This is a genomic window from Frateuria sp. GZRR35 (assembly GCF_051900415.1).
Classification (GTDB): Bacteria; Pseudomonadota; Gammaproteobacteria; order Xanthomonadales; family Rhodanobacteraceae; genus Frateuria_A.
The window spans coordinates 1-54,291 of record NZ_JBHZGL010000008.1 but is presented as its reverse complement, the minus strand read 5'-3'; the positions used below and the strand labels follow the sequence as shown (position 1 = coordinate 54,291).

At 69.2% G+C, this 54,291-nt stretch carries 54 protein-coding genes (1 of these 54 only partly in view); 33 read left to right on the top strand and 21 right to left on the bottom strand.

Annotation, left to right across the window (positions count from 1 at the left end):
* Positions 1-1,758: the 5' portion of an acetate--CoA ligase gene (gene acs, locus ACFWZ3_RS11025; RefSeq protein ID WP_439707784.1), read on the bottom strand. It extends 183 nt beyond the left edge of the window; the window shows 1,758 of its 1,941 coding nt (coding positions 1-1,758); it begins with the start codon at positions 1,756-1,758; its stop codon lies beyond the left edge, outside the window.
* 107 nt (positions 1,759-1,865) lie between these two features.
* On the opposite strand from acs, the gene ACFWZ3_RS11020 reads away from it, so the two are divergent.
* Entirely contained in the window at positions 1,866-2,951 is a 1,086-nt protein-coding gene (locus tag ACFWZ3_RS11020; protein WP_439707783.1) for a PA0069 family radical SAM protein, read from the top strand.
* Positions 2,952-3,247: 296 nt separating this feature from the next.
* Here ACFWZ3_RS11020 and ACFWZ3_RS11015 read toward each other — a convergent pair whose 3' ends face one another.
* From ACFWZ3_RS11015 to ACFWZ3_RS10995, 5 genes are all read right to left on the bottom strand, one after another.
* Positions 3,248-4,936 carry an ABC1 kinase family protein gene (locus ACFWZ3_RS11015; protein WP_439707782.1) on the bottom strand — a complete coding sequence of 563 codons (1,689 nt, stop codon included), beginning with the start codon at positions 4,934-4,936 and terminating at the stop codon, positions 3,248-3,250.
* Positions 4,937-5,066: 130 nt separating this feature from the next.
* Complete coding sequence (locus ACFWZ3_RS11010) at positions 5,067-6,551, bottom strand: hypothetical protein (protein ID WP_439707781.1); 1,485 nt, start codon at positions 6,549-6,551, stop codon at positions 5,067-5,069.
* A complete protein-coding gene (locus ACFWZ3_RS11005; protein ID WP_439707780.1) occupies positions 6,548-7,444 on the bottom strand; it encodes an ABC transporter ATP-binding protein in 897 nt (298 codons plus the stop codon). The genes ACFWZ3_RS11010 and ACFWZ3_RS11005 overlap by 4 nt, the downstream gene beginning before the upstream one ends.
* Complete coding sequence (locus ACFWZ3_RS11000; protein ID WP_439707779.1) at positions 7,441-8,199, bottom strand: CPBP family glutamic-type intramembrane protease; 759 nt, start codon at positions 8,197-8,199, stop codon at positions 7,441-7,443. The genes ACFWZ3_RS11005 and ACFWZ3_RS11000 overlap by 4 nt, the downstream gene beginning before the upstream one ends.
* Positions 8,199-8,585 (bottom strand): GntR family transcriptional regulator, encoded by a 387-nt coding sequence (locus ACFWZ3_RS10995; protein WP_439707778.1) that lies wholly within the window; start codon positions 8,583-8,585, stop codon positions 8,199-8,201. The genes ACFWZ3_RS11000 and ACFWZ3_RS10995 overlap by 1 nt, the downstream gene beginning before the upstream one ends.
* A gap of 273 nt (positions 8,586-8,858) precedes the next feature.
* Here ACFWZ3_RS10995 and ACFWZ3_RS10990 point away from each other — a divergent pair, with 273 nt between their 5' ends.
* On the top strand, positions 8,859-9,035 hold the full coding sequence (locus tag ACFWZ3_RS10990; RefSeq protein WP_439707777.1) for a hypothetical protein: 177 nt from the start codon (positions 8,859-8,861) through the stop codon (positions 9,033-9,035).
* Positions 9,036-9,069: 34 nt separating this feature from the next.
* On the opposite strand, the gene ACFWZ3_RS10985 is transcribed toward ACFWZ3_RS10990, so the two are convergent.
* From ACFWZ3_RS10985 to ACFWZ3_RS10975, 3 genes are all read right to left on the bottom strand, one after another.
* Positions 9,070-11,091, bottom strand: coding sequence for a prolyl oligopeptidase family serine peptidase (locus ACFWZ3_RS10985; protein ID WP_439707776.1), 2,022 nt, complete (start codon positions 11,089-11,091; stop codon positions 9,070-9,072).
* A gap of 173 nt (positions 11,092-11,264) precedes the next feature.
* Positions 11,265-12,161 (bottom strand): patatin-like phospholipase family protein, encoded by an 897-nt coding sequence (locus tag ACFWZ3_RS10980; protein WP_439707775.1) that lies wholly within the window; start codon positions 12,159-12,161, stop codon positions 11,265-11,267.
* A 97-nt stretch (positions 12,162-12,258) separates the two neighbouring features.
* Positions 12,259-13,290 (bottom strand): class 1 fructose-bisphosphatase, encoded by a 1,032-nt coding sequence (locus ACFWZ3_RS10975; protein WP_439707774.1) that lies wholly within the window; start codon positions 13,288-13,290, stop codon positions 12,259-12,261.
* 254 nt (positions 13,291-13,544) lie between these two features.
* On the opposite strand from ACFWZ3_RS10975, the gene ACFWZ3_RS10970 reads away from it, so the two are divergent.
* The 11 genes from ACFWZ3_RS10970 (at position 13,545) to ACFWZ3_RS10920 (ending at position 21,438) form a co-directional block, all read left to right on the top strand.
* Positions 13,545-14,153, top strand: coding sequence for a DJ-1/PfpI family protein (locus ACFWZ3_RS10970; protein WP_439707773.1), 609 nt, complete (start codon positions 13,545-13,547; stop codon positions 14,151-14,153).
* Positions 14,154-14,164: 11 nt separating this feature from the next.
* A complete protein-coding gene (locus ACFWZ3_RS10965; protein WP_439707772.1) occupies positions 14,165-14,329 on the top strand; it encodes a hypothetical protein in 165 nt (54 codons plus the stop codon).
* Positions 14,326-15,066 carry an NIPSNAP family protein gene (locus tag ACFWZ3_RS10960; RefSeq protein ID WP_439707771.1) on the top strand — a complete coding sequence of 247 codons (741 nt, stop codon included), beginning with the start codon at positions 14,326-14,328 and terminating at the stop codon, positions 15,064-15,066. The genes ACFWZ3_RS10965 and ACFWZ3_RS10960 overlap by 4 nt, the downstream gene beginning before the upstream one ends.
* Positions 15,063-15,467: a GFA family protein gene (locus ACFWZ3_RS10955; RefSeq protein WP_439707770.1), complete on the top strand. Its 405-nt coding sequence runs from the start codon at positions 15,063-15,065 to the stop codon at positions 15,465-15,467. The genes ACFWZ3_RS10960 and ACFWZ3_RS10955 overlap by 4 nt, the downstream gene beginning before the upstream one ends.
* A gap of 12 nt (positions 15,468-15,479) precedes the next feature.
* Positions 15,480-15,869 carry a VOC family protein gene (locus ACFWZ3_RS10950; protein WP_439707769.1) on the top strand — a complete coding sequence of 130 codons (390 nt, stop codon included), beginning with the start codon at positions 15,480-15,482 and terminating at the stop codon, positions 15,867-15,869.
* Positions 15,866-16,492, top strand: coding sequence for a glutathione S-transferase family protein (locus ACFWZ3_RS10945; RefSeq protein ID WP_439707768.1), 627 nt, complete (start codon positions 15,866-15,868; stop codon positions 16,490-16,492). Before ACFWZ3_RS10950 ends, ACFWZ3_RS10945 begins: the two co-directional genes overlap by 4 nt.
* A gap of 225 nt (positions 16,493-16,717) precedes the next feature.
* On the top strand, positions 16,718-17,419 hold the full coding sequence (locus ACFWZ3_RS10940; protein WP_439707877.1) for a helix-turn-helix transcriptional regulator: 702 nt from the start codon (positions 16,718-16,720) through the stop codon (positions 17,417-17,419).
* A gap of 91 nt (positions 17,420-17,510) precedes the next feature.
* Entirely contained in the window at positions 17,511-19,268 is a 1,758-nt protein-coding gene (locus ACFWZ3_RS10935) for a DUF885 domain-containing protein (protein ID WP_439707767.1), read from the top strand.
* Positions 19,269-19,471: 203 nt separating this feature from the next.
* Entirely contained in the window at positions 19,472-19,864 is a 393-nt protein-coding gene (locus tag ACFWZ3_RS10930; RefSeq protein ID WP_439707766.1) for an MbcA/ParS/Xre antitoxin family protein, read from the top strand.
* A 163-nt stretch (positions 19,865-20,027) separates the two neighbouring features.
* Positions 20,028-20,714 (top strand): RES family NAD+ phosphorylase, encoded by a 687-nt coding sequence (locus ACFWZ3_RS10925; protein ID WP_439707765.1) that lies wholly within the window; start codon positions 20,028-20,030, stop codon positions 20,712-20,714.
* A 79-nt stretch (positions 20,715-20,793) separates the two neighbouring features.
* Entirely contained in the window at positions 20,794-21,438 is a 645-nt protein-coding gene (locus ACFWZ3_RS10920) for a GDSL-type esterase/lipase family protein (RefSeq protein WP_439707764.1), read from the top strand.
* A 211-nt stretch (positions 21,439-21,649) separates the two neighbouring features.
* Here ACFWZ3_RS10920 and phhA read toward each other — a convergent pair whose 3' ends face one another.
* Complete coding sequence (gene phhA / locus ACFWZ3_RS10915; RefSeq protein WP_439707763.1) at positions 21,650-22,546, bottom strand: phenylalanine 4-monooxygenase; 897 nt, start codon at positions 22,544-22,546, stop codon at positions 21,650-21,652.
* A gap of 147 nt (positions 22,547-22,693) precedes the next feature.
* Here phhA and ACFWZ3_RS10910 point away from each other — a divergent pair, with 147 nt between their 5' ends.
* The 3 genes from ACFWZ3_RS10910 to ACFWZ3_RS10900 all read left to right on the top strand — a co-directional run bounded on the left by ACFWZ3_RS10910 (position 22,694) and on the right by ACFWZ3_RS10900 (position 25,040).
* Positions 22,694-23,170: an Lrp/AsnC family transcriptional regulator gene (locus ACFWZ3_RS10910; protein ID WP_439707762.1), complete on the top strand. Its 477-nt coding sequence runs from the start codon at positions 22,694-22,696 to the stop codon at positions 23,168-23,170.
* A 74-nt stretch (positions 23,171-23,244) separates the two neighbouring features.
* Positions 23,245-24,039: a lysophospholipid acyltransferase family protein gene (locus ACFWZ3_RS10905; RefSeq protein ID WP_439707761.1), complete on the top strand. Its 795-nt coding sequence runs from the start codon at positions 23,245-23,247 to the stop codon at positions 24,037-24,039.
* A complete protein-coding gene (locus ACFWZ3_RS10900) occupies positions 24,036-25,040 on the top strand; it encodes a YheT family hydrolase (RefSeq protein ID WP_439707760.1) in 1,005 nt (334 codons plus the stop codon). Before ACFWZ3_RS10905 ends, ACFWZ3_RS10900 begins: the two co-directional genes overlap by 4 nt.
* 63 nt (positions 25,041-25,103) lie before the next feature.
* Here ACFWZ3_RS10900 and ACFWZ3_RS10895 read toward each other — a convergent pair whose 3' ends face one another.
* Complete coding sequence (locus ACFWZ3_RS10895; protein ID WP_439707759.1) at positions 25,104-25,349, bottom strand: VOC family protein; 246 nt, start codon at positions 25,347-25,349, stop codon at positions 25,104-25,106.
* 340 nt (positions 25,350-25,689) lie between these two features.
* Between ACFWZ3_RS10895 and ACFWZ3_RS10890 the strand changes: the two genes are divergently transcribed.
* Positions 25,690-26,466 (top strand): ZIP family metal transporter, encoded by a 777-nt coding sequence (locus tag ACFWZ3_RS10890; protein WP_439707758.1) that lies wholly within the window; start codon positions 25,690-25,692, stop codon positions 26,464-26,466.
* Positions 26,467-26,589: 123 nt separating this feature from the next.
* Here ACFWZ3_RS10890 and ACFWZ3_RS10885 read toward each other — a convergent pair whose 3' ends face one another.
* Together ACFWZ3_RS10885 and ACFWZ3_RS10880 are read right to left on the bottom strand one after the other, a co-directional pair.
* A complete protein-coding gene (locus tag ACFWZ3_RS10885; protein WP_439707757.1) occupies positions 26,590-27,486 on the bottom strand; it encodes a manganese catalase family protein in 897 nt (298 codons plus the stop codon).
* Between the two features lie 712 nt (positions 27,487-28,198).
* Positions 28,199-29,674 (bottom strand): AAA family ATPase, encoded by a 1,476-nt coding sequence (locus tag ACFWZ3_RS10880; protein WP_439707756.1) that lies wholly within the window; start codon positions 29,672-29,674, stop codon positions 28,199-28,201.
* A gap of 128 nt (positions 29,675-29,802) precedes the next feature.
* Here ACFWZ3_RS10880 and ACFWZ3_RS10875 point away from each other — a divergent pair, with 128 nt between their 5' ends.
* The 7 genes from ACFWZ3_RS10875 to ACFWZ3_RS10845 all read left to right on the top strand — a co-directional run bounded on the left by ACFWZ3_RS10875 (position 29,803) and on the right by ACFWZ3_RS10845 (position 34,256).
* Positions 29,803-30,891, top strand: a complete 1,089-nt coding sequence (locus ACFWZ3_RS10875; RefSeq protein ID WP_439707755.1) for a PQQ-dependent sugar dehydrogenase — start codon at positions 29,803-29,805, stop codon at positions 30,889-30,891.
* 73 nt (positions 30,892-30,964) lie between these two features.
* Positions 30,965-31,585, top strand: a complete 621-nt coding sequence (locus ACFWZ3_RS10870; protein WP_439707754.1) for a YbhB/YbcL family Raf kinase inhibitor-like protein — start codon at positions 30,965-30,967, stop codon at positions 31,583-31,585.
* A 126-nt stretch (positions 31,586-31,711) separates the two neighbouring features.
* A complete protein-coding gene (locus tag ACFWZ3_RS10865) occupies positions 31,712-31,867 on the top strand; it encodes a DUF1328 domain-containing protein (RefSeq protein ID WP_091335435.1) in 156 nt (51 codons plus the stop codon).
* Between the two features lie 104 nt (positions 31,868-31,971).
* Positions 31,972-32,349, top strand: coding sequence for a DUF883 family protein (locus tag ACFWZ3_RS10860; RefSeq protein ID WP_439707876.1), 378 nt, complete (start codon positions 31,972-31,974; stop codon positions 32,347-32,349).
* Between the two features lie 25 nt (positions 32,350-32,374).
* Positions 32,375-32,827, top strand: a complete 453-nt coding sequence (locus ACFWZ3_RS10855; protein ID WP_439707753.1) for an ABC transporter ATP-binding protein — start codon at positions 32,375-32,377, stop codon at positions 32,825-32,827.
* Positions 32,824-33,120: a hypothetical protein gene (locus tag ACFWZ3_RS10850; protein ID WP_439707752.1), complete on the top strand. Its 297-nt coding sequence runs from the start codon at positions 32,824-32,826 to the stop codon at positions 33,118-33,120. Before ACFWZ3_RS10855 ends, ACFWZ3_RS10850 begins: the two co-directional genes overlap by 4 nt.
* The gene (locus tag ACFWZ3_RS10845) at positions 33,117-34,256 is read left to right on the top strand and encodes an AI-2E family transporter (RefSeq protein ID WP_439707751.1); all 1,140 of its coding nucleotides are present in this window, start codon (positions 33,117-33,119) and stop codon (positions 34,254-34,256) included. Before ACFWZ3_RS10850 ends, ACFWZ3_RS10845 begins: the two co-directional genes overlap by 4 nt.
* 99 nt (positions 34,257-34,355) lie before the next feature.
* On the opposite strand, the gene ACFWZ3_RS10840 is transcribed toward ACFWZ3_RS10845, so the two are convergent.
* The 5 genes from ACFWZ3_RS10840 to ACFWZ3_RS10820 all read right to left on the bottom strand — a co-directional run bounded on the left by ACFWZ3_RS10840 (position 34,356) and on the right by ACFWZ3_RS10820 (position 41,627).
* Positions 34,356-34,904 carry a hypothetical protein gene (locus tag ACFWZ3_RS10840; RefSeq protein WP_439707750.1) on the bottom strand — a complete coding sequence of 183 codons (549 nt, stop codon included), beginning with the start codon at positions 34,902-34,904 and terminating at the stop codon, positions 34,356-34,358.
* Positions 34,868-35,326: a TolB family protein gene (locus ACFWZ3_RS10835; RefSeq protein ID WP_439707749.1), complete on the bottom strand. Its 459-nt coding sequence runs from the start codon at positions 35,324-35,326 to the stop codon at positions 34,868-34,870. The genes ACFWZ3_RS10840 and ACFWZ3_RS10835 overlap by 37 nt, the downstream gene beginning before the upstream one ends.
* A 221-nt stretch (positions 35,327-35,547) precedes the next feature.
* Positions 35,548-36,948, bottom strand: coding sequence for an efflux transporter outer membrane subunit (locus ACFWZ3_RS10830; protein ID WP_439707748.1), 1,401 nt, complete (start codon positions 36,946-36,948; stop codon positions 35,548-35,550).
* A 202-nt stretch (positions 36,949-37,150) separates the two neighbouring features.
* Complete coding sequence (locus tag ACFWZ3_RS10825) at positions 37,151-40,339, bottom strand: efflux RND transporter permease subunit (RefSeq protein WP_439707747.1); 3,189 nt, start codon at positions 40,337-40,339, stop codon at positions 37,151-37,153.
* Positions 40,340-40,430: 91 nt separating this feature from the next.
* Positions 40,431-41,627: an efflux RND transporter periplasmic adaptor subunit gene (locus ACFWZ3_RS10820; protein WP_439707746.1), complete on the bottom strand. Its 1,197-nt coding sequence runs from the start codon at positions 41,625-41,627 to the stop codon at positions 40,431-40,433.
* A 149-nt stretch (positions 41,628-41,776) separates the two neighbouring features.
* Here ACFWZ3_RS10820 and ACFWZ3_RS10815 point away from each other — a divergent pair, with 149 nt between their 5' ends.
* Together ACFWZ3_RS10815 and ACFWZ3_RS10810 are read left to right on the top strand one after the other, a co-directional pair.
* Positions 41,777-42,736 carry a LysR family transcriptional regulator gene (locus tag ACFWZ3_RS10815; RefSeq protein ID WP_439707745.1) on the top strand — a complete coding sequence of 320 codons (960 nt, stop codon included), beginning with the start codon at positions 41,777-41,779 and terminating at the stop codon, positions 42,734-42,736.
* 192 nt (positions 42,737-42,928) lie between these two features.
* Complete coding sequence (locus ACFWZ3_RS10810; RefSeq protein ID WP_439707744.1) at positions 42,929-43,279, top strand: lysozyme inhibitor LprI family protein; 351 nt, start codon at positions 42,929-42,931, stop codon at positions 43,277-43,279.
* Positions 43,280-43,315: 36 nt separating this feature from the next.
* On the opposite strand, the gene ACFWZ3_RS10805 is transcribed toward ACFWZ3_RS10810, so the two are convergent.
* Positions 43,316-45,157, bottom strand: a complete 1,842-nt coding sequence (locus tag ACFWZ3_RS10805) for a CHASE3 domain-containing protein (RefSeq protein WP_439707743.1) — start codon at positions 45,155-45,157, stop codon at positions 43,316-43,318.
* Positions 45,158-45,415: 258 nt separating this feature from the next.
* On the opposite strand from ACFWZ3_RS10805, the gene ACFWZ3_RS10800 reads away from it, so the two are divergent.
* Positions 45,416-46,153 carry an energy transducer TonB gene (locus ACFWZ3_RS10800; protein ID WP_439707742.1) on the top strand — a complete coding sequence of 246 codons (738 nt, stop codon included), beginning with the start codon at positions 45,416-45,418 and terminating at the stop codon, positions 46,151-46,153.
* Positions 46,154-46,239: 86 nt separating this feature from the next.
* Positions 46,240-47,052 (top strand): energy transducer TonB, encoded by an 813-nt coding sequence (locus ACFWZ3_RS10795; protein ID WP_439707741.1) that lies wholly within the window; start codon positions 46,240-46,242, stop codon positions 47,050-47,052.
* 16 nt (positions 47,053-47,068) lie between these two features.
* Here ACFWZ3_RS10795 and ACFWZ3_RS10790 read toward each other — a convergent pair whose 3' ends face one another.
* Positions 47,069-47,866 carry an undecaprenyl-diphosphate phosphatase gene (locus tag ACFWZ3_RS10790; RefSeq protein WP_439707740.1) on the bottom strand — a complete coding sequence of 266 codons (798 nt, stop codon included), beginning with the start codon at positions 47,864-47,866 and terminating at the stop codon, positions 47,069-47,071.
* Positions 47,867-48,125: 259 nt separating this feature from the next.
* Between ACFWZ3_RS10790 and glnA the strand changes: the two genes are divergently transcribed.
* Entirely contained in the window at positions 48,126-49,535 is a 1,410-nt protein-coding gene (gene glnA, locus ACFWZ3_RS10785; protein ID WP_439707739.1) for a type I glutamate--ammonia ligase, read from the top strand.
* 130 nt (positions 49,536-49,665) lie between these two features.
* Here the strand turns inward: glnA and ACFWZ3_RS10780 are convergent, their stop codons facing one another.
* Positions 49,666-51,177 (bottom strand): DUF2235 domain-containing protein, encoded by a 1,512-nt coding sequence (locus ACFWZ3_RS10780; RefSeq protein WP_439707738.1) that lies wholly within the window; start codon positions 51,175-51,177, stop codon positions 49,666-49,668.
* A 147-nt stretch (positions 51,178-51,324) separates the two neighbouring features.
* Here ACFWZ3_RS10780 and ACFWZ3_RS10775 point away from each other — a divergent pair, with 147 nt between their 5' ends.
* The 4 genes from ACFWZ3_RS10775 to ACFWZ3_RS10760 are packed head-to-tail and all read left to right on the top strand — an operon-like array spanning position 51,325 to position 54,205.
* Positions 51,325-51,729 (top strand): COG4315 family predicted lipoprotein, encoded by a 405-nt coding sequence (locus tag ACFWZ3_RS10775; protein ID WP_439707737.1) that lies wholly within the window; start codon positions 51,325-51,327, stop codon positions 51,727-51,729.
* A gap of 47 nt (positions 51,730-51,776) precedes the next feature.
* Positions 51,777-52,667, top strand: a complete 891-nt coding sequence (locus ACFWZ3_RS10770; protein ID WP_439707736.1) for a DUF3034 family protein — start codon at positions 51,777-51,779, stop codon at positions 52,665-52,667.
* Positions 52,668-52,681: 14 nt separating this feature from the next.
* A complete protein-coding gene (locus ACFWZ3_RS10765) occupies positions 52,682-53,161 on the top strand; it encodes a group I truncated hemoglobin (RefSeq protein WP_439707735.1) in 480 nt (159 codons plus the stop codon).
* Positions 53,162-53,209: 48 nt separating this feature from the next.
* On the top strand, positions 53,210-54,205 hold the full coding sequence (locus ACFWZ3_RS10760; RefSeq protein ID WP_439707734.1) for a two-component system sensor histidine kinase NtrB: 996 nt from the start codon (positions 53,210-53,212) through the stop codon (positions 54,203-54,205).
* Positions 54,206-54,291: the final 86 nt, after the last annotated feature.

Here is a 54,291-nt window from a genome sequence, read left to right as displayed (position 1 = left end):
GCCGATCTCCTTGCGCACCCACGCCACCAGCTCCTTGCGCAGTTCCTCGCTGCCTTCCACGCCGGCGATCAGGGTGACGTAGGCATAGATGCCCTGGCCCTTGATGTCGTGCGGACAGCCGACCACCGCCGCCTCGGCCACCTTCGGGTGCGCCACCAGCGCGCTCTCGACCTCCGCGGTGCCGATACGATGGCCGGACACGTTGATGACGTCATCCACGCGACCGGTGATCCAGTAGTAGCCGTCCTCGTCGCGGCGCGCGCCATCGCCGGTGAAGTAGTTGCCCGGGTAGGCGCTGAAGTAGGTGTCGATGAAGCGTTGGTGGTCGCCGTACACCGTGCGCATCTGGCCCGGCCAGGAGTCGCTGATCAATAGATTGCCCTCGGCCGCGCCTTCCAGCACCTGGCCCATGGCGTCCACGATCGCCGGCTGGATGCCGAAGAATGGCAGCGTCGCCGAACCGGGCTTGGCGTCGATCGCTCCCGGCAGCGGGGAAATCAGGATGCCGCCGGTCTCGGTCTGCCACCAGGTGTCCACCACCGGGCAGCGCTCGTCGCCGACCACGCGCCAGTACCACTCCCACGCTTCCGGGTTGATCGGCTCGCCGACCGTACCGAGCAGGCGCAGGCTCGCGCGCGAGGCCTTCTTCACTGGCGCTTCGCCCTCGCGCATCAGCGCGCGGATGGCGGTGGGCGCGGTGTAGAAGAGCGTCACCTTGTGCTTGTCGACGACGTCCCAGAAGCGGCTGCAATCGGGGTAGCTCGGCACGCCATCGAACATCACCGTGGTCGCGCCGTTGGCGAGCGGCCCGTACACCACGTAGCTGTGGCCGGTGACCCAGCCCACGTCCGCGGTGCACCAGTAGACGTCGTCCTCGCGCAGATCGAATACGCACTCATGGGTGTAGCTGACATACACCAGGTAGCCGCCGGAGGTATGCAGCACCCCCTTGGGCTTGCCGGTGGAACCGGAGGTGTAGAGGATGAACAGCGGGTGCTCGGCCTCCATCGGCTCGGCCGGGCAGTCGGCGCTCTGGCCCTCCATCAGCACGTGCCAGTAGCGGTCGCGCGGCGACTGCATCGCCACTCCGGCACCGGTGCGGCGCACCACCACCACGGTTTCCACGCTGCTGGTGCCCGGACGCTCCAGCGCCTCGTCCACGTTCGCCTTGAGCGCGATCCGCTTGCCGCCGCGCACGCCCTCGTCGGCCGTGATCACCAGCTTGCACTGCGAGTCGGCGATGCGCCCGGCGAGCGAGTCGGGTGAGAAACCCCCGAACACCACCGAGTGGATCGCGCCAATACGCGCGCAGGCGAGCATGGCCACCGCCGCCTCCGGGATCATCGGCAGGTAGATCGCCACGCGATCGCCCTTGGCCACGCCCAGGTGCTTGAGGGTGTTGGCGAACTTGCACACTTCCGCGTGCAGCTCACGGTAGCTGAGCCGGCGCGAGTCGGCCGGGTCGTCGCCTTCGAAGATGATCGCGGTCTTGTCGCCGCGCTCGGCCAGATGGCGGTCCAGGCAGTTGGCCGCCACATTGAGCCTGCCATCGCCGTACCAGCGGATGTGCAGGTCGGCCGGATCGAACGACACATCCTTCACCTGTGTCGGTGCCTTCATCCAGTCCAGCCGCTGCCCCACCTTCGCCCAGAAGCTTTCCGGATCACGCACCGACTCGGCGTAGAGCCGCTCGTAGTCGGACCTGCCGATGCGGGCCTTTTCGGCAAAGGCCGCCTGGACCGGATGGAGCGTGGACATGGGAGCGTCTCCTCGGTGACTGGGTTTGGACGTCCGAGTGTAGCGTCGCCCGCGCACGCCTGTGTGCGGTCGCGCCGGCTGAGACGCCGCCGCGCTAGATTGGAAGGATGTCCGAGCTCCCCCCGCATGCCATCAAGGGCCGGGGCGCTGCCTCCAACCCGGAGGGGCGCTTCGAGAGCGTGAGCCACCACGCGGAGGACGACGGCTGGCAGAGCCTGCTGCTGGATGCCGACGCACCACGCCCGCGCACCGAGGTGACCGAGGAACGCGCGCGCAGCGTGATCAGCCGCAACGACTCGCCGGACATCGCCTTCGAGCAGGCGATCAACCCCTACCGCGGTTGCGAGCATGGCTGCATTTACTGCTACGCCCGGCCTTCGCACAGCTACCTCAACCTCTCGCCCGGGCTCGACTTCGAAACCCGGCTGCGTGCCAAGGGCAACCTGGCCGAGGTGTTGCGCGCGGAGCTCGGCAAGCGTGGCTACGTGCCCACCCCGATCAACATCGGCAGCAACACCGACCCCTACCAGCCGGTCGAGAAGCGCTGGCGCCTGACCCGTGCCGCGCTCGAGTTGCTGGCCGAGTGCCACCATCCCTGCACCATCGTCACCAAGAACGCGCTGATCGAGCGCGATCTGGACCTGCTCGCCGGCATGGCGCGCGAACGCCTGGTGCAGGTGTTCATCTCGGTCAATTCTCTGGACAACCACCTGGCGGCCAGGCTCGAGCCGCGGGCCAGCGCACCGCACCGGCGCATCCAGGCGATCGAGGCGCTGGCCGGCGCCGGCGTGCCGGTGGGCGTGCTGGTCGCGCCAATCATTCCCGCGCTCAACGATCGCGACATGGAAGCGGTGCTCGAGCGCGCGCACGCCGCCGGCGCGCGCTGCGCCGGCTACACCGTGGTGCGTCTGCCGTACGAGTTGAAAGCGCTGTTCCGAGAGTGGCTGGCGCTGCACGCGCCGCAACGCGCCGCGCATGTGATGAGCCTGATCCAGCAGATGAACGGCGGTCGCGACTACGACAGCGACTTCCGCACGCGCATGCGCGGGCAGGGCGTGTTCGCGCAGCTGCTCAGACGGCGTTTCGAGGTGGCGTGCCGCAAGCACGGCTTCGGACGTGCGCGCGAGCTGGCGCTGGACACCTCCCGTTTCGTGCCGCCGCGGACGGCGTCGCCGCAGGGTGTGCTGTTCTAGGCGAGGCTTCCCCCATCCGCCTGTCGGCACCTTCCCCCGTGAAACGGGGGAAGGCTCACTTGCTACCACGCAGGTAGCTGGCGCAATCCCGCACCACGCTCCTTCCCCCGCTCGCGGGGGAAGGAGCCCGCAGGGCCTGTTGTTCTAGGCGAGGCTTCCCCCATCCGCCTGTCGGCGCCCTCCCCGTGACTGCAGCCTCTATGCAGGTAGGTGGCGCAATCCCGCACCCCGATCCTTCCCCCGCCTGCGGGGGAAGGTGCCCGAAGGGCGGATGGGGGAAGCCTTGCCTCGACCTCTCAATCCGGCGGCCGGTTGGCCGCCCGCTCCACCTTGCCGTCGCGACGCAGCGCGCTGATCACCAGGCTCAACCCCAGCACCGCCGCGACCGCGATGAACAGCACCGCCAGGATCGGCAACCCGAACAGCATCGGGCCGCTGTGCATGCGCGAGGTCAGCGCACCGCCGATCACCAGCGCCGCCACGATCACCCCGGTACTGATGCGGTTGGCGATCTTCTGCAGGCTTTCCATCATGTGCGACTCTTCCAGCCCGTCCACGCGCACACGCAGGCGGTTCTGGGCCAGCGTGCGCAGGATCGCCGCGATGTGCTGGGGCGTGTGCCGGGCCAGGTCCTGCAGGTCCAGCCATTCGCTGGCCATGTTGGCCGGAGAGAGCGTGCCCAAGGCCTGCCGGCGCAACACCTGCTGCAGGTGCTGCTCGACCACGCGGCGGGTGTCGATGGTCGGGTCCAGCGCGGCGGTCACCGCTTCGAGATTGAGCAGGGTCTTGCCCAGGATCGAGAGCTCCGCCGGCGGCCGCAGGCCGCAGGAGGCGCCCACGCGGGCCAGCTCCAATACCAGCCGACCCTCGGAAAACTGCCGGCTGGAGTTGTGCAGGCCGACGTAGCTGGCGACCAGCTGCTCGACCTGCCGCCGGTAGAGGTTGCGGCGGAAATCCTCCAGCGCCATGCCCATGGTTTCGCTGATGTCGGCCACCTGGTCGCCGTTGCCGGAGATCGCGCCAAGCATCAGCTTGAGCAGCTGGTGGCGCGTGCGCGGTACCAGCCGCACCACCATGCCCAGGTCGAACAGCGCCAGCCGGTGGTCTTCCATCAACAGCACGTTGCCCGGGTGCGGATCGGCGTGGACCAGGCCGTGAATGAACACCTGGTCCAGGTAGGCGCGCAGCAGCTCGCGCGCCTGCTCGTGCAGCGGGTGCTCAATGCGGCGCAGGGCCGGGATGTGGGTGACCTTGATGCCGCGCACGCGCTGCATCGTCAGCACGCGGGTGGTGGTGAAGTCGGCCAGTGGAAGCGGCACATAGAGCGCGTCGTACCCGCGCAGGTTCTCGGCGAAGCGACGCAGGTTCTCCGCCTCCAGCTCGAAGTTGATCTCGTTGGCGAGGCTGTGGCGAAGCTCGTTCACCAGGCCGGCAAAGCCGTAGCGGCGGCCGACGTCGGTCATGCGGTCGGCGGCGCCGGCCAGTTTCTCCAGGATCGCCAGATCCTCGCGCAGCGTCTGCGCGATGTTCGGCCGCTGCACCTTGAGCACGACCTGCCGGCCATCGTGCAGCGTGGCCGCGTGCACCTGCGCCACCGAACCGGCGGCCAGCGGCTCGTCGTCGAAGCGGGCGAACAGCGTGCCGATGCGCGCGCCCAGCTCGGCTTCGATCGTCGCGCGGATCTCGACCACCGGCACCGGCACGACGTCGTCCTGCATCCGTTCCAGTTCGGCGATGTACGGTGCCGGCACCATGTCCGGGCGAGTGGAGAGCGCCTGGCCCACTTTGATGAAGGTCGGGCCCAGCGCCTCGAGGTCGTCGACGAACTGCTTGGGCTGGCCTGGCCGGACCGCCTCCTCCTCGTCTGCCAGCGCCGCCTCCTGGATATCCAGTTCCAGCCCGCTGAACAGGCCGGCCTTGCGGTAGCGCAACAGGAACGCGCCGATGCGGGCGTAGCGGGACAGACGGGCAGTGGTTTCGTTCACGCCTTCGGCTCCATGGTCTCCATGGAGCGTGGAGCGGGCGGCGGCAACGGGGCGTCAACGGTCGAGCAGGTTTACCGCGGCTCTTGCGCCCACGCGCTGCACAGGCGCGTGGGCGCAAGAGACCTGCGCATCAGCCCGGGTTCGCCAGGAATGGATGCCGGCGTTGCACCAGCCCCCGCCAGCCGCGCCGGCCGATCCAGCCGAGCACCAGCAGGAACACCGCCCATGCCGCGGCCAGTGCGGCGAGCCACGGTGCGTAGCCGGCCGCAGTGGTGCGATCCATCAGTGACAAGGACAGGCTAAGGCTCACCAGCACGATACACACCATGCAGAACACACCGGTGCCCCAGCCAGGCAGCGGACGCCCGCCCACTACCGACAGGGTGAACGCGACCAGCACGCCCATGCTTGCCAGTTGCGTGAGCAGTACCGCGGACTCGGCGATCCAGCCCAGGTGAATGCGCAGGGCCAGCGCCAACAGCAGCACCAGGACACCGGACTGGATACCCAGGCCCGGCAGCAGACTCGCCGCAAGCAGCTCGCGACGGAGCTGGCGCGGCGTGCCCAGCCCGGGCAGCAGCGCCAGCAGGGGCAACTCGGCGTTGTGCTTCTGCCAGTGCTGGTGCAATTGCATGACCGCCAGCAGCGTGACCAGCAGACCGATGAAGCCACCCAGCCAGGCGAACATCCCCGCCCAGTCGGTCACAAGCGCCCAACTGATGCCGCCGCCGCGACGCCGAGCCGCCTGGACCAGCAGCATGGCCATCACCAGCGCGCCCGGCAGCACGGCCACGGCCAGCTGGCGTGCGCGGCCGGCGGCCGTCATCGGCACGAACAGCCCGCCGAGCGCCACGCGCAGGCTGTAGCGCGGTCGCTGCGGGCCGGTGTGGCGCACATCCACCATCGGCCGCAGCCAGTCCGGTTGCCGGCGGATCTGCTGCACGCTGTCGGGTAATCCACTCGACAGCCCGCCCCAGCCGCCGACCCGGTTGGCGCGCCGGAACTGCAGCACCATCGGTTGCCACCAGCCCTGCCGGTACGGCTCGGGGTCGCGCAGCTGGCGCCACCAGCACAGTGCGCAGAGCGCCAGCATCGCGGCCACCGCGCCCAACGCCAGCGCCACGAAGCCGGGTTCGCCCGGGTCGGGCAGGTGCAGGCGCAGCCCGATCGTCCGGATCATCATCGGCAGCAGGCCAATGAAGGCGCACAGCACGCGCGGCAGCAGGCCCATCAGCAATCCGCCGCACACCGCCATCGCCAGCACGCAGGCGATATCCGCCGCCGGCCCACCCGCCAGCCCGAGCGCGGCGGTCGGCAGGCCGATCATGAGCAGCGCCGGCAGCACGATGCCCGCCACGGCGACTCGCTGGAGTGCCGGAATGCGCAACTGGCGGGCATCGACTGCCAGCAGAAGGCCGGGTGCGAGCAGGAACATGCCGGCGAAGAACTCGCCCAAGGCCAGCACACCGCCGGCGAGCAGGGGCCAGTTCGCGGAATGGGCAAGGAACCCGATCGCTGTGGCGGCGAGGATGGCGGCCACGAGCACCAGGCCCGCATACCAGCGCGTCCACCGCGGCGACGCGCGCCACGGGGCCTGCAGGATCGCGGCGTTCATTCGGCGATCTCCACGAACAGGTCTTCCAGCCCCAGCGCGTCCAGCCGCGCGCCGCCGAGCTGGGCCGCTTCGGGCCAGCGACCGGCCGCGTCGCGTTTCACCACCAGACCCAGGCTTCCGTCCTCGTGGCGGCGACGGCTGAGCGTGTCCGACGGCGCGGCCGCGGCCAGGCGCGCCGGCAGCCACAGGCGTGCATAGCGCTCCTTGGTTTCGTCCACGCCGCAGTGGATCAGCAGTCGACCCCGGTGCAGGAAGGCGACCTCCGAGGCGACGCGCTCGAGGTCGGAGACGATATGGGTGGAGAACAGGACCGTGGTGCCGGCCTCGCCCGCACGCAGCGCCACCTCGCGCAGCAGTTCGCGACGGGCGACCGGGTCGAGCGCGGCAGCGGGCTCGTCCAGCACCAGCAGGTCCGGGCGCGAGGCCAGCGCGCGAATCAGGTCCACGCGCTGGCGTTCGCCCGGCGACAGCTTGGCAAGCAGCTTGTTGGCGGGGATCTCCCAGCGCGCCAGCGTGGCCCTGGCAAAGGCGCTGTCCCAGGACGGGTAGAAGCGGCCGACGAAGTCGAGCATCTGCGTTGCGCTCAGCCAGGCCAGCGCCTCAGGCTGCTGCGGCACATAGGCCAACCGGCCCTTGGCCGCGTCCGAAAGCCCGAGCGCCGGCTCGCCGAACACCTGCGCTTGCCCCGCCTGCGGTTCGAGCAGCCCGAGCATGGCGCGGATCAGGGTGGATTTGCCCGCGCCGTTGCGGCCGATCAGGCCAAGCACGCTGCCCGGCGCCAGGGCGAGGTCCACGCCGTCGAGCACGCGTGCGCCTTCGTAGCCGTGGACGAGTCCGTGTACGGCCAACGGCGAGTCGTTGACCTGGGCGATGTCGCGGAGCTGGGCGTTCATGGATTCCCCCGGTGGTGCATGGACGTCTGGACGTCCGTCTGTGGATTGGAAGCGCCGGTCCCCACCGGCACGAGCAGCGCGCGCAGGTCAATCAGCACGTGCAGCAGCATCGGCAGCAGCAGGCTGCCGCTGGACAGGTACAGCCACCCAAGCAGGCCGCCCAGCAGGGCGGTCGCCAGCATGCCGCCGAGCCCCTGGTAGAAATGCGCCCACCCGAAGGCCAGGGCGAGCACGACCACGGTCGGCAGCATCGCCAGCTGCGGCCATGCCGCGTGCAGGGCGGCGGCGGCGAAGCCGCGCCAGATCCATTCCTCGGTCAGTCCGGCGGTCACCGCCAGAGCGGAAAACCCCCAGCGTTCGGCGCGGTTGTGCGGCAGCATCCGCAGCACCTTGTCGCCACCGGCCACGCGCGGGGCGGCGCTGCGCTTGCGGCGCGACAACACGATGCCGACCGCCGCACCGGCGATCAGCGCACCGGTCATGCCGTCGACGAAGCCCCGGCCCACGTCTCCGATGTGCGGCCAGCGCAGCCCCACCTCGCCCGGCGACCAGCCCTGGGCCAGTACGACCAGCGCGGTGACGAAGGCAAGCGCCCAGGCCATCCCCGTCCAGCTGCGGTAGAAGCGCAGGCGAGCGCCCGGTTGGCCGGCAGCGAGCGCAGCCAGCAGCCGGCGATGCGACCAGCGGCCCAGCAGCGGTTCGCCCAGCAACAGCCAGGCGGCCAGCATCAGGCTGGCCAGGTTTGCGAAGTCCATCAGCGTTCCCCCAACAGTTTGCCGAGCCGGCGCAGCACCGGCTCGGTTGGCAGTTCCAGTTCCTGCGCCTGTCGCGCCAGCGCAAGCAGCTGCGGTTCAAGCAGTGCCAGGCGCTGAGCCTGGCTGTGCGCAGTGCGCTGGCCGGCGGCCACCGCCATGCCCTTGCCGCGCAGTCGCTCCAGCAGCCCCTCGTTCTCGGCCAGGCTGTAGGCACGCGAGATCGTCATCGGGTTGACCGCGTGGAACCCGGCCATCTCGCGCACCGAGGGCAGCAGTTCGCCCACCGCCAACTGGCCGCTGGCGATCAGGCGACGCAGTTGCTCGACGATCTGCCGGTAGATCGGCTCGGCCGACGCGGGTTGAATGATGAACAGCGACGCATCCATGTGTATCAGTACATGAATACACATGGGCCGACGTCAAGCATGACCTATGGAGCAGTCGCTCCCGGTGGCCGGATCGTGTTGCGCCTGTGGTCCGCACTCGGCACGAGCGGGCCTTTGCAAGCATCCTGGAGCGGGATGAGGGGCGGTTCCCCGATAGCCCCACCCTGAGCGCAGGCCGCGTTCGAGAGCCGAAGGGCAGCCGTGGACTTCACGCGCTGGTGATCGCCCAGCCGCTCTGCTTTCCCTGGAACCCCACGCCACGGAGGCCGCCCGATGTCCTCGTTCTCGCTCTACCTGCTCGGGATCCTGGTGTTGATCGCCGGCCTGGCCTATGTCGCCTGGCTGATGCACGTGCCGCTGCAATGGATCGGCGCGGGCGTGATCGTGGTGTTCGGGCTGGGCATCCTGGGCGCGGTCAAGCACACCCAGCGGCGCGACCCGCCGAAATAGCCGGACCGGCGTCGCCGGCCCGGCGGCTGCCGGCTCAGCTGGCGGGCAGGTAGGTCGCGAACCATTCCAGCGCGCGCTGCAGCACGTCGCGCTGGTGCGCCGGGTCGACGAAGTGGTGGCCCTCGTCTGGATACACCACCAGCGAGGTCGGCACGCCCTGCGCGCGCAGCGCATGCCAGTACTCGAACGACTGCGGCGCCGGGCATTCGGCATCCCGGTCGCCCACCACCACCAGCGTCGGCGTCTTCACCCGCTTGATGAAGTCGATCGCCGAGCTCTTGGCGTAGACGGCTGGGTCGTCGTACACCGACGCGCCGAAGAAGGGGATCATCCACTGGTCGATCAGGTTCTGCCCGTAATAGCTCTGCCAGTTCGAAATGCCCGCGCCGGCGACCACCGCGTGGAAGCGGTCGGTCTGCGTGGGTACGAACATGCTCATGAAGCCGCCGTAGCTCCAGCCGGTCAGGCCCAGTCGCTTGTCATCGACCGGCAGCTTCTTTTCGATCGCGTCGATGCCGGCCAGGATGTCGGACAGGTCGCCGTAGCCGAAGTCCTTGCGGTTGGCCTGCACGTAGGCCTCGCCCTGGCCGAAGCTGCCGCGCGGGTTGGGCTGAAAGACGAAGTAGCCGAGGTTCGAGAACGGCACGCTGCCGTAGCCCACGCTGGGCCAGCGCGGGATCACGGCGCTGGCCGGGCCACCGTGCACGCTGACGATCATCGGATAGGTTTTCGCCGGATCGTAATGGGCCGGGTAGAGCAGCCAGCCCTGCACGTGGCGGCCGTCATGTTCCCATTCGACCGATTCGGCCTTGCCCCAGCTCGGCGCGAGCGCGGCGTTGATCGCGGTGACCGCCGGCGGCGCGGCGTGGCCCAGCGGTCCGGCGTGAACCTCCGGGGCGGCGGTGTAGGAACTCTGCACGAAGGCGATGCGCTGGTGGTCGGCCGACAGCGACATCGCCATCGAGGCGCTACCATCGCCGATGCTGGCCGGCAGGGTGAAGCGCACGCGTTCCTGCGTGGCGTGGCCGGCGTCGATCGCGTAATCGGCCAGCTGGCTCTGGCCGTTGCTGACCTGGCTGACCAGCAGCGTATGCGGCGAGGTCCAGGCGAACCACGACGGCGTGACATGGATGCCGGTGGTCAGATTCACGGTGGCGCCCCCCGCGGCCGGCACCGCGTAAAGATCGCCACCGGTCGCGCCCTGGTCGCTCATCAGGCCGCCGACGAAGACCAGGCGCTTGCCATCCGGCGACCAGCGCGGCAGCGCCAATTGCAGGCCGTGCAGCGAACCGGTGTCCGTTTTCGGGTCGACCAGCACGCGTGGGGTCGCGCCGGCGCGGGCGTCCTGGGCGTACAGCCTGGCGATCCACCAGTTGTTGTCGCCCGGCGCCGGCGCCGCGACGTAGGCGAGCTGCTTTGCGTCCGGCGAGCAGCTGAATTCGTAGACGTACGTGTCCGCCGGGGTGACCAGCGCCGGCGTACCGCCGCTGGCGGGCAGGGTGGCGACGCGCTGGATTTCCAGCCCTTCGACGCCGATTTCGCCCACCTGGGGCTTGGCCGCCGCCACCGCGCTGGCGCGGCGGGTCGCGCCCTGGACGTAGAGGAAGCCCAGCGTGCGGCCGTCGGCCGACCAGGCGAGGTCATGTGCGTAGCCGTCGAGATCGGCCAACCGGCGCGGCGCGTCCTGCCGCGTGACGTCGGCCGTATAGACGTCCATGTCGCCGGCCTTGCCGCCGCAGTCGGACAGGAAGGCCAGGTGGCGCGAGTCGGGCGCCCAGGCGATCTCCTCCTGCTTGCACGGCGAGTCCCCCATCGCCAGCGGATGGGCGTCGCTGCCGTCGGCATGGGCGAGCTGGATCACCGGCTTGCCGTGGCTTTCGACCACCCAGGCCAGTCGCTGGCCATCGGGCGAGAGCTGGACGGCGTGGATCGCACGCACCTTCCCGAGCTGGTCGAGCAGCTGGTCGATGCGCGGGTCGACCTTGCCGGGCGCGGCGGACGCCAGCGGGGCAAGGGCCAGGGTGAACAGGGGCAGGAGGCGCAGGGAAGGGGGCATGGGCCGCTCTCGCGAGGGAAAGGGGCCACGCTAGCAGCGCACCGGCACCCGCTCCAGTGCGGCCGGTCACAGCGGGCCGTGTAGGAGCGCCCTTGGGCGCGACCGCGATTGCCGCCGTCGTGGCACGGTGACAATGGTGGTCGCGCCCAAGGGCGCTCCTACAAAGGTTGCGATCAGTGCACGGCGATCGCGGCTGGCCCCTGCCGCGCCGCGGCCAGCCGCGCGCGGATCAGCGGCATCGCCGCCAGCGCGGCCTTCTCGCCCTCCATGATCGCCCGCTCCTTCTGCGAGAAGTCGGTCGCGCCGATGTCGTTCACCTTCGGCCGGATCACCACGTCGGCGCGCGCCAGTTCCTGCGCACCCAGGTGCTGGCCCATGATCACCACCGAGCGCCCGACGATGCCGACCATGTCCTCCGGCAGCGTGCCGTCGCTGCGCGAGGAAATGTCCACCGCGATCACGAAGTCGGCGCCCAGTTCGCGCGCGGCATCGACCGGCACCGGGCTGACCACGCCGCCGTCGACGTAGTGCCGGCCGCCGATCGCGACCGGCTCGAACACGCCGGGCACGCTGCACGAGGCGCGCACGGCCGCTCCGGTATCGCCGTGGCGGAACACCATGCGCTGGCCAGTCTCCAGCTCGGTGGCGACCGCCGCGAAGGGCAGCCTCAGGCGTTCGAGCGGGCGCTGGCGGACGAGGCTGTCGACGTAGTCCTGCAGCTTCTTCCCCTGCACCAGGCCGCCGCTGAACAGCCGCACGTCGCGGATCGCGGCTTCGTCCAGCGATATGGCCGCCTGCTGCATGGCGAAGGCATCCATCCCGCTGGCATACAGCGCGCCGACCACGCTGCCGGCGCTGGTGCCGGCGACGACGTCCACGTGGATGCCGCTCGCTTCGAGCATCTTGATCACGCCGATGTGCGCAAAACCCTTGACCGCGCCGCCACCCAGCGCGAGGCCGACCACCAGCTTGCGCGGCGCCGGCGGGGTGATTGGCGGCGGCTTGCGCACGGGCGTGCAGCCGGCCAGGGCGACAGTGAGCAGGAGCAGGAGGCGCAGGTGTCGGGCCATCGTCAGGACGAAAGGAGGATCAGCGCAAAGCGTGCGGCAGGACGATGGCAAAACCGGGGCGGGACCGGGCAGGCGCACGGGCGCCTACCCGCCGCCCTCAGGCGTAGGCGACGTCGGCCTCGCGGTGGTAGCGGGTGGCCACCTCGACTTCGCCCTTCGAGCCCAGGAACACCGGCACCCGCTGGTGCAGGCCGCTCGGCTGGATCTCGAGGATGCGCTCGCGACCGGTGGTGGCCGCGCCGCCGGCCTGTTCGACGATGAAGGCCATCGGGTTGGCCTCGTACATCAGGCGCAGCTTGCCGCCCTTGGCCTTGATCTTGGCGTCCAGCGGATAGAAGAACACGCCGCCGCGGGTGATGATGCGATGCACGTCGGCCACCATCGAGGCGACCCAGCGCATGTTGAAGTCCTTGCCGCGCGGGCCTTCCTTGCCGGCCAGCAGCTCGCCGACGTAACGCTGCATCGGCGCCTCCCAGTGGCGCTGGTTGGACATGTTGATGGCGAATTCGGCGGTCTGTTCCGGGATGCGGATGTCGCGGCGGCTGAGCATGAAGCTGCCGACCTCGCGGTCGAGCGTGAACTCGTGCGTGCCGTGGCCGAAGGTCAGCACCAGCAGCGTGGCCGGCCCGTACACCACATAGCCGGCAGCCAGCTGCTGCGTGCCCGGCTGCAGGAAGTCCTCGACCTTGGGTTCGGTCACGTGCTCGGGGCAGCGCAACACCGAGAAGATCGTGCCCACCGAGATGTTCACGTCGATGTTGGACGAGCCGTCCAGCGGATCGAACAGCAGCAGGTGGTTGCCCTTCGGGTACATGTCGGGGATCGGCTGAGGGTCTTCCATCTCCTCCGAGGCGCAGGCGGCCAGGTGGCCACCCCAGGCGTTGGCCTCGAGCAGGATCTCGTTGGAGATCACGTCCAGCTTCTTCTGCGCCTCGCCCTGCACGTTCATGCTGAGTGACCCCGGGCTGCCGGCATTGCCCAGCACGCCGCCCAGCGCGCCCTTGCTGGTCGCCACGGCGATGCGCTTGCAGGCGCGCGTGACCACTTCGATCAACAGCGAAAGCTCGGCGTTGATGTGGCCGGCGCGGCGTTCCTCGATCAGGAACTGGATCAGCGAGACAGGCTTCATGTCGGGTCCGTGGCGGGAAGGAACGGGCATTCTAGAGGGTTGCGGGAAAGCGAACCCGTGAACATGGAGCGGACGTTGCGAGCGCGTACAGCTCCTGGCTCCTCCCCCTGCTTGCATGGGGAGGCTGGAGGGGTCCCCACGCTGGCCGGGGCATCCCTCCCCCCTTCGGGGAATTCCTCCGTTTGCCCGCCTGCTGACATCACGTTGGCAGCAGCCCCGGCGCATCCTGCCCACCTTGCAAAGGAGGCAATGCGATGCGCGACACGGTCTATTTCCTGGCATTCGACGGTTTTGCGGATTGGCAGGCGGCGCTGGCGCTGTGCGAGGTGCGCCGGCCCGGCGACTGGCAGGTGGCCACGGTGGGCTTCACCCGCGCGCCGGTGCGCTCGATGGGCGGCCTGATGGTGCAGCCGGAACTAAGCCTGTCCGAGCTGGACTTCGCGCGTGCCGCGCTCGCCATCGTGCCCGGCGGGCACCTGTGGCAGCGCAACGAGGGCGCCTCGGCGGTGGCCGCGCTGCGCCAGCTGCACGGCGCCGGGGCGGTGGTCGCCGGTATCGACAGCGGCGTGCTGGCGCTGGCCCGCGCGGGCCTGCTCGAGAGCTGCCGCCACACCGGCAACTGGGCCGGCCACATCGACGCCCAGGCACCCGGCTACACGGGCAGCGCGCAGTACGACGCCTCGGTGCTCGCCGTAAGCGACAGCGGCACGATCACCGCCAGCCACCTGGGCAGCGTGGAGTTCGCCCGCGAGGTGATCCGGGCGCTGGACCTGTACGGACCGAGCGACCGCGAACACTGGTACCGCCTGTTCAAGCACGCCCAGCTGCCGCCGTGGTGCGTCGGCGAAGCGGCGGTCGCGTGAGGAGGACGACCATGCATCCGATCCTCGACCGCGTCACCGCCGCCTACCGCCCCCTGGCCGGGCGCAACCGCCTGGTCGAAGGGCCGCATTGGCTGCCACCCGCTTCCGTCGGGGGACCGCGGTGGCGCATGACCCTGCTGGCGCTGGTCGCCGCCCTGTCCGGACGGCGGCCATGAACGGTCATACCGTGTTCGAACTGCGCCAGTACACCCTGCGCCCGGGCCAGTGCGAACGCCTGGTGGCGTTGTTCGAGCGCGAGTTCGTCGAATCGCAGGAGGCGCTTGGCATGGGCCTGCCGGGGCAGTTCCGCGACCTCGACGACCCGGAGCGCTTCGTCTGGCTGCGCAGTTTCCCGGACATGACCACGCGCGCCGCCGCGCTGGCGGCGTTCTACGACGGCCCGGTCTGGCGCACGCATCGCGAGGCGGCCAACGCCACCATGCTCGATTCGGACGACGTGCTGTTGTTGCGGCCCACGCAGCCCTTCGCGCTGGAGGGCCTGTCCCGTCCGGTGGCGGGCGAACGCGCGCCGGCCGGCCTGCTCACCGCAACGATCTGCCCGGCGCCGTCCGTCGACCTGGCGGCGCTGGCCCGGGGCTTCGACGCAAAGGTGCGACCGGTGCTCGAGCGCCTGGGCGTGACCGTGCTGGCGCAGTTCATCACCGAGCCGGCGCGCAACACCTTTCCACGCCTGCCGGTACGCGAGGGCGAGAGTGTTTTCGTCTGGTTTGCGTCGTTCGCCGACGCCCACGCGCAGGCCCGGTACGAAGCGGCCGCCACAGCGGAACCGGTCGTCGTCGCCTGGACCCAACGCCTGGACGCCGTGCCCGAGACCCTGCGCCTGGCGCCCACGCCGCGTTCGCTGCTGCGCGGCGCATCATCGTCCATCAATCGACCGCGGGAGCACGCATGAACCGGACCTACCACGGCAGTTGCCATTGCGGCGCGGTGCGCTTCGCCGCCGACATCGACCTTTCGGCCGGCACCGGCCGCTGCAACTGCTCGATCTGCAGCAAGACGCGCCGCTGGAGTGCGATGGTCCGGCCGGACGCCTTCCGCCTGCTGGAGGGCGAAGCGGCGCTGGCCGACTACCAGTTCGGCACCCACAGCATCCACTACCGCTTCTGCCGGCATTGCGGCGTGCAGCCCTTCGGCACCGGTCACCTTGAAGAGCTGGGCGGCGACTTCGTCAGCGTCAACGTGGCCTGCCTGGACGACGCCAGCCCGCAGGAACTGGCCGAAGCGCCGGTGCGCTACTTCGACGGGCGCCACGACAACTGGATGAACCCACCGGCCGTGACCGCTTACCTCTAGGGAGCACATGCGATGTTCGATCACCTGGGCCTTCCCGTCACCGACCTGGAACACGCGCGCCGCTTCTACGAACAGGCACTGCAGCCGCTCGGCATCGAGGTGGTCAAGAGCTTCCCCGACGCGGTGGGACTGGCTGCCGGCCGGGGCCGCAAGGGCGAGCAGGAACTCTGGCTGACCCGCGCCGACCACGCGCCGTCGCCGCTGCACATCGCCTTCGCCGCCGCCAACCGCGCGCAGGTCGACGCCTTCCATCGCGCCGCACTCGCGGCCGGTGGACGCGACAACGGTGCACCCGGACTGCGCCCGCAATACCACGACGGCTACTACGGAGCGTTCGTGACCGGCCCGGACGGGCACAACCTGGAGGCGGTCTGCCATCTGCCGCCGGAGAGCACGCAATGAACCCACCGAAAGTCACCTTCTTCCACGCGCCGCAGTCGCGCTCGCGCGGCACGCTGGCCCTGTTCGAGGAACTGGGCGTCGACTACGACCTGCACCTGCTGGATCTCAAGGCCGGCACGCAGCGCGACCCCGATTACCTGGCGCTCAACCCGCTGGGCAAGGTGCCGGCCATCCGCCACGCCGACGCGATGGTGACCGAGCAGCCGGCGGTGATGATGTACCTGGCCGACCTCTACCCGGAGAAAGGGCTGGCGCCGGCCATGGGTGATCCGCTGCGCGGGCCGTACCTGCGCTGGATGGTGTTCTACGGTTCCTGCTTCGAGCCGGCGCTGGTCGATCACTCCATGCAGCGCGATCCGGCGCCGCATGCGACCTCGCCCTACGGCACCTGGCAGGAAGTGCTGGACGCCATCGTCAACCAGCTCACGCCCGGGCCCTGGCTGCTCGGCGAGCGCTTCACTGCCGCCGATGTGCTGTGGGGCACCGCGCTGCACTGGACCACGATGTTCAAGCTGGTGCCCGACACGCCGCCGGTGCGCGAATACATCGACCGCGTGCGCGCGCGTCCGGCGATGCAACGGGCGGAAGCCAAGGATGCCGAGTTCCTCGCCCGGCAGGCCTAGCACCGGGCCCCGCTCCTGCTCCCTCTCCCCCGGCGCCGCCGGGGGAGAGGGTTGGAGAGAAGGGGGGCTCTTGCTTGGCTTGTTCGTCAGGTCGACAGCGAAAGGCCTCCCCCTCTCCCAGCCTTCTCACCCGGCGGCGCCGGGGGAGGGGGCTCAGGGCGCGGCGAGCCCCCGATGCCTCGCGGCAGGCTGGCCCACATGCCAAGCCTCGGCGATCATGCGCGCATGCGCCGCGCCGATCGCCTGTTCCTCATCATCCACGCCCTGCGCGGTCGTCGCACCGCGCTGCAGGCGCGTTCGCTGGCCGAGACGCTGGGCGTGTCGCTGCGCACGGTCTATCGCGACGTCGCCGACCTGCAGCTCTCGGGCGTGCCGATCGAAGGCGAGGCGGGCGTGGGCTACGTGCTGCGCAAGGGCGCGGACATCCCGCCGCTGATGTTCACCGCCGAAGAGCTCGAATCGCTGGTGGTCGGCACACGCTTCGTACGCGCTTTCGCCGGCGAGCGCCTGGCCGAGGGCGCGCAGGCGGCGCTGATGAAGATCGAGGCGGTGCTGCCGCCGGAACTGCGCGAGCGCGCCGCGCGCACGCGCATCTACGCGCCGGTGTGGCGCGACGAATACAGCACGGCCTTCGCCGCGCGCATCGACCGCCTGCACGCGGCGATCGAGGGGCAACGGGTGTTGCGGCTTGTCTACCGCGACGAAGCCGGCCAGGCGAGCACGCGCGACGTTGAACCGCTGTGCCTGGCGTTCTGGGGCGGCAAGTGGACGCTGGGCACCTGGTGCCGGCTGCGTTGCGCATTCCGCAACTTCCGCCCGGACCGGATCGACCGGTTCGACGAAACCGGCGAGCGTTTCGCGATGGGCGAGGGGCGCAACCTCGACGCCTACCTGGACGCCATGCGCGGCTACTACGCCGGCGTGTAGCGACGATACGTTGCAGGAGCGCTCCTGCAGACGACCAACATCCCGCGCTTCTTTGCGATGATCAGCGCATCCCCCCGCAAGGAGCCTGTCGATGAACCACCTGCTGGGCGGCCTGCTGGCCGCGGGCCTGTTGCTCGCTCCGGCCGTGCACGCCAACGACACGGACGACCGCTTCAAGGCGATCTACACCCACGAATGGGCCTGGCGCACCGGGCAGGGCGACATCAGCGCCTCGGGCGAGCCACAGCCGAACAACGGCCGGCTGGACAACGTCGACGCGGCCAGCCAGCAACAGCGGCTGGAACAGTGGCAGCAGGTGCTGGCGAAGCTCGATGCGCTCGATGCGAGCCAGCTCTCGCCCGCCAACCAGGTCAACTACGCCATCTACCACGCGCAGATCGCCAACCTGCTGGCCGACCAGCGCTTCAAGACCTGGCAGATGCCGTTCAACAGCGACTCGGCCTTCTGGAGCGACATCGGCTACGAGCTGGACGCCGATCACCTGCGCACCGCCGACGACTACCGCCGCTACCTCGACCGCCTGGCGCAGATTCCCGCCTACTTCGACCAGCAGATTGCCAACATGCGGCTGGGCCTCAAGCGCGGCTTCTCGGTGCCGCGCGCGGTGCTGGATGGGCGCGATGCGTCGATCGCCGCCGTGGCCGAGCTCAAGGACCCCACCGCGAGCAGCTTCTACGAGCCGTTCAAGCACCTGCCCGACGCGATCCCGGCCGACCAGGCGCAGGCACTGCAGGGCGAGGCACTGCGGCGCATCCGCGATGAGGTGATCCCGGCCTACGCCACGCTGCTGACCTTCTTCCGCCAGACCTACGTGCCGCGCTCGCGCACCACGCTCGCGGCCGAGGCGCTGCCGGACGGCAAGGCGTTCTACCGCCAGCAGATCCGCGAGTACACGACGCTGGACCTGGATCCCGACGCGATCCACAAGATCGGCCTGGAGCAGGTGGCGAAGATCCACGCACAGATGCTCCAGACCATGAAGGAGAGCGGCTTCAAGGGCGACTTCCCCGCCTTCCTCCATTTCCTGCGCACCGATCCGCAGTTCTACGCCAGGACCCCCGAGGAACTGCTGCAACGCACCGCCTGGGTGGCCAAGGAAGTGGACGGCCAGATGAGCCGCTTCTTCGGCCACCTGCCGCGCGCGCGCTTCGCCATCGTGCCGGTGCCGGCGGACATCGCGCCGTATTACACCTCCGGCCGCGGCGGCGCGGACGCCTACCTGGTCAATACCTACGACCTGCCCTCGCGCCCGCTGTTCAACATGCCGGCGCTGACCCTGCACGAGTCCTATCCCGGCCACGCGCTGCAGCTGGAGCTGGCCGCCGAGCAGCAAGGCCAGCCCGAGTTCCGCCGGCAGGGCTACATCTCCGCCTACGGCGAGGGCTGGGGCCTGTACTCGGAGTACCTGGGCAACGAGATGGGCATCTACGACACGCCCTACCAGCGCTTCGGCTACCTCACCTACCAGATGTGGCGCGCTTGCCGGCTGGTGGTCGACACCGGCATCCACCACCTGGGCTGGACGCGGAGCCAGGCCATTGACTACCTCACCCGGAACACTGCGCTTTCGGCGCGCGAGATTGCCAACGAGGTGGACCGATATATCAGCTGGCCGGGGCAGGCGCTGTCTTACGAGCTGGGCTACCTGACGATCCGGCAGTTGCGCGGCAAGGCCGAGCACGCGCTGGGCGCCAAGTTCGACCTGCGCCATTTCCACGACACGGTGTTGCAGCTCGGTTCGGTGCCGTTGCCGGTGCTGGAAAAGCGCATCGACCGCTTCATCGCCGACGGCGGTCCCGAGCCGGACTACGGCTGCGACTGCAAGTAACCTCAGGTCCGGTTTTGCGATGGGCGTAGGGAAAATGGTCGGCTCAGGCCCGCCCTAGGCGAGGCAGTTCCCTGTAGGAGCGCACTTGGGCGCGACCGCCAAGCGTCCGGGTCGCGCCCAAAGTGCGCTCCTACAGTCGGCAATTTGCGAGTGACTGCACAAATGGAGTAAATTAAGCGCGAACTCCAAAAGGAGAGTCGCGCATGCTGGCCCATCCCCGTCCCGAACAGGCTCCAGCCGGTGACCTTGGCGGCCCCGCGCTGCGTTCCTTCTTCCGCCTGGCCGAGCACTGGAAGCTGCGCATCGCTGAACAGCGGCGCCTGCTCGGCGAACCGGCCGAATCGACGTTCTTCAAGTGGAAGCGCGACCAGGACGGCAACCCCGGTCGCGACGTGATCGAGCGGATCAGCTACCTGCTGGGCATCTGGAAGTCGCTGCAGATCCTGTTCCCCGACCCGGCCCAGGCCGATGCCTGGTTGCGCAAGCCGAACCAGGCGTCGCTGTTCGGCGGGCACTCGGCGCTCGAACGCATGCTCTCGGGGAACGTGGGCGACCTCTACGTAGTGCGCCAGTACCTGGACGCGCAGCGCGGCTGAGGCCGAGACACCGGTCGCGCCCGGCGAGACCCCGGGCTGCCATGCTTTGGCTGCTCCCCCTGCGGGCAGGGGGCTGGGAGGGGTCGTCCACGCGGCGATACAGCCCATGAATACCTCTCCATCCGCCCTGACACGTCCGGGCGGCTGCGATCCGGAGCCGATGATGTCCACCGACCTGCCGCCCCTCAAGCGCATCCGCTGGAGCCATGCTTACCGCATCGTGCCCAGCCGTTTCCCGCCGGTGGGCGTGTTCGACCGCATCGCTGACCCGGCCGACCTGGATGCATTGTTCGCGATCGAGGCGATGACCAACCCGCGCCTGCGCGAGGAGGCCGGGGCGCTGAAGCTGGTGCCGCGCGACCGGCGCATCAGCGGGCCCGGCAGTACGCCGGTGATGGCCGCCTTTACCCACCTCAACCCGGAAGGCAGCCGCTTCTCCGACGGCACTTGGGGGGTGTTCTACGCCGCGCACAGCATGGCCACGGCGGTGGAGGAAACCGTCTACCACCGCGAGCGCTTCCTGGCCGCCACCAACGAGCCGGCCTGCGAGGTGGAGATGCGCTGCTACCGCACCAGCATCGACTGCAAGCTGCACGATCTTCGCGGCGGCTGGCCGGCTGCGCATGACCCGCGCGACTACGCCGCCAGCGTGGCGTTGGCGCGCACGCTGCGCGCGGCCGGCTCCGACGGCATCGTCTACGACAGCGCGCGCCACGCGGGGGGCGAGTGCGTGGCCGCGTTCTTCCCGGATGTGGTCGCGCCCTGCGTGCAGGCGCAGCACTTCATCTACCGCTGGGACGGCACGCGCATCGCGCAGGTGCTCGAAGTGAGCGAACTCAAGCGCCCGTAGCACGCGCAAGCTTGAGCCCGCCAACGCGACCTTGATCACCGCTGTCCTAGGGTCGGGGTGGTTCGCACGCGGAAATGGCATGTTCGATCCCCGCAGTTCCCCGTCCGGCGGCGAAGCTGCCGAATTCGTCGAATGGCAGAGCGAGATTTCCGCGTTTGCTGCCATCGACCGGTTGAATCCCGCGCCGCCCGATGCGGTGCTGTTCGTGGGCAGCTCCTCGATCCGACTGTGGCACACGCTGGCTGCAGACTTTCCGGACGTGCCCACGATCAACCGCGGCTTCGGCGGTTCGGAAATCGCCGACAGCGTGTATTTCGCCGAGCAGCTGATCAAGCCTTACCGGCCACGCGCCATCGTGATGTACGCCGGCGGCAACGACCTGGCCGACGGCAAGTCGCCCGGACAGGTGCGCGATGCCTTCGGCGCGTTCGTCACCCAGGCACGGCGCTGGGCGAGCGAGGTGCCGTTCGCCTACCTCTCGATCAAGCCCAATCTCTCGCGGCGCCGGCAGCTGCCGCAGATCCGCCAGGCCAACGCATTGATCCGCACTTGCGCGCAAGAGCGCGGTGTGGATTACCTGGACGTCCACACGCCCATGCTGGGCGCCGACGGCGAGGCCGACCCGCGCTGGTTCGATGACGACGGACTGCACCTCAACGCCGCGGGTTACGCGTTGTGGACCGGCGTAGTGCGCGACTGGCTGTCGAAGCGGGGCCTGTCGTAGGAGCGCCCTTGGGCGCGACCGCGATGCCCAGCGTTGCGTCGCGGGCGGATGGCGGTCGCGCCCGAGGGTGCTCCTGCAGGGAATCGGTGACGTGCGACGGACGGGCGAAGCGGGGCCTGTTGTAGGAGCGCCCTTGGGCGCGACCGCGATGCCCAGCGTTGCGTCGCGGGCGAGGATGGCGGCGGCCCCCGAGGGCGCTCTGCAAGCGGGCTCAGGTATCGGCGTTGGTGGCAAATCCTTCGTGGCTGCCGTAGTGGAACACGCGGTCAGCGTCCTCCAGCACGTCGGCGGCCGCGTGCGGGGTCTTCTCGCGCAGGCGCGCGTAGATCGGAGTGAAGTCCGGCGTAGTCGCCTCGAACAGCTGCTCGAAGCTGTCGATCACGAAGTAGCTCTGCTGGTAGGTATCGATGCGGTAGCGCGTGTTCATCACGCGCTCCAGGTCGAAGCCGATGCGGTTGGGTGCGTCCGCGTCCAGGCTGTAGATCGACTCGCCCTTGGAGCTGACGATGCCTGCGCCGTAGATGCGCATGCCTTCGCGCGTGTCGATCAGGCCGAACTCCACCGTGTACCAGTACAGGCGCGTGAGGTTCATCAGCGCCTCGGGGCCGATCGCATGCGCCTTCATGCCGCCGCGGCCGTAGGCCTGCATGTAGTCGGCGAACACCGGGTTGAGCAGCAGCGGCACGTGGCCGAACAGGTCATGGAACAGATCCGGCTCGGACAGGTAGTCGAGCTGTTCGGGCTTGCGGATCCACCAGCTCACCGGGAAGCGGCGGTTGGCCAGATGGTCGAAGAACACCTCGTCCGGCAGCAGCCCTTCGACCGCGACCAGCTCCCAGCCGGTGGCCTTGGCCAGCACCTGGTTGATGTCGGGAAACTTCGGAATGCCGCCATCACCGAGGCCGAACTTCTTCACGCCATCGAGGAATTCCTGGCAGGCGCGCCCCGGCAACATCTCGCACTGGCGCGCGAACAACGTGTCCCACACCTCGTGGTCGGTGCGGCTGTAGCTCGACCAGGGCTGCTCGACCACGCCGGTGGCGTAGACCGGAACGTAGCCGCGGTCGGTCTGCTGGTGTTCGACTTTGCGGGGCGTGGCGGTTTCCATGGCGACTCCGGCAGTTTCTGGCGCGCTGCGCTTTCGTTCCTCAAGAATACGCTGCGTGCTCCGCACGAAGGTTGCGTTTGTTGTGAATCAGCCGTAATCGTGCGCAGTATTCTTGCGCGGTAAGCGCAAAACGCGGAGCAAACTGCCATGCCCAAGCTCGATCGCACCGACCTGCGCGTGCTCGCCGTACTGCAGGCGGAGGGACGCATCACCAATGCCGAGCTGGCCGAGCGCGTGAGCCTGTCGCCCTCGGCCTGCCTGCGGCGCCTGCAGCGGCTGGAGGCCGAGGGCATCGTCACCGGCTATGCCGCACAGATCGACCCGCAGGCCGTCGGGCTGGGCCTGCAGGCGTTCGTACGGGTGCAGCTGGCGCGGCACGAGGCGGGCGCTATCGAGCGCTTCGTCGAAAAGGTGGAGGGCTGGGAGGAAGTGGTCGCCTGCCACGCGCTCACCGGCGACATGGATTACCTGCTGCACGTGTACGTGGCCGACCTGCCGCACTTCTCGCGCTTCCTGCTCGACCGGCTGCTCAACGACGCCGGCGTGGCCGACGCCAATTCGAGCTTCGTGCTGCGCACCGTCAAGCGCTCGCCGTCGCTGCCGCTCGGACAGCTGGAAGGCTGACCGCGGGACGGATCCCCCCACGAAGGCCCCGGGTGTGTCTGGCCCGTGGCGAGTGACGCTAAACTAACCGGCTCATGGATACCGCACCGACTCCCGCCAGCGACCCCTGGCGCCCACTGCGCTACCTGTGGCGGGTGCCGCTGCTGCTGCTGCACATCCTGCTGGGCATCCTGCTGTGCGCGGGCATCCTGAGCTGGAACCGGCACAGGGTCATGGTTGACGGCCGCGAGCCGTTCGCGCACCGCATGATCCGCTGGTGGTCGACCATGCTGATGCGCATCTTCGGCCTGCGCTCGGTGCGCATCGGCAAGCCGCTGCCCGACCCGGTGCTGTTCGTCGCCAACCACACCTCGTGGATCGACATCGAGCTGCTGCACAGCCAGCGGGCGGCCTGTTTCGTGGCCAAGGCCGAGATCGCGCGCTGGCCGCTGGTCGGCTGGATGGCGGCGACCGGCGGCACCATCTTTCACCGGCGCGGTAGCAACCATTCGCTGGCGGCGGTGATGCAGGCGATGGTCGAGCGGCTGCGTGGCGGCCGGTCGGTGGCGGTGTTCCCCGAGGGCGGCACCGGCCACAACGGCGTGCTCAAGGTATTCCACGCGCGCATCTTCCAGGCGGCGCTGGATGCGCAGGTGCCGGTGCAGCCGGTCGCCTTGCGCTTCGCGCGCAATGGCAAGCGGGTGGTCGACGCCGGCTTCCGCGAGGGCGAGAACTTCATGGGCAACCTGCTGCGCATGCTGGGCGAGGCGCCGCTCGATGCCGAAGTGCATTTCCTCACCCCCGTGCCGGCCATGCCCGACGCGCGCCGACGCATGGCCGAGCTTTCGCGCGAGCGCATCGGCGTCGCCCTGGAAGACGCCCACGCATGAGCGACCTGCCGCGCGGAAAGGATTTCCGTCCCCCCTGGCCGCTCACCAGCGGTCATCTCCAGACCATGCTCTCGTCCAGCGGCGTCCGCCGCCTGCTGTTGCCGCAGAGTGCACGCGAGGTGCTCGAGGGCGCCGAGCCGGTGCTGGTCGACGGCGGCGAGGGCGTGCGGCTGACTGGCGCCTTCACCGCGCAGCGCACGGGCAACGCGTCGCGCGGCCTGGCGGTGCTGTTCCACGGCTGGGAAGGCAGCGTCGATTCGACCTACGTGCTGCAGACCGGCAGCCGCCTGCTGCGCGACGGCTGGGACGTGTTCCGGCTCAACTTCCGCGACCACGGCGCGAGCCACCACCTCAACGAGGCGCTGTTCCACTCCTGCCGCATCGACGAGGTGGTGCACGCGCTGGGCGACATCGTGCGCCGCTGGCCGCGGCCGGTGACCGCGCTGGCCGGGTTCTCGCTGGGCGGCAACTTCGCGCTGCGCGCGGCGCTGCGTGCGCCGCAAGCCGGGATCGGGCTGGATTACGCACTGGCGGTGTGCCCGATCATCGATCCCGCCGAAGGCCTGTTCTCGCTGGAAAAGAGCGCGCCCTGGTTCTACCAGGCGTACTTCATGCGCAAGTGGCGACAGTCGCTGAAGGCCAAGCAGCAGGCGTTCCCGCAGCGCCAGTATTTCGAGCTGGCCGAGCTGAAACAGAGCCTGCGCGGGCTGACCGAGGCGCTGGTGCTCAGGCACACCGACTTCAAGTCGCTCGAGGCCTATCTGGACGGCTATTCGGTGGCGCGCGACGCGCTGGCCGGGCTGGGCATCCCGGCCACGATCCTCACCGCGCGCGACGATCCGGTGATCCCGGTGGGCGCGTTCGAGCAGCTGCAACTGCCGCCGAACATCGAGCTGGACATCGCCGAGTACGGCGGGCACTGCGGCTTCATCCGCGGCGCCGACATGGTGAGCTTCACCGACGAGTACATCGCGGCGCGCTTCAAAGCGATGCTCAAGTAGGTGGGCTTTAGCCCACCGCCCCCGCTACGGGAAACATCCGTGGTGGGCTGAAGCCCACCCTGCTTACTTCGCGAACAGCCGCGCGGGGTCGGCGAAGGCCTTGAACTCCAGCGCGTTGCCGCACGGATCGAGCAGGAACATGGTGGCCTGTTCGCCCGGCTGGCCACGGAAGCGGATGTGCGGCTCGACCACGAAGCGGGTGCCGGCCGCGCGCAGCCGGTCGGCCAGCGCCTGCCAGGTGTCCATCGGCAGCACCAGGCCGAAGTGGCCTACCGGTACGGCGTCGCCGTCGACGTCGTGCGCGGCCACGCCGCGCGCTTCCTCCGGCGCCAGGTGCGACGATCTGGTGGCCGTGGAAGTCGAAGTCGACCCAGTCGTCGCTGGAACGCCCTTCCGGGCAGCCGAGCAGGCCGCCGTAAAAGGCGCGCGCGTTCGCCAGCGAGGTGACCGGAAAGGCGAGGTGGAAGGGTGGGAGCGCGGCCATGGTCGATCTCGCGAAAGGCAGGTCCGCCAGCATGGGCGGCGCCACGTCGGCGAGCAATGCCGCCGTTCACGCCGCCGGGGTCGGCCAGGCGCCATGCTGGTCACCCGCTCCGCCGCCCGGTGACCGCATGCCCGCGATGCACCCGCCCACGCGCAGGATCCCCGCATGGGCATGACGCCGATCCTCGCCGCCTGCCTGGGCGGTGCCGCCGGTGCCACCGCCACGGCGCTGGGCACAGTGCCGGCGCTGTTCGCCAGGAACATCGACCAGCGCACCCAGGACACCATGTTCGGCTTCGGCGCCGGGGTCATGCTGGCGGCCAGCGCCTTTTCGCTGGCGCTGCCGGGCATCCAGGAGGCGGAGCGGCAGGGCCAGGGACCGTGGGTCGCGGGCGCGCTGGTCGGCGTGGCGATCCTGATCGGTGCGGCCGCGCTGGTGCTGCTCGAGCGTGTGTTGCCGCATGAGCATTTCATCAAGGGGCCCGAAGGGCATCCCTCGCTGCGGCTAAAGCGTGCCTGGCTGTTCGTGTTCGCCATCTGCCTGCACAACCTGCCCGAGGGCCTGGCGATCGGCGTGGGCTTCGGACCGGGCGTGGCGCACGGCGTGGCGCTGGCCACCGGCATCGCCATCCAGGACCTGCCCGAAGGGCTGGTGGTGGCAATCGCGCTGATGGCCGCCGGCTACGGGCGGCGCTGGGCGGTGTCAGTCGGCATGGCCTCGGGCCTGATCGAACCGGTCGGCGCGCTGGTCGGCGCCGGCGTGGTGATCGACTACCCCATGCTGCTGCCGGTGGGCCTGGGCTTTGCCGCCGGCGCGATGCTCTTCGTGGTGAGCCACGAGATCATTCCCGAATCGCACCGGCAGGGGCACGAGCACTTCGCCACCGGCGGACTGATGGTGGGGTTCGTGCTGATGATGCTGCTCGATACCGCATTCGGTTGACGCACGAGGCCAGCGCGCCCCCCTCCGCCCTTCGGCTCAGGTCTGGACGCTCGCAAGATCCTTCCCCCGCGCGCGGGGGAAGGTGCCCGAAGGGCGGATGGGGGAAGTCTTGCGGGGTACCCACTAATGGCGGGTGCCCTGCGACTGGCCACCACTTCGGCCAAGATCGGCACCGGTCTCCGGATTGATCGACGGATTGGAGCGCGTGCGCTGGGCCATCTGCATCAGCACCTCGCGCTGCTTGTCGTTCATCGCCACCTCGGGCAGGCCGCTGCCGCCGTCCATCGCCAGCATCTTTTCGCGGTCGCTGACGAACTGGAAGTTGTCGTCGCTGTTCCACGGCCCGCGCATGTCGCCTTCGCCCTGGGAGGTGTTGACGTACACGTTGGCGAATTCCGGCTTGCCCGGCAGCTTGCCTGGCGGGAAGTTCGGCTGGATCGCGTACAGCGCCTTCTCGAACGACTGCTGGTGGGCGATCTCGCGGGTCATCAGGAAGCCCAGCGCGTCACGCACGCCCTGGTCGGCGGTGACGTTGATCAGGCGCTCGTAGATGATCTTGGCGCGCGCCTCGGCTGCGATGTTCGAGCGCAGGTCGGCGGTCGGCTCGCCGATCGAGTCGATGTAACCGGCCGTCCACAACTGGCCGCCGGAGTTGGTCAGTGCCGGGCCGCCACCGTAGAGCACCTGGGTGACGTGCGAGTCGTTGCCGGCGCCCTGCAGCTCGCGGAACATCTGCGCCTGTTCTTCGGCGCCTTCGGCGAGCTTGCCCTTGGCGCCCTTGTTGAGCATGCCGACGATCGTGCCGATGACTTCCAGGTGGCTGAGCTCCTCGGTGGCGATGTCCAGCAGCATGTCCTTGCGGCCGGCGTCGTCCTCGGCCAGGGCCTGGGTGAAGTAGCGCATCGCCGCGGCGAGCTCGCCCTGCGGGCCGCCGAACTGTTCGAGCATGAGGTTGGCGAGCGCCGGATTGCATTCGGAAACCCGCACCGTGTACTGCAGGCGTTTGTTGTGAGCGAACATGATGGGTCCTTGTCGTCTGCGAAAGGGAGACGACCGGCACGGAGCACCGGCCGCGAGGGGTCCCGGAGGGCGGCAAGAACCGTGCCCTCGCGCATGACCCGGGTTACGGGAGCCGTCGGCCCGCGGCAGCGCAAGATTTGCGTCCGGCTGCAAGATTTGCAGTCCCGTAGAGGGCTCTCTCTCGCCGCGGAGAGGGAGCGGGTTTGTGCTGTTCGTGGGGTTGGGCGAGGCGTCACGCTCTGAAGCCCTCTCCCCTCCGGGTCGAGGGTTTGGGTGAGGGGTCGGGGCTCGCGGGGGAGGACGTTTGAAGCCATGCCCTGGAGCTGGTTCATCGCTAGAGCGGCCCCTCACCCCAGCCCTCTCCCCGGTGGGGAGAGTGAGCGGGTTGCCGGTGTGCGTGGGGGCCCGACGAGGCGTCACGCTCTGAAGCCCTCTCCCCTCCGGGGAGGGGGTTTGGGTGAGGGGTCGGGGCTCGCGGGGAGGACGTTTGAAGCCGTGCCCTGGAGCTGGTTCATCGCTAGAGCGGCGCCTCACCCCAGCCCTCTCCCCGGTGGGGAGAGTGAGCGGGTTGCCGGTGTGCGTGGGGGCCCGACTAGGCGTCACGCTCTGAAGCCCTCTTCCCTCCGGGGAGAGGGCGCCGGTTCGTGGTGTACGTTGGGGTTCGGCGAGGCGTCACTCTCCCCTCATCGGGGAGGAAGGAAGCGGATCGCGATCAGTCGGCCGGAACGCACCGCTCCCGCGCCCATTCGCGCAACGTCTGCACCTGTTCGCGCATCAGCACGGACAACGGCCGCGTCTGCTCCAGTGCGCGGCACAGGGCGGCCTGGTCCGGCGCCGTACCGCTGCCGGCGGTGTCGTACATCGCGCTGACGATGGCCTGCTCGATCTCGGCACCGGAGAAACCTTCGCTCGCGGTCGCCAGGGCCGGCAGGTCGAAGGCCGCCGGGTCGAGCTTGCGCCGCTTCAGGTGCAGCGCGAACACCGCCGCGCGTGCCGCGGGCGAGGGCAGGTCGACGAAGAAGATCTCGTCGAAGCGCCCCTTGCGCAGCAGCTCGGCGGGCAACTGGTCGACGGCGTTGGCGGTGGCGACCACGAATACCTTGGTCTTGCGTTCGGCCATCCAGGTGAGCAGGTAGCCGAGCACGCGGCGCGACACGCCGCCGTCTTCGCTGCCGCCGCTGGCCAGCCCCTTCTCGATCTCGTCGATCCACAGCACGCAGGGCGCGAGCAGCTCCACGCTGGCCAGTGCCTCGCGCAGGTTCTTTTCGGTTTCGCCCTGGTACTTGTCGTACAGCGTGCCGAAATCCAGCCGCACCAGCGGTACGCCGAAACCGCCGGCGGTGGCCTTGGCCGCCAGGCTCTTGCCACAGCCCTGCACCCCCAGCAGCAGCACGCCCTTGGGCGGATCGAGCGCCGGCTGCGGGTCGAGGAACACCGCGCGGCGCCGCTCGATCCAGGCGTTGAGCCGCGACACGCCGGCGACGTCGGCGAAGCTCGCGGTGGCGTATTCGTAGTGCAGCAGGCCGGAGCGGTTGAGCAGGTCGAACTTCGAGCGCATCAGGTCCGGCAGGTCGGCGGCACCCAGCGCGCCGTCGTTGTAGATCAGCTTGCGCACGATGCGCCGCGCGTCGGGGCCGGACAGGCCAACCAGGTTGCGCACCAGCGTGCGCGCGGCATCGCCGTCGACCTCCAGCCGGCGACCCTGCTCGCGCTGCCACGCCGCCGCTTCGCCGCGCAATATCCCGGCCAGCTCCTTGATGTCCGGCAGCGCCAGTGGCACGCGCAGGGCCAGGGCTTCCAGCGCCGGTGGCAGCTCGATCTTCGCCCCGACCAGCACGAGGGTGTGCGCGGCGCTGCGCTGTCGCTGCACGATCTCGCGCAGCTGGCGCAGGCTCATCGCATAGCCCAGCAGCGGATGGAAATCGAACAGCAGGTAGACGCCGCGCTCCCCGGCGGCGCGGATCGCGTCCAGTGTCGCATCGGCATCCGACGCGATCTCCTGGCCGGCCGGCTGGGCGAAGTCCAGGCGGCGCAGTCCATCGGTCAGCGTCCAGCGCCAGAGCGGCCGCAACGACTGCGCGATGACGTGGCGGAAGCACTCGATCACGCGTTGCTCGTCCACCGTCTCGATCACCAGCAACGGCGTAGCCGCGCGGACCAGGGTGGCCAGGTCGTCCAGTTCGCTCATGTATCCCCCTCGTGAGGCCGATACGGTAGCAGGGGCCGCGGCGGACACCCATCCCGACCGGCCGCATCCTTCCCCGCTTCACGGCGCCGGCGTTACGCTGACCTTTCCGCCTGCCAAGGAGAGCCGTCATGCGTCTGCTGCCCGTGCTGCTGCTGGCCCTGTCCGCCGCGCCCGCGTGGGCCGCTCCGGCGCTGGAACGGCTGACCCTGCCCAAGGGTTTCCACATCGCCGTCTATGCCGATCAGGTCCCGCAGGCGCGCGAACTGGCGCTGGGCACCCGGGGCACCGTGTTCGTCGGTTCGATGGATGCCGGCAAGGTCTACGCACTGACCGACGCCGACCACGACGGTCGTGCGGAGAAGGTGCGGGTGATCGCCAGCGGCCTGCAGTTGCCGGTCGGCGTGGCCTTCCACAAGGGCGACCTGTACGTCTCGGCAGTGAGCCGCATCCTGGTGCTGCGCGACATCGAGAACCACCTGGACAATCCACCCAGGCCCGAACGGGTCTACGGCAAGTTCCCCGCCGAGACGCACCACGGCTGGAAGTTCATTGCCTTCGGCCCCGACGGCAAGTTGTACGTGCCCATCGGCGCGCCGTGCAACCTGTGCGACAAGGACAAGAACTACGCCAAGCTGACCCGCATGAATCCCGATGGTACCGGCCTCACGGACGTCGCCTACGGCATCCGCAACACGGTCGGTTTCGATTGGCGGCCGTCCACCGGCAAGCTGTGGTTCACCGACAACGGCCGCGATCTGCTTGGCGACGATGTGCCCAGCGACGAGCTCAACCGCGTCGACCACGTGGGCCAGCATTTCGGCTATCCGTATTGCCATCAGGGCGACATCGCCGATCCGGAGTTCGGCAAGGGCCACCCGTGCAAGGACTACGCGCCGCCGGTGCTCAAGCTGGGCGCGCACGTCGCTTCGCTGGGTCTTCGGTTCTACACCGGCAAGCAGTTCCCGGCGCGCTACCGGGGCGCACTCTTCATCGCCGAACACGGCTCGTGGAACCGCACGAAGAAGTCCGGCTATCGCGTGATGGTGGTGCGGCTGGAGGGCGACAAGGTGGCGTCCTACGAGCCCTTCATCACCGGCTTCGAAAAGGACGAGCAGGCCTGGGGCCGACCGGTGGATGTACAGCCGTTGCCCGACGGCAGTTTGCTGGTGAGCGATGACACGGCTGGCGCCGTGTATCGCGTGACGTACGGGCGCTGACTCGCTCCCTCTCCGCCGTCATTGATCGAACAGGGGGGGAGAGGGGCCGCATTTCGACCAGAGGAGAAGGTCCATGCAACTACGCAGCAACGATTTCCAGGACGGCCAGCCGATCCCGTCCACGTGCGCTTTTGGCAAGCCGGGCGACCCGATCGCGCTGTCCGACAACCGCAACCCGCACCTGGCCTGGCGCGATGCCCCGCCGGACACGCGCTCGTTCGTGCTCACGTGCATCGATGGCGACGCCCCCAGCCGCGGTGACGACGTCAACAAGCAAGGCCGCAGCGTGAGCGCCGACCTGCCGCGCACCGATTTCGTGCACTGGCTGATCGCCGACATTCCGGCCGAATGCGGTGAATTCGGCAACGGGTCGTGCAGTGACGGCGTCACCCCGCACGGCAAGCGCGCACCGACCGGACCGGCCGGCAGCCACCAGGGCGAGAACGACTACAGCGGCTGGTTTGCCGCCGACCCCGAGATGGCCGGCACCTACCTCGGCTACGACGGCCCGTGCCCGCCCTGGAACGACGCGCGCGTGCACCGCTACCGCTTCGAACTGCACGCGCTGGACGTCCCCAGCCTCGGCCTCTCGTCCGGCTTCAGCCGCGACCAGCTGCGCCAGGCGATGGACGGCCACGTGCTGGCCAGCGCCGCACTGACCGGCACCTACGCGATCAACCCGGACGCGAAGTGAACGAAGGGCGCACTGGCACGCGCCTCTTCACGTGCAGATGGCGACCCCTGTGGATGAATGAGACCCATCGGGCCTTGCAGGCCGGCCCAGGAAGGGGATCGTCTCTTAACCCATGAGGAAGCCGTCATGCTGCATTACGCCATCGTCTTTCTGGTCATCGCGATCATCGCTGCGATCCTCGGTTTCGGCGGCATCGCCGGCGCGGCCGCGGGCATCGCTAAAATCCTGTTCGTCATCTTTCTGATCCTGGCGATCATCGCCTTCTTCCGCCGCGCCAGTTGAGCGGCGGTGCCGTCACCTTCCACCGGGAGAACGCCATGAACCCGACCCAGAGCTCATCCACCCCGCGCGACCCCGGCCTGAACCCGGCCGTGCCGAATCCGGCCATGGCCGCTTCGGACGCGACCGATCTGTCCGACACCGACATGCCCGGCGCCCACAACCGCATCGACCAGGGTGCCGAGCGCGTCAAGCAGGCCACTTCCGATGCGGTGGCGCGTACCAAGCAGGCGGTCAACAACACGGCCGACAAGGTCGAGGCGGGCGTGCACCGCGCCACCGACAAGACCGCCAGCGCCGCGCACCGGGCCAGCGACAAGGCGGCGGACCTGAGCGAGCGTGGCCGCCAGATGCGCGACGAGACCATGGACAAGGCCGAGCTCTGGATGGAACAGGCCCGAGAGTACGTTCGCGAGAAACCGATGCAGTCGATTGCCATCGCGGTCGGGGCCGGCTGGCTGCTCGGCCGCATCCTGCGCCGCTGACGCTTCCGACCGACGAGTGCCAGGGATGCCAGAGGCCGAACAAGTCACCACCGACGACGGTGCCGCCGAGGCGGCGCCGCCATCGGGCGTGCTCGCCGAACTGACCGGTCTGGGCCGTGCGATCAAGGAACTGTTCGGCGCCCAACTGGAACTGCTGTCGGCCGAAGTCGGCCTCGCGCGCAGCGCGCTCTCGTGGATGTTGCTGGCCGGGCTGGCCGCCACCGTCGCCGGCGTCGGGCTGGGCCTCACCTTGCTGGCGCTGGTCGGCGTGCTGCTGGCCAAGTGGTTCGCGTCCTGGGTCTGGGCGCTGGTGGCGCTGTCCGTGCTGCAGCTGGTCTTCATGCTCGCGGCGATCCTGTTCTTCCGCCGCTGCATGCACTGGATGAGTCTTCCCGCCACGCGTACCGAATGGGGTGCGATGATGCGCGAAACGCGGGCCCGGGCCCGCCGCCGGGTGGAAGGGGAGGACGCGGCATGAGCATCTTTGGCGAACGCGCGAGGGTACTCGCGGCGCAGCGGCGGGTGCGCGAGGCGCGCCACGCGGTCACGCGTCCTGCTTCGGCGCTGCTGGCGCGGGGCGAGCGCCATCCGTTCGTGATTCTGGGTACCGCGGCGGCGGGGGGCTTCCTGCTCGGGCACTCCCACGCCAAGCCGCTGCACCTGCCGGGCATGAACCACCTGTTCGGGGCACTGCTGAGCGAGGCCACGACTATCGGCGCGAGCTTCCTGGCCGCGCACACCGCCGCGCAGAACGTCACCGAGGACGCATGAACGGCCCCGACTCCGTGGTCGCGCCGGCTGCGGCCGACGCGGCGGCGACCGTGCCGCCGCCGATCGCCGGCTCGCCCCAGTTGCGCTTCGCGCGCAGCCTGCGCCGCCATCTGCTGGCGGTACGCGTGGTGCTCAACGCGCTGTTGGTGCTGGCATTGCTGTACACCGTCACGGTCGCCCGCGTGCTGCTGATTCCGCTGGTGCTGGCCGCCTTCATCGGACTGGCGCTCAACCCGATCGTCGCTTCCGGCGCCCGCCATCGCTTGCCGCGGTGGCTGACCGCCAGCGTGCTGGTGCTCGCGCTGCTGACCGGGCTGGGCGCCGGCGTCGGCGCATTGGCGCAGCCGGCGCTGGGCTGGTTCCACGGCGCGCCGGCAGCGATCCGCAGCTTCGTGCCCAAGCTGCGCAGCGTCACCAAGCCGCTGGAAGCGGCCAACCGGGCGACCCAGACGCTGGTCGGCGGACCGCTGCGCACCACTGCGGCGCCCTCCTCGACCATGGCGATATCGGCCTGGGATGTGGTCTCCACCGCGCCCAAGGTGCTGGCCGCGGTACTCACCGTGGTGCTGCTGGTGTTCTTCTTCCTGGTCTACGGCGATTCGCTGCTGCGCAGACTGGTGGAGATCTCGCCCGGCTTCGCCTACAAGCGGCACGCGGTGGAGATCGTGCGCAGCATCCAGATCGAAGTCTCGCGCTACCTGCTCACCGCGCTGGCGATCAACGCCACCCTCGGTGCGCTGACCACGCTGATGCTGTGGCTGTACGACATGCCCGACCCGTTGCTGTGGGGCGTGGTGGCGATGACCGCCAACTTCATTCCCTACGTGGGCGCGATCACCACCACCATCGTGCTCGCACTGGTCGGCATGATCCACGCGCACGACATCGGGCCGGCGCTGCTGCCGGCGCTCACCTTCGCCGGCATCACCGCGATCGAGGGCAACCTGATCACGCCGATGATCCAGGGCCACCGCATGCGGCTGTCGCCGATCGCGATCCTGATCTGGCTGCTGGTGTGGGGCTGGCTGTGGGGCATCCCCGGCGCGTTGCTGGCGGTGCCGATGCTCACCAGCGCCAAGCTGATCACCGAGCGCGTGCGGGGGTGGGGCTGGTTCGCGGTGATGGTGCAGCGCTAGCGGCGAACGGCCTTTTGCAGGAGCCCGCTTGCGGGCGATGCTTTTCTGCAAGGCAACCAAGAGCATCGCCCGCAAGCGGGCTCCTACCGTGGGCCAGCGTCAGCGATCGATCCCGTGCGCCTTCAGCACCGCGCCGATGTCCACGCGCCACACGTTGCGCGAGCCGTTGAGCGGACTTTCCAGGCGTTGCTGCAGCGAGTGCGCGTCGTCGCGCGCCTTGGGAAAGTGCACCTCGTCGGCACGGTTGCTCGACACGTACAGCTCGCCGAAGCGGCGGCCCAGCGAAGGTGCATTCTCCAGGCTGTCGCTGTTGACCTCGCCGCCCAGGTGCTCCGGCTTGCCCCAGCGCCCGTCCGGCTGGCGGAAGGCGATGTAGATGTCGGCGCGGCCCAGTGCGTCGCCCTCGTCGCCGGCGAACAGGATGAAACGCTGGCGCGGATCGATGGCCGGATCCATGCGGTTGCGCGCGGGGTCGCCCAGCGCGACGCGCTCGGGTAGCGTCAGGCCGTGCGCGGTCTGGCGTGCGACATAAATCTGGTACGCGCGGCCGGAATCGGTGCGGTGCGCGGAAAAATACACGTCCCCATTGGCCGCGACGGAGGGGTTGTAGATCATCGCGCCGTCGTTGAGCGCGCCCTCGACGTGCACCGGTTCACCCCAGCGGCCATCGGCCTGGCGCTCGACGTACCACAGATGCTTCCCGGGAAGGTGTGCCCGGCCATCTGTGCCATCACCGGCGCGGCGCCCGGCCGCGGCGGGCGGTTGGAAACGAAGTACAGGCGCTTGCCGTCGGGCGAGACGCTCGGCTCGGAGTCGTGCCACTGGCCGGAGAAGCTGGCCACCTCGGGCGTCGACCAGTGCCCGCCCTGGCGATGGGAGACCAGGATGGTGTCGTCCTTCTCGCCGAAGTCCGAGCGCATGAAGTAGACCGTGTCACCGTTGGGCGAGAACGTTGCCGAGGTTTCCTGCAGGCCAGTGGAAATCACGCCGGGGGCGAGCAGTTCGGCGGCGGCGGCGGTGGTACAGGCCAGGGCGAGCGCCATGGCGCAGGCGAAGCGATGCGGGTTCATGGGTCTTCCTCGTGGGGGGAAGGCGCCGCAGGGGTGTCACTCGCGCATCGCGCGGTGCGGCGCCATGAAGCGGCAGTGTGTTGAGCACGCCAGCCCGCGCAACAGTGCCTGAAGACCTGCTTCGCATGGCGGGCGGGCGGTGAAGAGAAGGCGTTGCCGTTGGGCGCGCCTGTCGGCAGGCCGCCATGACGGCGTGCGCCGTCATGGCGGGGCCGGCCGGGTCAGGGCGTGGCGGCGAGCGCCGTGCAACGCGCGTCGGCGCAGGCCTGCCAGCCGCCGCCGAGCGCCTTGTACAGCGCGATGGCCTCAAGGTTGATGCCGGCCTCGGCCTCGGCGAGCTGGTCCTCGGCCGCAAGCTGCGTGCGTTGCGCGTCGAGCAGTTCCAGGTAGTCGATGGCACCGGCGTCATAGCGGATCTTCGCCAGCTTCGCGGCACGCTCGCTCTGGTCGGCCTGCTCGAACAGGTGCTGCACGCGCACGCGCTGCTGGTTGTAGCCGACCAGCGCGTTGTCGACGTCTTCCAGCGCGCGCAGCACCGTGCGCTGGTAGTTGGCCAGGGCGCCGTCTGCGCGGGCTTCGCTCGCCTTCACGCCAGAACGCACGCGCTGCGCGTTCAGGCCCGACCAGCTGATGCTGGGCGCGATCGACCAGGCGCGCGTGGCCGGGCTGCCGAAGTCGTTGCTGCGCCCGGCCAGGAAGCCGAGGAAGCCGCCCAGCCGGATGTGCGGGAACCAGTCCGCCTTGGCCACGCCGATGCGTGCGTTGGCGGCGGCCAGTTCGCGCTCGGCGATGCGGATGTCCGGGCGCCGCCTGAGCACGTCGTCGGCGTTGCCGATCGGCAGGGTGGTATCGATCGGGGTGAAGTGCGCGCTCGAGAGGTCGACGTCCAGACTGCCGGGCCTTTCGCCCAGCAGCACGGCAAGGCGGAAGCTGTCCGCCTGCGCCCGCGAGGTGAGCACCGGGAGTGTCGCCTCGACGCCGGCCAGGCGTGCGCGGGCGCTGGCGACGTCCTGCTCGGAACCGGTGCCCAGCGCGGCGCGGCTTTCGATCAGCTCCAGCGCCTCGCGCTGGTTGGCGACGTCCCGCTGCGCCACTTCGATGCGTAGCTGAGTGCCGCGCAGGTCGAAGTAGTTGCGCGCGACCTCGGCGAACAGCGTCACCTGCGCATCCTGCAGCGAGGCCGCCGCGGCCTCGCTCTCGGCGCGCGCGGCCTCGACCTGGCGGCGCACACCGCCGAACAGGTCCAGCTCCCAGCTGGCGTCAAAGCCAGCCTGGTAGGTGGTCGTGGTGGTGCGCTGCTCGCTGAAGCCCGGCGTCTGGCCACGGCTGCGCGTGTAGCTGGCGCCGGTTTCGATGTCCGGCCATTGCTCGGAACGCGCGCTGCCGAGCAGCGCCCGCGCTTCGTTCAGATGCGCCAGTGCGATCTTCAGGTCCGGTGCGCTCTTGGCGGCGCGGGTGATCAGGCTGTCGAGCGTGGGATCGTTGAACTGCTTCCACCAGTCGGCCTGGAAGTCGGCGTTCGACTGGCGCGCGGTGTCCACGCCCTGCAGTGCGACCGGCTGCTCGACCGGCTGGCGGTAGTCGGGGCCGACGTTGATGCAGCCGGCGAGCAGTGCGGCCATGGCCACAACCAGAATGCGGAGCGAAGTTTTTGCTCCCTCTCCCCTGCGGGGAGAGGGTTGGGGTGAGGGGGCGGGGCTCGCGGGGGAGTTGATCAGAGCCAGCTCTGATGCAGGGCCGTCGCTAGAGCGGCCCCCAGCCCTCTCCCCCATTTTTGACAACAGCCGGGGGAGAGGGAGCAGGTGTTTCGTAACGTGTGACATATCAATGCTCCTCGATCGCGACCGGCAGCGCCGCATGGCGGGCGGCACGCCTGGCCGCCGCACGCTCGCTCCAGCCGCGCACGATCACGTAGAACAGGGGGGTGAACAGCAGGCCGAAGAAGGTCACGCCCAACATGCCGGAGAACACCGCCACGCCCATCGCGTGGCGCATCTCGGCACCGGCGCCGTGCGAGGTCACCAGCGGCACCACGCCCATGATGAAAGCGAAGCTGGTCATCAGGATCGGGCGCAGTCGCAGCCGTGCCGCTTCCAGCACCGCCTGCCAGCGGTCCAGCCCTTCGTGGATCTGCGCCTCGCGCGCGAACTCCACGATCAGGATGGCGTTCTTGCAGGCCAGGCCCACCAGCACGATCAGGCCGATCTGGGTGAAGATGTTGTTGTCGCCACCGGACAGCCACACGCCGGCGATGGCGGACAACAGCACCATCGGCACGATCAGGATCACCGCCAGCGGCAGGGTCAGGCTCTCGTACAGCGAGGCCAGCACCAGGAACACCAAGAGCACGCACAGCGGGAATACCAGCACCGCGGTGTTGCCGGCGAGGATCTGCTGGTAGGTGAGCTCGGTCCACTCGAAGCTCATGCCGTTGGGCAGGTTGTCGCGGGCCAGCTTCTCCATCGCTGCCTGCGCCTGGCCCGAGCTGTAGCCCGGCGCCGGGCCGCCGTTGATCTCGGCGGTCGGGTAGCCGTTGTAGTGCTGCACGCGGTCCGGGCCGACGCCCTGGTGCACCTGCACGAACGAACCCAGCGGCACCGCTTCGCCCGCGGCATTGCGCGTCTTCAGCCGCAGGATGTCCTCCGGCTCGCGACGGAAGCCCGGCTCGGCCGAGACGTTGACCTGGTAGGTGCGACCGAAGCGGTTGAAGTCGTTGACGTACAGCGAGCCCATGTAGGCCTGCATGGTCTGGTAGACGTCCGCCAGGTTCACGCCCTCGGCCTTGGCCTTCTCGCGGTCCACCTCGGCGTCGATCTGCGGCACGCTCACCTGGTAGCTGGAGAACAGCCCGGCCAGCGCCGGCGTCTTCTGGCTCTGCGCGATCAGGTTCTGGGTCTGCTTGAACAGCTCCTCGAAGCCTTGGTCGGAGCGGTCTTCGATCTGGATGCGGAAACCGCCGATCGTGCCCAGGCCCATCACCGGCGGCGGCGGGAATACCGCGATGTAGGCGTCCTGGATCGCGGCGTACTTCTGGTTGAGCGCGCCGGCGATCGCGCCGGCCGAGAGCGATGGGTCGGTGCGCTCCTCGAACGGCTTCAGGGTCACGAACACGATTCCCGAGTTCGGCGAGTTGGTGAACCCGTTGATCGACAGGCCCGGGAACGCCACCGCGCTTTCCACGCCCGGCTGCTTCAGCGCGATATCGCTCATGCGGCGGATCACATCCTCGGAGCGATCAAGCGAGGCGGCATCCGGCAACTGCGCGAACGACACCAAGTACTGCTTGTCCTGCGAGGGCACGAAGCCGGCCGGCACGTGGATGAAGCCGAACACGCCCAGCGCCACCAGCGCGCCGTAGATCACCAGCGCCGGCGCGCCCTTACCGAGCACGCGGCGCACGCCGCCGACGTAGCGGTCCGCGCCGCTGACGAACATCCGGTTGAACGGGCGGAACAGCCAGCCGAAACCGCGCTCGAGCAGGAGGCTGAAGCGGTCCTTCGGCGCGCCGCGTTCCTTCAGCAGCAGCGCCGAGAGCGCCGGGCTCAGGGTCAGCGAGTTGAATGCCGAGATCACCGTGGAGATGGCGATGGTCAGCGCGAACTGGCGGTAGAACTCGCCGGTCAGGCCGCTGATGAAGGCCGCCGGGATGAACACCGCGCACAGCACCAGCGCCGTGGCCACGATCGGCCCGGTCACTTCGGTCATCGCGCGTCGCGTGGCTTCCTTCGGCTTGAGGCCATGCTCGATATGGCGCTCGACGTTCTCCACCACCACGATCGCGTCATCGACCACGATGCCGATCGCCAGCACCAGGCCGAAAAGGCTCAAGGCGTTGAGCGAGAAGCCGGCCAGGTACATGACCGCGAAGGTGCCCACCAGCGACACCGGCACCGCCACCAGCGGGATGATCGAGGCGCGCCAGGTCTGCAGGAACAGGATCACCACCAGCACGACCAGCGCGATTGCCTCGAACAGCGTGTGCACCACCGCCTCGATCGAACCGCGCACGAACACGGTCGGGTCATAGACGATCTTGTAGTCCACGCCCTGCGGGAAGTCGGCCTTCAGCTGCGCCATGGTGGCGCGCACTTCGTCGGAGATCTGGATCGCGTTGGAACCGGGACGGGCGAAGATCGGCATCGCCACCGCCGGCTTGTTGTCGAGCAGGCTGCGCAGCGCGTAATTGTTCGAACCCAGTTCGACGCGTGCCACGTCGCGCAGGTGCGTGACCGCGCCGTCCTTCGTCATGCGCAGCACGATGTTGGCGAAGTCGTCCTCGCTGACCAGGCGGCCGCGGGTGTTGATGTTGAGCTGGAAGGCCGCGCCGTTGGGCGCCGGCGGCGCGTTGAGCGAGCCGGCGGCCACGTCCACGTTCTGCTCGCGGATCGCGTTGACCACGTCACCGGTGGTCAGCCCGCGCATGGCGAGCTTCTCCGGATTCAGCCACACCCGCATCGAGTACTCGCCGGCGCCGAACAGCTGCACATCGCCGATGCCGTCCAGGCGCGCGAGCTGATCCTTGATGTGCAGCCGCGCGTAGTTGGACAGGTACAGCATGTCGTAGCGCTGGTCGGGCGAGATCAGGTGCACGACCATGGTCAGATCCGGCGAGCTCTTCTGCGTGGTCACGCCGAGCCGCTGCACCTCCTCCGGAAGCCGCGGCAGCGCCTGCGCCACGCGGTTCTGCACCTGCACCTGGGCGTTGTCCAGGTCCGTGCCGAGCGCGAAGGTCACCGTCAGCGTCATCGCGCCGTCGCTGGTGGCCTGCGAGGCGGTGTAGAGCATGCCTTCGACGCCGTTGATCTGTTCCTCCAGCGGCGTGGCGACGGTGGCGGCGATCACCTTGGGGTTGGCGCCGGGATAGGTCGCGCGCACGACCACGGTCGGCGGCACCACTTCCGGGTATTCGCCGATCGGCAGCTTGAACAGCGAGATCGCACCGGCGATCACGATCAGCACCGACAGCACGCCGGCGAGGATCGGCCGCTCCACGAAATATTGGGCGAGTTTCATGACGATTCCTGGATCTGTCGTTTGTAGGAGCGCCCTTGGGCGCGACCGCCATGCATCCCGGTCGCGCCCAAGGGCACTCCTACAGGGGTCATCAATTGCGCGAAGCGACCTTGCCGTTGCCGTTGCCGGCGCCAGCCAACTGGCTGTCGGCATCGAGGCTGCGGCTTTCCATCGCGACCAACGTGGGGCTGACTTCCATGCCGGGCCGCACATGCTGCAGGCCGTTGACCACCACCACGTCCTTGGCGGTGAGGCCGGCGGTGACCACGCGCAAGCCGTCGGCCAGCGGCCCCAGCGTCACCTTGCGATAGGCCACCTTGTGGTCCGGCTCCAGCACGTAGACGAACTTGTTGCCCAGGTCCGTGCCGACGGCACGCTCGTCGATCAGCGCGCGCGGCTTCTTGCTCGGCGTGCGCAGTTCCAGGCGCACGTACAGGCCCGGCGTGTAGCGGCCATCGTCGTTGTCGAACACCGCGCGCAGGCGCATCGTGCCGCTGTCGGCGTCGAGCTGGTTGTCGACGAAGTCGATGCGGCCGGCGTGCGGGTAGCCCGCTTCATCCACCAGTCCCATCGCCACCTGAGGCGCGACGCCACGCTCGCGGCGCAGCTGGTCGAGCTTCAGATACGCGTGCTCGTCGATGGTGAAGTAGGCATACACCGGATCGATGCTGACCACGCGGGTCAACACGTCGGCGGGCGTCACCAGGTTGCCGGCCGTGATCCGCGCGTTGCTGACGCGACCGTCGATCGGCGCGCGCACCTCGGTGAAGCTGCGGTCCAGCTGGGCCGCCTCCAGCGCCGCGCCGGTGGCCGCGGCCTGCGCCCTGGCGCTGGCCGCGGCGGTGGCGAGGCGGTCGGCTTCCTGGGTGGAAATGGCATGCTGTGCCAGCAGCTTGGTCGCGCGCTCGGCGTTAGAGGCGGCCAGCTTCTGCTCGGCGCGGGCCTGCTCGAGCGTGGCGGCGAGCCGGTCGACCTCGGCCTGGTAGGGCCGCGGGTCGATGGTGAACAGCAGTTCGCCCTTGCGCACCTGCGCGCCTTCCTTGAAATGCACGGCGGTGACGTAGCCGCTGACGCGCGGATGCACTTCCACCGTGTCCACAGCCTGCAGGCGTCCGGTGAAGGCATCGGTATCGCTGACCGGCCGCACCAGTGTCTGCGCCACGGTGACCGCGGGCGGCGGCGGCGCGCCGGCTTCCTGCGCGTGGCTTTCGCCCTGGCTGCCGAGCACTGCCCAGCTGCCGGCCGCCACGGCCACGGCCAGGCTCAAGAGGATCCATCGCTTTTTCATGTTGCGCTCCCGGGTCTAAAATTAGTGCACCGGTCGGTACAGAACCGGCGGAGGCCCGGGAGAATAGGTACACTTGCCGGTATAGAAAACCGCGGCTTGGTGCAATGCAATAGTGCCGCCGAGTCACGAATCACCCTGGAGTGGGCTCGATGGAAGACTTCGCAGCAATTTCTGCCTTCGTCCGCGTGGTCGAGGCCAAGACCTTTGCCGCCGCTGCCGCACAGTTGGGCATGACCCCCTCGGGCGTCAGCCGCGCGGTGTCCCGGCTGGAAGAACGCCTCGGCGCGCGCCTGCTGTTCCGCTCGACGCGCTCGCTGCGGCTGACCGACGATGGCGCGGTGTTCCATGCGCGCTGCAAGGACATCCTGGCCGACCTGGCCGAAGCCACCGAGGCGCTCGGCTATGCCAACCGCAAGCCGGTCGGCAAGTTGCGTGTGGCGGTGTCGCTGGCGGTGGGGCGCGCGGCGCTGATCCCGCGCCTGGCCGAGTTCGAACAGCGCTATCCGGACATCCGGCTGGAGTTGTCGATGAGCGACTTGCCGGCGGACTTGAACGGCGAGGGCATCGACTGCGCCATCCGCGTGGGCGAGCTGGAAGACTCCAGCCTGATCGCACGCAAGATCGGCTACCTGCGTAACGTGGTGTGCGCCTCGCCGGCCTATCTGGCCCGGCATGGCGCGCCGCAGACCATCGACGACCTCAAGCAGCACCGCTGCATTAACTACGTCTATCCCAACGGCCGCCCGCGGCAGTGGATGTTCGATGGCGCCAACGGCCCGATCGCCGTGGACGTGGACGGGCACCTCCTGATCAACGACGCCGAGTCGGTGATCCAGGCGGTGGCCGCGGGCCTGGGGATCACCCAGGCCCCGCACATGATGGTCGCCTGCATGCTCGACTGGGGAAAACTGCAACTGGTGATGACCGACACCCGCTCCACCGGCAAGCCGGTGTGGATCGTCTATCCGCAGAAGAAGCACCTTTCCGCCCGCGTGCAGGCATTCATCGAATGGGTACGCGAAATCTTCGAGCGGACCAACGAGCCGCAGTTCCGGACGCCGGTACCGGCTGGGACGGTCAAGCAGAGCGTGTCCGCCGCGGCTGCCTGACCGCGGTACGCGGCGAGCGCTGACAGACAACACAGGCCGCCTTGCGACAGGCTCCCGGGCCGCCCTCACGGGTCAGACTGCCTTCGGGAGAACGCCATGCGTCACGTCGCCAAAAGGGCATCGCTTTGCGCGTGCCTCCTTGCTCTGGGTTGGGGTGTGGCGCACGCCGCCGACCGCTGGCCGGCCTATCCCATGCCGACCAGCGATGCCGCACTGGATGCCGCCCTCGTGCGGATCAAGCTGCGTCCGACCTACGTGGCCTGCCTGAAGAACGGGCGCGACGCGGATGATGCGGTCGCCTGCATCCGTGCCGAGTACCCGTATCAGCACCGCCGCGTGGATCAGGCCTACCGCCGGCTTGCGACGCGCATGGGCCAGTTCCGGCGGGCGCCGCTGGACGACGAACAGGAGCGTTGGTTGCGCTGGCGCGATGCCCGCTGCGGGCGGGAAGAGATCGACATCGGCATGGCTGCCTGCGTGGTCGAGATGGATGCCGACCGCGCGACCCAGCTCGAAGAGCGCATGACCGCGCTCGCGCGATGACTCCACCCCGCGTGGCGAGGCCAGGCGTCGATGCCGTCAGGCCCCGAAGCGTTGGGTCGGCGGCGGATCCGGGCCGTCCGACATCAAGCCGTGCACGCGGCGGGCCAGCTCCTCCAGCGTGAATGGTTTGCGCAACAGTCCGGCGCCGGGGATGCGCTCGCCGATGCGCTCGGTAACCTCGCGCGTGAAGCCGGTCATCAGCAGGATCTTCAGGCCCGGTCGCACCTGCCGGGCGATGTCGGCCAGCTCCCAGCCGGTGAGCTGCGCCATCTCCACGTCGGTGAGCAACAGGTCGATCTGCGGATGGGCGTCCAGCACGGCCAGTCCGTCATGGCCGCTGGAGGCAGTGAGCACGCGATAACCCAGTTCGGTCAGTGCCTCCGCCGCGAATACGCGCACGCCGACGTCGTCGTCCACCAGCAGGATCAGCGTGGTGCCGTTGCCGCGGGGCAGGCCGCCGATCGTGCGGTCGGAGCGCGCCGGACCGGTCGCGGCCGCGCCGTCGGCACGCGGCAGGTAGAGGCGGATGGTGGTGCCCCTGCCGACCTCGCTCTCGATGTCCACGTGTCCGCCGGACTGCTTGATGAAGCCGTACACCTGGCTCAGCCCCAGGCCGGTGCCCTTGCCGGCCGCCTTGGTGGTGAAGAACGGCTCGAACGCCTTGCGCCGGACCTCGGCCGTCATGCCGTGGCCGGTGTCGGTGATCGCGATCATCACGTAGGTGCCGCTGGCCACGTCGGGGCGGCCGCTGGCGAAGTCCTCGCCGAGGAACACGTTGGCCGTCTCCACGGTCAGCCGTCCGCCTTCGGGCATGGCGTCGCGCGCATTGACCGCCAGGTTGATCAGCGTACTTTCCAGCTGGTTGACGTCCACCCGGGTCTTCCACAGGTCGGGCGGCTGTTTCAGCTCCACGCTGTAGATGCCCCCAAGCGTGCGACGGATCACCTCGGTGGTGCTGGCCACCACCTCGTTCGTTGCTACCAGCACCGCATGCAGCGGCTGCTTGCGCGCAAAGGCCAGCAACCGCTGGGTGAGCTCGCCCGCGCGGCGCGTCGCCTCCAGTGCGTAGCCGACGTAGCGGCCGACATCGTGGTTTCCCCGCGCCAGGCGCGCCTTGAGCAGCTCCAGGTTGCCCATCACCACCGCGAGCATGTTGTTGAAGTCGTGCGCCATGCCGCCGGTGAGCGCGCCCAGCGCTTCCATCTTGCGCGACTGGCGCACGGCTTCTTCCAGCATCGCCTGGCGTTCGGTACTTCGCCGCAGCGCCTCGCTCGAGGACAGCAGCTCGTCGCGCACCCGCATCATCATGCGGTGGCGCCGCGACATCTCGCGCAGCGTCAGCATCGCCAGTCCCAGGATCGCCAGCGCCGACGCCGAGGCGCCGGTCAGTACCCAGCGCGAGAGCAGGCGCTCGCGCGCCTGTTCGGCGGCAATGCTGCGGTCGCAATCGACCAGCATCGACCCCACCAGCGTGCGGATGCGCTCCATCAGTTGCATGCCCAGGTTGGACTGCACCAGCTTCGCCGCCGCTGCGTGTTCGCCACGGTCGTAGTAAGATAGCGTCTGCGCCAGCTCGGCCAGCTTGCCCGCGATGAGCGCGCGCAGCTCGGGCAGGTCGCGGCGCCGGTGCGGGTCCTCGATCTGGTGGTCGAGCGTCTGCATCAACGCCGTCAACCGGGCGCGGGCGCGGACGTACGGTGCCAGATAGGCCTTTTCCCCGGTCAGCAGGTACCCGCGCTGCCCGGTCTCGGCGCCCTGGATCGTCAGCATCGTGCTGCGAAGGGAGGCGCGCACCGCCTGGATATGCTGCTGCTGTTCCATCCCCGCCTCGCGCGCCGCCGCCAGCACGTAGGCTCCGGCCAGCAGCGAGGTCAACAAGACAAAACCCGCCGCCAGCATGATTCGCGACCGGACCAGGCTTGGTGGTTTCTCTGCTGCCATGAAGACGCCGTCGTATGCAGCCGGACCGGGGCGGCCAGCGCGCGCGGCCATCGTAGGCACATCCGGCGTGCGCGGGGCGTGGGCACCCTGGGCCGTTCGCGCACGGCGACTTGGGATGCCGCGCCCACGCCTCCGTTTCTCGCGCCACCGACGGTGTAGGCTGCCGTCGCATGCATACGCCGGGAGGGCGCAGGGATGGGGGCTGGGCTGGCAAGGGAAGTCGTACTGTGGGCCGCGCTCGTGTTGCCCGGAGCGCCCGCACGCGCGGCCGACGGACGGGTGGTGCAGACGTATCACCTGCAGGCCGGGTTGGACGTCGATACGGCCGGACAGGTCGCCCGGGTCGAATTGCCCAGGGAGATTCCGGCCGTGCTGAGCGCACCCGCCCAGGAAGCGATCAAGCGCTGGCGCTTCAAGCCCCCCATGCGGCATGGCCGTGCGGTCACGGCACGTACCTATGCATCGGTCGACCTGGTCCTGGCCAAGCAGCCGGATGGCAACTACGGCGTAGACGTGCGCTACATCAAGAACGGCCCGGCACTGGCGCTTCGGCCGCCCCGATGGCCGATGGAGCAGGTCGACGGTCGACTGACGATGGCGGCCGTGGTGCAACCGGACGGTAGCCTGACCGACATCAGGCTGGTCGCTTCCGAGTTCAGCAGCCCGCTCGCACGAAAGCAGTGCGCGCTGGCGGTGGAAGAGGCGATACGCCACAGCCGCGCGCTGCCCGAACGGGTCGATGGCAAACCGGTCGCCACCCGCGTGCAGATCCCGGTCACTTTCACCACGCAGGCTTCGGCGGGCGTTGCCGGGGCCAGGCCCGACCGGACGAAAGACGCTGGCGCAGAGGCTCGCGAAACACCTGAGCTGTCCGGGCAAGCCGTCGCGCTGGACAGTCCCGTGCAACCGCTGGTGGCCGAGCCGCGCGGTTGAGGCGCGGTGCCGACACGTAATGAACTGGCATCGCGCACGCGGGGCGTGCGGGAGCCATCCACGACAGGGGAAAAGGGATGAAGCCGATGACACGGATCACCGCCGCCGCGCCTGGCGCGGGTGCGAAGGGCACAGGCCAGCGTACCGGGCGGGCAGGCATGGCGTCGGCATGGGCGCTGTGCGCGCTGCTCGCAGCGGGCGTCGCGCCAGCGCGCGCAGCGACGGCCGAGGCACAGGTCGCACGCGAATACCGCGCCCAGGCGGCGCTGGATATCGGGGCCGACGGCAGCATCACCGCGATCGGGCTCTCCGGCGAGGTCCCCGCCACGCTTGTCGCGCCGGCAAGGGAGGCCATCGCGCACTGGCATTTCAAGCCGCCCGTGCGCGGCGGCCGCGCGGTGACGGCGCGCACCTACGTGCGGCTCGCGCTGCAGGTCGTGCGCCAGACGGGCGGCAATTACGGGCTGCGTGCGGTGTACCGCTCGAACGGGCCGGGTCTCGCCTTTCCGGTGCTCCCCGAATACCCGCGCAACGAGCTGCGCCAGCGCGGCCAGGGATCGGTCGTGATGGAAGCGATCGTGCACCCGGACGGCACGTTGACCGACATCCACGCAGCCAGCCATCGCATCAACCATCCCAATCCCGGTGCCTTCATCCAATCTGCCGAAGCGGTGATGCGCCATGCCGTGGCACAGCCGGAGCAGGTCGACGGACTACCGGTGGCAACACGCATCCAGGTGCCGTTCGTCTATGCGTTGAACAGCATCAGCCGCAGCGAGGCGCTTTCCAGGCAGGCAAACAGGGACGCCGCGCCCAAGGCACCCGGCGATGTCAGTCCGATCGGCGAGACGGTCGCGCTGGACAGCCCGGTCCAGCTGATCGCGGGTCCGCCGGGTTGATCGCCCGGCCGGGGCTTCAGCCGCCGGCCGGCAGCCAGAGCAGCAAGGCCACGCCCAGTGCGATGCGGTAGATCGCGAACGGCGTGAAGCGGTGCGTGCGGATGTAACCCAGCAACCACTTCACCGCGGCGAAGGCGACGATCGCCGAGACCACGAAACCGACGATCAGCGCGCTCCAGTCCTCGTGCACCGCGCCGCCGTTCTTCATCACCTTGAGCAGTTCGTAGCCGGTCGCCGCGTACATCGTCGGGATGCCGACCAGGAAGGCAAACTCGGTGGCCGCCGCGCGGTTGCTGGTGCCGGCCAGCAGCGCGGCGAAAATCGTCGCTGCCGAGCGCGAGGTGCCCGGGAAGATGCCGGCGAGCATCTGGGCGATACCCACCAGCACCGCCACCGTCCAGGTCACTTCGCGCCGGTCCGGCTGGCGCGCCGCGACCGCTTCGGCGCCGATCATCCAGAAGCCGCCGATGACCAGCGCCCAGGCGATCGGGGTCACCGTGTCGGGCAGCGTGAAGCCACACTTCACCGCGATAAAGCCAAGCACCGCGGTGATCAGGAACGCCACCGTGAGCTTGGCCAGGTAATCGCGGTTGGCCGGGTCGCGCCACTGCGTCAGCAGCTGCCACAGGCGCTTCCAGTAGATCAGCGTCACCGCCAGGATCGCGCCGGCCTGGATGCCGATGTTGAACAGGTCCGAGCGCTGGCCCAGGCCCAGTTGTTCGGCGATCAGCAGGTGCCCGGTCGAGGAGATCGGCAGGAATTCGGTGATGCCCTCGATGATGCCGAGCAGGATGACGCGGATCAGGTCGCTCACTAAGGGCTCTCCGGCACTTCGGTAAAGCGGCATAGCTTACGGGGAAGCGGGCACGGCGGCGTGAGGCCGGATTGCGTCGTTTTGGTGCAACGATCGGGCGAAACCGGTGCAGTCGCCCTTGTAGGAGCGCCCTTGGGCGCGACCGGAATGCTCTTCGTGCGCGCCATGGCGGTCGCGCCCAAGGGCGCTCCTACAGGGATCGGGGCTGGCACGGGCATTGCAGTAACGCCCGCATCCTTTCCCGCTCCGAGGCTTGCCCATGACCGCCCAGAAAGTGCTCGACCTGATCGCCGAACACGACGTCGAGTTCGTCGACCTGCGTTTTGCCGACATGCTCGGCAAGCACCATCACGTGACTTTCCCGGCGCACGCCATCGACGAGTCGACCTTCGAGGACGGCAAGATGTTCGACGGCTCCTCGATCCCGGGCTGGAAGGGCATCAACGAGTCGGACATGGTGCTGCTGCCCGATCCGGACACCGCGCATCTGGATCCGTTCTCCGCGCACACCCAGCTGATCCTGCACTGCGACGTGCTGGAGCCCTCGACCATGCAGGCCTACGGCCGCGACCCGCGCTCGATCGCCAAGCGCGGCGAGGCGTTCCTCAAGTCCACCGGGATCGCCGACACCGCCTTCTTCGGGCCGGAGCCGGAGTTCTTCATCTTCGACTCGGTGCGCTGGCAGAACGACATGGGCCGCGTGTTCTACGAGATCGGCTCCGAAGAGGCCGCCTGGTCCTCGCGCTACAAGTACGACGGCCAGAACACCGGCCACCGCCCGGGCGTGAAGGGCGGCTATTTCCCGGTCTCGCCGGTCGACTCGCTGGGCGACCTGCGCGCGGACATGTGCAAGGTGCTCGAATCGCTCGGCCAGGTGGTCGAGGTGCACCACCATGAAGTGGCCAACGCCGGCCAGTGCGAGATCGGCGTCAAGTTCAACACGCTGGTGAAGAAGGCCGACGAGCTGATGACGATGAAGTACGTCATCCGCAACGTGGCGCACCAGAATGGCAAGACCGTGACCTTCATGCCCAAGCCGATCGTCGGCGACAACGGCTCGGGCATGCACGTGCACCAGTCGCTGGCCAAGGACGGGCAGAACCTGTTCGCCGGTGAGCTGTACGGCGGCCTGTCGCAGATGGCGCTGTGGTACATCGGCGGCATCTTCAAGCATGCCAAGGCGATCAACGCCTTCGCCAACTCCACCACCAACAGCTACAAGCGCCTGGTGCCGGGCTTCGAGGCGCCGGTGATGCTGGCCTACTCGGCGCGCAACCGCTCGGCGAGCTGCCGCATCCCGTACGTGTCCAGCCCGAAGGGCCGCCGCATCGAGGTGCGCTTCCCCGATCCGATGAACTCCGGCTACCTGGTGTTCACCGCGCTGATGATGGCCGGCCTGGACGGCATCATCAACAAGATCGACCCGGGTGCGCCGGCGGACAAGGACCTGTACGACCTGCCGCCGGAAGAAGAGAAGAACATCCCGCAGGTGTGCGCGAGCCTGGACGAAGCGCTCACCGCGCTGGACAAGGATCGCGAGTTCCTCAAGGCCGGCGGCGTGTTCACCGACGACTTCATCGATGCCTACATCGAGGTGAAGATGAAGGAGGTCACCGCCTACCGTGCCAGCACGCATCCGCTGGAATTCCAGATGTACTACGCGATCTGACCGCAGCGACAGGGGTCGACGGGACGGGCGCCTCGGCGCCCGTCTTTTTTTGTAGCAGCGCACTTGTGGGCGGTGCTCTTTGTCCCCCGCGCGAAAGAGCATCGCCCACGAGTTGGCTCCTACGGAGAGCTCAGGGCCGCTCGACCACCAGCGCCACGCTGCCGTGGTTGTTGGCGTAGGCCTGCCAGGCGTCGTTGGCGTAGGCGTAGAAATAGCCGCTGGCGGCCGGCGTGAAGCGACAGCCGTTGCCGATCACGAAGGTCTCGCCGCGGTCGTCGCCTTCGCCATTGGCGACAAAGCCGATCAGTGCGCACCAGGGCGCCGACTCCACGCGCCGGGTGAACCAGAAATCGCTGTCGCCGTGGCTGGCGGCGTTGAACACGTGTTCCACCGAGCCCAGGGCGGTGGCCGCCAGGCGCGCGATGTCGGAGGCGTGGTGGCCATCGAGCTCACCGCCGGCGGGGGAGAACTTGGCGCCCGCGTCGAGCCATTCGCCCGAGGCGCCGAAGCGGTAGGTGACGCCGGCCTCCAGGTACAGCCCGGTGATGTTCCAGTGGGTCGAGGCGAACACGTCCAGCGCCGTCCGCTCGCCGCCCGCGAGCACGCGGGTGGGCCAGTAGTCGCCCTGCGCGAGCGGCGGATCGACCTGCCGCGCCAGCGCGCTCGGGTGCACCAGTCCGGCGAGCACGCTGGCCCTGGCCACCTGCGCCACCGCGCGCGGCTGGTTGCGGCCGAGTTTGAACAGGCCCTGCCGCGAGTCGTGCAGTACGCCTTGCGGATCGGGACGCAACTGCGCGCGCGTGTTCTCGCGCAGCCGCAGGCCGCAGGTCGCGGCTTCGTCGAGCATCCAGGCCAGCGCGATGTCGGACAGCCCCGCCTGTGCGTAACCGCCGCCGACGTCGCCGTGCACGCCCGGAAACCACACCTGGTGCACCCGGTCGGGACGACGGATGTTCGTCCACAGCGTCGGCATGAAGTCCGCACGGCGCTCGTCCATCGCCACCGCATGGCGGGCGTTGGCGATCATCAGGCTGATCTTCGTATCGTGGAACTGGTAGCGGCGAGGGTCGCCGATGAAGCGCAATACCGACAACTCCAGCGGAATGCCCAGTGCACCGACCGTGTCCCACACGCCCATGAAGTGCACGCCGATGGTGCCCTCCGTGGGTTGCCCGGGCGGCACGCCGTGGAAGGCCCAGCCATTGGCGTTGGCGAACGGCTTGCCGGACCGGTAGGCCTCGAACACCTGCTGCACGCGCGACCACACCTCGGCCGGTGCCAGCGCCGCGTCCGACAGGTCGAGCAGGCCGCTGTGCGCGAGCATCCCGCCCAGGCTGCGCACGGTGTAGGCACCGCGGCTGAAGCCGAACAGGAAAATCCGGTCGCCCGGCTGGTAACGCACGGCCAGCCACTGGTAGGCGCTCATGATGTTGCGCTCCAGCCCGGCGCCGGTGCCGCCGCCGACCACCCGGTCCAGCCAGCCGCCGTTGGTGCCCACGCCGGGGTGGTAGTAGACCTGCTGCTGCTCGTCCTTCACCGCGGCGTTGTAGAGCTTGGCCACGTTGGTGGGCGCCGGCAGACCCTGGTCGGTGTGCTCCAGGGTGTTCCAGGTGCCGTCGCAGCAGACGATCAGTTGGCTCATGGCGGTGTCCTCCCCGGTTGCCCAGGGCCGACCCTACGCGCGCGGTGGTGGCCGAACCGTCGTCGCCGTCGCAGCTCGGCATGCATCCGCGCGGTCGGTCGTCGCGTACCTCGCAGGGGCGGCGACGGGCCGCGAGGGGGACGTTGGATGAACAGGCAAAAGCGATGGTGGTGGATGGCAGGCATGCTCGCGGTAGCGACGGTCGTGGCCGCCCAGACGATCCCGACCCATGACGGGCAGGGCCGGCTGGTCGACGGTCAGGGGCGCGCGTTGTACGTCTACGACGCCGATGCCGTGCCCGGGCAAAGTGCCTGCACGGGCCCGTGTGCCGCGGTCTGGCCACCGCTGGAGGCGCCGGCCGCGGCGTCCGCACCGCAGGGGTTCGGCCGGATCGTGCGCGCCGACGGCCGCCGCCAGTGGGCCTGGCAAGGGCGCCCGCTCTACCGCTATGCCGGCGATGCCGCGCCGGGCGACGCGCGTGGCGATGGCCTCAACGGCACGTGGCATCGGGCGCTCGACGCGGCTGCATCCGCACCGGCCATCCATCCGTAACTCCATCCGGTGGCGCGCTTGGGGCGCGTCCCAGACAGGGAGACACCATGCACAAGCAACGGGGAAACCGGGCAACGCTGCTCGGCGCGCTTCTCATCGCCGCGACGGCGCCGGGCCTGGCGATGGCCGACGATGCCGGCACCAGCGGCAAGCTGCTGCTCACCGGCGGCGTGAGCCAGGTCGAGGGCGCCGCCGGTGGCGGGCTTACGCCGTGGGCGGTGATCGGCGGCTACGGCACGCGTGACCAGATCGGTGCGAACGCCTTCTACACGCGGGTGAACCTGCCCGACTACCACCTGGACGACGCCGGCGTGATGGTCGGCTTCTACAACCGCGTCGAGCTTTCCTACGCGCAGCAGCGCTTCAACACCGAGGACGTCGGTGCCGCGCTCGGCCTGGGACGCGGCTTCACCTTCCGCCAGGACGTGGTCGGCGTAAAGGTGCGCCTGTTCGGCGATGCGGTGCTGGAGCAGGACAGCTGGCTGCCGCAGGTTTCCATCGGCGCGCAGTACAAGAAGAACAACCAGGACGCGATCGTGAAGTTCGTCGGTGCCACGCGCTCGCAGGGCACCGACTACTACATCGACGCGACCAAGCTGTTCCTCGCCCAGAGCCTGCTGGTCAACGCCACCGTGCGTTTCACCAAGGCCAACCAGATCGGCATCCTCGGCTTCGGCGGCGACCGGCACGACGGTTACCAGGCGGAACTGGAAACCTCGGTCGCCTACCTGCTCACCCGCCAGTGGGCCATCGGCGCCGAGTACCGCATGAAGCCGGACAACCTCGGCATCGCGAAGGAGGACGACTGGTACGACGCCTTCGTCGCCTGGTCACCGACCAAGCACGTGTCGGTGACCCTTGCCTATGCCGACCTCGGCAACATCGTGATCAAGGACCGCCAGCGCGGCCTCTACGCCTCCGTCCAGCTCGGCTTCTGACAAGGAACAACCTCATGCTCAAGCAGTCGCTTCTTCCGTTGTTCCTGGCCGCCGGCCTCGCCGTCGGCGCGGCCCAGGCGCAGAGCGCCATGCCGGTGACCCATCCGGCCGCCGACCCGGCGCCGCGCGACCCGTCGCTCAAGCCGGTGTTCGACCAGTTCGGCGGCAAGGCCGGGCTGGTCGCGCTGATGGACGATTTCATGGCCAACCTGATGGCCGACCCGCGCACGCGGCCGTTCTTCGAGCCGGTCGACCGCGAGCACGTCAAGGCCGAACTGGTCGACCAGTTCTGCGTGATCCTCGATGGCCCCTGCACCTACACCGGCAAGAACATGGCGCAGGTGCACCGCGGGCTGGACATCCACCGCAGCCAGTTCAATGCGCTGGTGGAGGACCTGCAGAAGGCGATGGACAAGCACGGCATCCCGTTCCGCGCACAAAACAAGCTGCTGGCCAGGCTGGCGCCGATGCACCGGGAGGTCGTGACCCCGTAGTCCGGCGGCTGCATTGCACCAAGAGGGCGCAACGCCCATGATGGTGCAATGAACGAAGCCGACTGGCGCGCATGGGCGGAACAGGCGACGACCGGGCTTGGCCTGGTCGATGCCCGCTTGCAGCTGGCCTGGCTCAACCCGGCGCTGGCCGAAGCGCTGGAGCTGGGCCCGCGACGCGCCATTGGCCAGCCGCTGGCGTCGCTGCTGGGCGAGCCGGCGGTGGCGTCCCAGGCGGCGCGGGCGCGCGACGAACAACGCACCGTGCAATGGCGCGACCTGCGCCTGGGCGCGCCGGAGCGGCGGCTCGACGTGTCGTTGCAGCCGCTCGATGCCGAACACCTGCTGCTGGAAGTGCACGTGCTCGCGCCGCCACCAGCCGAAAGCTCCCCAGTCTCGGCCAGCCTGCGCGGCCTCGCGCACGAGGTGAAGAACCCGCTCGCCGGCCTGCGCGGTGCGGCGCAACTGTTGCAGCGGCGCGTCGCCGAGGCGGAGCTCAAGGCGCTGGCCGGCATGGTCATCGCCGAGGCCGACCGGCTGGCCGCGCTGGCCGATCGCCTGCTGCGTCCGGCCGGCGCGTCGCCGCAGGACGCGATCAACCTGCACGCGGTGCTGGAGCGGGTCGTCGCGCTGCTGGAGGCCGAACCTTCGCCGCTGGCGATCCGCCAGGACTACGACCCCAGCCTGCCGGAGCTGCGAGGCGATGCCGATCGCCTGCAGCAATTGCTGCTCAACCTGGCGCGCAACGCGCGCGAAGCCGGCGCGCGCCATCTGATCCTGCGCACCCGCGCCGAACATGGGGTGCGGCTGGGCGAACGCGTGCTGCGCACCGCCCTGCGGCTGGACATGGTGGACGATGGCGCGGGCGTCCCCGCTGCCCTGCGCGACACGCTGTTCGAGCCGCTGGTGTCCGGTCGCGCCGACGGCACCGGCCTGGGCCTGGCGATGGCGCGCGAGATCGCGCATGAACATGGCGGCGAGCTGCGCCACGCCGGCACGCCGGGCGCCACCACGTTCACCCTGTGGCTGCCGCTGGAACACGCATGACCCGCATGTTCTCCGAACCCTGTGGGCGCCCGCTTGCGGGCGATGCTCTGCGTGACACCGGACCGGAAGCATCGCCCGCAAGCGGG

Coding starts and splice junctions, on each gene's coding strand:
- ACFWZ3_RS11020 (WP_439707783.1), top strand. CDS start 1,866: ATGTCCGAGCTCCCCCCGCATGCCATCAAGGGCCGGGGCGCTGCCTCC.
- ACFWZ3_RS11010 (WP_439707781.1), bottom strand. CDS start 6,551: ATGAACGCCGCGATCCTGCAGGCCCCGTGGCGCGCGTCGCCGCGGTGG.
- ACFWZ3_RS11005 (WP_439707780.1), bottom strand. CDS start 7,444: ATGAACGCCCAGCTCCGCGACATCGCCCAGGTCAACGACTCGCCGTTG.
- ACFWZ3_RS11000 (WP_439707779.1), bottom strand. CDS start 8,199: ATGGACTTCGCAAACCTGGCCAGCCTGATGCTGGCCGCCTGGCTGTTG.
- ACFWZ3_RS10995 (WP_439707778.1), bottom strand. CDS start 8,585: ATGGATGCGTCGCTGTTCATCATTCAACCCGCGTCGGCCGAGCCGATC.
- ACFWZ3_RS10990 (WP_439707777.1), top strand. CDS start 8,859: ATGTCCTCGTTCTCGCTCTACCTGCTCGGGATCCTGGTGTTGATCGCC.
- ACFWZ3_RS10985 (WP_439707776.1), bottom strand. CDS start 11,091: ATGCCCCCTTCCCTGCGCCTCCTGCCCCTGTTCACCCTGGCCCTTGCC.
- ACFWZ3_RS10980 (WP_439707775.1), bottom strand. CDS start 12,161: ATGGCCCGACACCTGCGCCTCCTGCTCCTGCTCACTGTCGCCCTGGCC.
- ACFWZ3_RS10975 (WP_439707774.1), bottom strand. CDS start 13,290: ATGAAGCCTGTCTCGCTGATCCAGTTCCTGATCGAGGAACGCCGCGCC.
- ACFWZ3_RS10970 (WP_439707773.1), top strand. CDS start 13,545: ATGCGCGACACGGTCTATTTCCTGGCATTCGACGGTTTTGCGGATTGG.
- ACFWZ3_RS10965 (WP_439707772.1), top strand. CDS start 14,165: ATGCATCCGATCCTCGACCGCGTCACCGCCGCCTACCGCCCCCTGGCC.
- ACFWZ3_RS10960 (WP_439707771.1), top strand. CDS start 14,326: ATGAACGGTCATACCGTGTTCGAACTGCGCCAGTACACCCTGCGCCCG.
- ACFWZ3_RS10955 (WP_439707770.1), top strand. CDS start 15,063: ATGAACCGGACCTACCACGGCAGTTGCCATTGCGGCGCGGTGCGCTTC.
- ACFWZ3_RS10950 (WP_439707769.1), top strand. CDS start 15,480: ATGTTCGATCACCTGGGCCTTCCCGTCACCGACCTGGAACACGCGCGC.
- ACFWZ3_RS10945 (WP_439707768.1), top strand. CDS start 15,866: ATGAACCCACCGAAAGTCACCTTCTTCCACGCGCCGCAGTCGCGCTCG.
- ACFWZ3_RS10940 (WP_439707877.1), top strand. CDS start 16,718: ATGCGCCGCGCCGATCGCCTGTTCCTCATCATCCACGCCCTGCGCGGT.
- ACFWZ3_RS10935 (WP_439707767.1), top strand. CDS start 17,511: ATGAACCACCTGCTGGGCGGCCTGCTGGCCGCGGGCCTGTTGCTCGCT.
- ACFWZ3_RS10930 (WP_439707766.1), top strand. CDS start 19,472: ATGCTGGCCCATCCCCGTCCCGAACAGGCTCCAGCCGGTGACCTTGGC.
- ACFWZ3_RS10925 (WP_439707765.1), top strand. CDS start 20,028: ATGTCCACCGACCTGCCGCCCCTCAAGCGCATCCGCTGGAGCCATGCT.
- ACFWZ3_RS10920 (WP_439707764.1), top strand. CDS start 20,794: ATGTTCGATCCCCGCAGTTCCCCGTCCGGCGGCGAAGCTGCCGAATTC.
- phhA (WP_439707763.1), bottom strand. CDS start 22,546: ATGGAAACCGCCACGCCCCGCAAAGTCGAACACCAGCAGACCGACCGC.
- ACFWZ3_RS10910 (WP_439707762.1), top strand. CDS start 22,694: ATGCCCAAGCTCGATCGCACCGACCTGCGCGTGCTCGCCGTACTGCAG.
- ACFWZ3_RS10905 (WP_439707761.1), top strand. CDS start 23,245: ATGGATACCGCACCGACTCCCGCCAGCGACCCCTGGCGCCCACTGCGC.
- ACFWZ3_RS10900 (WP_439707760.1), top strand. CDS start 24,036: ATGAGCGACCTGCCGCGCGGAAAGGATTTCCGTCCCCCCTGGCCGCTC.
- ACFWZ3_RS10890 (WP_439707758.1), top strand. CDS start 25,690: ATGGGCATGACGCCGATCCTCGCCGCCTGCCTGGGCGGTGCCGCCGGT.
- ACFWZ3_RS10885 (WP_439707757.1), bottom strand. CDS start 27,486: ATGTTCGCTCACAACAAACGCCTGCAGTACACGGTGCGGGTTTCCGAA.
- ACFWZ3_RS10880 (WP_439707756.1), bottom strand. CDS start 29,674: ATGAGCGAACTGGACGACCTGGCCACCCTGGTCCGCGCGGCTACGCCG.
- ACFWZ3_RS10875 (WP_439707755.1), top strand. CDS start 29,803: ATGCGTCTGCTGCCCGTGCTGCTGCTGGCCCTGTCCGCCGCGCCCGCG.
- ACFWZ3_RS10870 (WP_439707754.1), top strand. CDS start 30,965: ATGCAACTACGCAGCAACGATTTCCAGGACGGCCAGCCGATCCCGTCC.
- ACFWZ3_RS10865 (WP_091335435.1), top strand. CDS start 31,712: ATGCTGCATTACGCCATCGTCTTTCTGGTCATCGCGATCATCGCTGCG.
- ACFWZ3_RS10860 (WP_439707876.1), top strand. CDS start 31,972: ATGGCCGCTTCGGACGCGACCGATCTGTCCGACACCGACATGCCCGGC.
- ACFWZ3_RS10855 (WP_439707753.1), top strand. CDS start 32,375: ATGCCAGAGGCCGAACAAGTCACCACCGACGACGGTGCCGCCGAGGCG.
- ACFWZ3_RS10850 (WP_439707752.1), top strand. CDS start 32,824: ATGAGCATCTTTGGCGAACGCGCGAGGGTACTCGCGGCGCAGCGGCGG.
- ACFWZ3_RS10845 (WP_439707751.1), top strand. CDS start 33,117: ATGAACGGCCCCGACTCCGTGGTCGCGCCGGCTGCGGCCGACGCGGCG.
- ACFWZ3_RS10835 (WP_439707749.1), bottom strand. CDS start 35,326: ATGAACCCGCATCGCTTCGCCTGCGCCATGGCGCTCGCCCTGGCCTGT.
- ACFWZ3_RS10830 (WP_439707748.1), bottom strand. CDS start 36,948: ATGGCCGCACTGCTCGCCGGCTGCATCAACGTCGGCCCCGACTACCGC.
- ACFWZ3_RS10825 (WP_439707747.1), bottom strand. CDS start 40,339: ATGAAACTCGCCCAATATTTCGTGGAGCGGCCGATCCTCGCCGGCGTG.
- ACFWZ3_RS10820 (WP_439707746.1), bottom strand. CDS start 41,627: ATGAAAAAGCGATGGATCCTCTTGAGCCTGGCCGTGGCCGTGGCGGCC.
- ACFWZ3_RS10815 (WP_439707745.1), top strand. CDS start 41,777: ATGGAAGACTTCGCAGCAATTTCTGCCTTCGTCCGCGTGGTCGAGGCC.
- ACFWZ3_RS10810 (WP_439707744.1), top strand. CDS start 42,929: ATGCCGACCAGCGATGCCGCACTGGATGCCGCCCTCGTGCGGATCAAG.
- ACFWZ3_RS10800 (WP_439707742.1), top strand. CDS start 45,416: ATGGGGGCTGGGCTGGCAAGGGAAGTCGTACTGTGGGCCGCGCTCGTG.
- ACFWZ3_RS10795 (WP_439707741.1), top strand. CDS start 46,240: ATGACACGGATCACCGCCGCCGCGCCTGGCGCGGGTGCGAAGGGCACA.
- glnA (WP_439707739.1), top strand. CDS start 48,126: ATGACCGCCCAGAAAGTGCTCGACCTGATCGCCGAACACGACGTCGAG.
- ACFWZ3_RS10780 (WP_439707738.1), bottom strand. CDS start 51,177: ATGAGCCAACTGATCGTCTGCTGCGACGGCACCTGGAACACCCTGGAG.
- ACFWZ3_RS10775 (WP_439707737.1), top strand. CDS start 51,325: ATGAACAGGCAAAAGCGATGGTGGTGGATGGCAGGCATGCTCGCGGTA.
- ACFWZ3_RS10770 (WP_439707736.1), top strand. CDS start 51,777: ATGCACAAGCAACGGGGAAACCGGGCAACGCTGCTCGGCGCGCTTCTC.
- ACFWZ3_RS10765 (WP_439707735.1), top strand. CDS start 52,682: ATGCTCAAGCAGTCGCTTCTTCCGTTGTTCCTGGCCGCCGGCCTCGCC.
- ACFWZ3_RS10760 (WP_439707734.1), top strand. CDS start 53,210: ATGAACGAAGCCGACTGGCGCGCATGGGCGGAACAGGCGACGACCGGG.